Origin of the sequence: Nocardiopsis halotolerans DSM 44410, assembly GCF_000341065.1 — a bacterium.
GTDB classification, from domain to species: Bacteria; Actinomycetota; Actinomycetes; order Streptosporangiales; family Streptosporangiaceae; genus Nocardiopsis; species Nocardiopsis halotolerans.
In genome coordinates this window covers 1-51,269 of the sequence record NZ_ANAX01000072.1, presented here as the reverse complement: position 1 = coordinate 51,269, position 51,269 = coordinate 1, and the positions used below count along the sequence as shown (strand labels likewise).

Annotated in this window: 48 protein-coding genes, 1 pseudogene and 3 CRISPR repeat arrays; of the genes and pseudogenes, 30 read left to right on the top strand and 19 right to left on the bottom strand. The window is 71.3% G+C overall.

Annotated features, from left to right (window positions below; genetic code table 11):
* From D455_RS0106045 to D455_RS0106015, 7 genes and pseudogenes are all read left to right on the top strand, one after another.
* Window positions 1–201 (top strand): annotated as a pseudogene (locus D455_RS0106045) (type II secretion system F family protein); the annotation flags it as partial.
* 27 nt (window positions 202–228) lie between these two features.
* A complete protein-coding gene (locus D455_RS34435) occupies window positions 229–399 on the top strand; it encodes a hypothetical protein (protein WP_017569861.1) in 171 nt (56 codons plus the stop codon).
* 2 nt (window positions 400–401) lie between these two features.
* A complete protein-coding gene (locus tag D455_RS0106035; RefSeq protein ID WP_017569860.1) occupies window positions 402–764 on the top strand; it encodes a TadE/TadG family type IV pilus assembly protein in 363 nt (120 codons plus the stop codon).
* Entirely contained in the window at window positions 761–1,177 is a 417-nt protein-coding gene (locus D455_RS0106030; RefSeq protein ID WP_026122362.1) for a TadE family protein, read from the top strand. Before D455_RS0106035 ends, D455_RS0106030 begins: the two co-directional genes overlap by 4 nt.
* Window positions 1,072–1,491: a Tad domain-containing protein gene (locus D455_RS35990; RefSeq protein WP_449289299.1), complete on the top strand. Its 420-nt coding sequence runs from the start codon at window positions 1,072–1,074 to the stop codon at window positions 1,489–1,491. Before D455_RS0106030 ends, D455_RS35990 begins: the two co-directional genes overlap by 106 nt.
* 434 nt (window positions 1,492–1,925) lie before the next feature.
* Window positions 1,926–4,298, top strand: a complete 2,373-nt coding sequence (locus tag D455_RS29385) for an OmpA family protein (RefSeq protein ID WP_020480238.1) — start codon at window positions 1,926–1,928, stop codon at window positions 4,296–4,298.
* A 125-nt stretch (window positions 4,299–4,423) separates the two neighbouring features.
* Window positions 4,424–5,440, top strand: a complete 1,017-nt coding sequence (locus D455_RS0106015) for a glutathione S-transferase family protein (RefSeq protein WP_017569857.1) — start codon at window positions 4,424–4,426, stop codon at window positions 5,438–5,440.
* 107 nt (window positions 5,441–5,547) lie between these two features.
* Here D455_RS0106015 and D455_RS0106010 read toward each other — a convergent pair whose 3' ends face one another.
* Complete coding sequence (locus D455_RS0106010; protein ID WP_017569856.1) at window positions 5,548–6,789, bottom strand: FAD-dependent oxidoreductase; 1,242 nt, start codon at window positions 6,787–6,789, stop codon at window positions 5,548–5,550.
* Window positions 6,790–6,994: 205 nt separating this feature from the next.
* Window positions 6,995–7,825: a TetR/AcrR family transcriptional regulator gene (locus D455_RS0106005; RefSeq protein WP_026122361.1), complete on the bottom strand. Its 831-nt coding sequence runs from the start codon at window positions 7,823–7,825 to the stop codon at window positions 6,995–6,997.
* 411 nt (window positions 7,826–8,236) lie between these two features.
* On the opposite strand from D455_RS0106005, the gene folP reads away from it, so the two are divergent.
* The 3 genes from folP to D455_RS0105990 are packed head-to-tail and all read left to right on the top strand — an operon-like array spanning window position 8,237 to window position 10,555.
* Entirely contained in the window at window positions 8,237–9,097 is an 861-nt protein-coding gene (gene folP, locus D455_RS0106000; RefSeq protein ID WP_017569854.1) for a dihydropteroate synthase, read from the top strand.
* A gap of 10 nt (window positions 9,098–9,107) precedes the next feature.
* Complete coding sequence (locus tag D455_RS0105995) at window positions 9,108–9,803, top strand: class III extradiol dioxygenase subunit B-like domain-containing protein (RefSeq protein WP_017569853.1); 696 nt, start codon at window positions 9,108–9,110, stop codon at window positions 9,801–9,803.
* On the top strand, window positions 9,782–10,555 hold the full coding sequence (locus tag D455_RS0105990) for a pyrimidine reductase family protein (RefSeq protein WP_017569852.1): 774 nt from the start codon (window positions 9,782–9,784) through the stop codon (window positions 10,553–10,555). The genes D455_RS0105995 and D455_RS0105990 overlap by 22 nt, the downstream gene beginning before the upstream one ends.
* A gap of 89 nt (window positions 10,556–10,644) precedes the next feature.
* Here D455_RS0105990 and D455_RS0105985 read toward each other — a convergent pair whose 3' ends face one another.
* The 3 genes from D455_RS0105985 to D455_RS0105975 all read right to left on the bottom strand — a co-directional run bounded on the left by D455_RS0105985 (window position 10,645) and on the right by D455_RS0105975 (window position 13,498).
* Window positions 10,645–11,793, bottom strand: coding sequence for a PrsW family intramembrane metalloprotease (locus D455_RS0105985; protein ID WP_017569851.1), 1,149 nt, complete (start codon window positions 11,791–11,793; stop codon window positions 10,645–10,647).
* A complete protein-coding gene (locus D455_RS0105980) occupies window positions 11,790–12,401 on the bottom strand; it encodes a hypothetical protein (protein ID WP_017569850.1) in 612 nt (203 codons plus the stop codon). Before D455_RS0105980 ends, D455_RS0105985 begins: the two co-directional genes overlap by 4 nt.
* Before the next feature lie 155 nt (window positions 12,402–12,556).
* Complete coding sequence (locus D455_RS0105975; RefSeq protein WP_017569849.1) at window positions 12,557–13,498, bottom strand: MBL fold metallo-hydrolase; 942 nt, start codon at window positions 13,496–13,498, stop codon at window positions 12,557–12,559.
* 216 nt (window positions 13,499–13,714) lie between these two features.
* Here D455_RS0105975 and D455_RS0105970 point away from each other — a divergent pair, with 216 nt between their 5' ends.
* Complete coding sequence (locus D455_RS0105970; protein WP_051064582.1) at window positions 13,715–14,704, top strand: phosphotransferase; 990 nt, start codon at window positions 13,715–13,717, stop codon at window positions 14,702–14,704.
* Window positions 14,705–14,890: 186 nt separating this feature from the next.
* Complete coding sequence (locus tag D455_RS0105965) at window positions 14,891–15,337, top strand: hypothetical protein (RefSeq protein WP_017569847.1); 447 nt, start codon at window positions 14,891–14,893, stop codon at window positions 15,335–15,337.
* Between the two features lie 72 nt (window positions 15,338–15,409).
* On the opposite strand, the gene D455_RS0105960 is transcribed toward D455_RS0105965, so the two are convergent.
* The 3 genes from D455_RS0105960 to D455_RS0105950 form a co-directional block, all read right to left on the bottom strand.
* Window positions 15,410–16,879, bottom strand: coding sequence for a diacylglycerol kinase family protein (locus tag D455_RS0105960; RefSeq protein WP_083922149.1), 1,470 nt, complete (start codon window positions 16,877–16,879; stop codon window positions 15,410–15,412).
* 1,103 nt (window positions 16,880–17,982) lie between these two features.
* Window positions 17,983–19,482: a DUF6882 domain-containing protein gene (locus D455_RS32075; protein ID WP_017569845.1), complete on the bottom strand. Its 1,500-nt coding sequence runs from the start codon at window positions 19,480–19,482 to the stop codon at window positions 17,983–17,985.
* Window positions 19,483–19,699: 217 nt separating this feature from the next.
* Window positions 19,700–20,749, bottom strand: a complete 1,050-nt coding sequence (locus tag D455_RS0105950) for an NAD(P)-dependent alcohol dehydrogenase (protein WP_017569844.1) — start codon at window positions 20,747–20,749, stop codon at window positions 19,700–19,702.
* A 330-nt stretch (window positions 20,750–21,079) separates the two neighbouring features.
* Here D455_RS0105950 and D455_RS0105945 point away from each other — a divergent pair, with 330 nt between their 5' ends.
* The 7 genes from D455_RS0105945 (at window position 21,080) to D455_RS0105915 (ending at window position 27,651) form a co-directional block, all read left to right on the top strand.
* Window positions 21,080–21,934, top strand: coding sequence for an alpha/beta hydrolase (locus D455_RS0105945; protein WP_017569843.1), 855 nt, complete (start codon window positions 21,080–21,082; stop codon window positions 21,932–21,934).
* 56 nt (window positions 21,935–21,990) lie between these two features.
* Window positions 21,991–23,001 (top strand): ATP-binding cassette domain-containing protein, encoded by a 1,011-nt coding sequence (locus D455_RS0105940; protein ID WP_051064583.1) that lies wholly within the window; start codon window positions 21,991–21,993, stop codon window positions 22,999–23,001.
* A complete protein-coding gene (locus D455_RS0105935; protein WP_017569841.1) occupies window positions 22,998–23,864 on the top strand; it encodes an ABC transporter permease in 867 nt (288 codons plus the stop codon). Before D455_RS0105940 ends, D455_RS0105935 begins: the two co-directional genes overlap by 4 nt.
* A gap of 295 nt (window positions 23,865–24,159) precedes the next feature.
* Window positions 24,160–25,806, top strand: a complete 1,647-nt coding sequence (locus D455_RS0105930) for an MFS transporter (RefSeq protein ID WP_017569840.1) — start codon at window positions 24,160–24,162, stop codon at window positions 25,804–25,806.
* A 67-nt stretch (window positions 25,807–25,873) separates the two neighbouring features.
* Window positions 25,874–26,263 (top strand): VOC family protein, encoded by a 390-nt coding sequence (locus D455_RS0105925; protein ID WP_017569839.1) that lies wholly within the window; start codon window positions 25,874–25,876, stop codon window positions 26,261–26,263.
* 10 nt (window positions 26,264–26,273) lie between these two features.
* Window positions 26,274–26,657 carry a VOC family protein gene (locus tag D455_RS0105920; RefSeq protein ID WP_017569838.1) on the top strand — a complete coding sequence of 128 codons (384 nt, stop codon included), beginning with the start codon at window positions 26,274–26,276 and terminating at the stop codon, window positions 26,655–26,657.
* A 1-nt stretch (window position 26,658) separates the two neighbouring features.
* Window positions 26,659–27,651: a sigma-70 family RNA polymerase sigma factor gene (locus D455_RS0105915; protein ID WP_017569837.1), complete on the top strand. Its 993-nt coding sequence runs from the start codon at window positions 26,659–26,661 to the stop codon at window positions 27,649–27,651.
* Window positions 27,652–27,778: 127 nt separating this feature from the next.
* Window positions 27,779–28,293: a CRISPR direct-repeat array (repeat unit 29 nt; unit sequence GTGCTCCCCGCGCACGCGGGGATGGTCCC).
* A 24-nt stretch (window positions 28,294–28,317) separates the two neighbouring features.
* Here the strand turns inward: D455_RS0105915 and D455_RS0105910 are convergent.
* A complete protein-coding gene (locus D455_RS0105910; protein WP_206539245.1) occupies window positions 28,318–29,265 on the bottom strand; it encodes an NAD(P)-dependent alcohol dehydrogenase in 948 nt (315 codons plus the stop codon).
* Window positions 29,266–29,379: 114 nt separating this feature from the next.
* Between D455_RS0105910 and D455_RS0105905 the strand changes: the two genes are divergently transcribed.
* The 3 genes from D455_RS0105905 (at window position 29,380) to D455_RS0105895 (ending at window position 32,384) form a co-directional block, all read left to right on the top strand.
* A complete protein-coding gene (locus D455_RS0105905) occupies window positions 29,380–30,060 on the top strand; it encodes a TetR/AcrR family transcriptional regulator (RefSeq protein WP_017569835.1) in 681 nt (226 codons plus the stop codon).
* 403 nt (window positions 30,061–30,463) lie between these two features.
* Complete coding sequence (locus D455_RS0105900) at window positions 30,464–30,670, top strand: cold-shock protein (RefSeq protein ID WP_017569834.1); 207 nt, start codon at window positions 30,464–30,466, stop codon at window positions 30,668–30,670.
* A 250-nt stretch (window positions 30,671–30,920) separates the two neighbouring features.
* Window positions 30,921–32,384, top strand: coding sequence for a DEAD/DEAH box helicase (locus D455_RS0105895; protein ID WP_017569833.1), 1,464 nt, complete (start codon window positions 30,921–30,923; stop codon window positions 32,382–32,384).
* Between the two features lie 247 nt (window positions 32,385–32,631).
* Here the strand turns inward: D455_RS0105895 and D455_RS0105890 are convergent, their stop codons facing one another.
* From D455_RS0105890 to D455_RS0105880, 3 genes are all read right to left on the bottom strand, one after another.
* Window positions 32,632–33,327 carry a formylglycine-generating enzyme family protein gene (locus D455_RS0105890; RefSeq protein WP_040684523.1) on the bottom strand — a complete coding sequence of 232 codons (696 nt, stop codon included), beginning with the start codon at window positions 33,325–33,327 and terminating at the stop codon, window positions 32,632–32,634.
* A 263-nt stretch (window positions 33,328–33,590) separates the two neighbouring features.
* On the bottom strand, window positions 33,591–34,142 hold the full coding sequence (locus D455_RS0105885) for an ATP-binding protein (RefSeq protein ID WP_017569831.1): 552 nt from the start codon (window positions 34,140–34,142) through the stop codon (window positions 33,591–33,593).
* A 200-nt stretch (window positions 34,143–34,342) separates the two neighbouring features.
* A complete protein-coding gene (locus D455_RS0105880; protein ID WP_026122359.1) occupies window positions 34,343–35,488 on the bottom strand; it encodes a methyltransferase domain-containing protein in 1,146 nt (381 codons plus the stop codon).
* Window positions 35,489–35,870: 382 nt separating this feature from the next.
* On the opposite strand from D455_RS0105880, the gene D455_RS0105875 reads away from it, so the two are divergent.
* Both D455_RS0105875 and D455_RS0105870 read left to right on the top strand, forming a co-directional pair.
* Complete coding sequence (locus D455_RS0105875) at window positions 35,871–37,202, top strand: hypothetical protein (protein WP_241480180.1); 1,332 nt, start codon at window positions 35,871–35,873, stop codon at window positions 37,200–37,202.
* On the top strand, window positions 37,199–37,681 hold the full coding sequence (locus D455_RS0105870; protein WP_026122358.1) for a hypothetical protein: 483 nt from the start codon (window positions 37,199–37,201) through the stop codon (window positions 37,679–37,681). Before D455_RS0105875 ends, D455_RS0105870 begins: the two co-directional genes overlap by 4 nt.
* A 73-nt stretch (window positions 37,682–37,754) precedes the next feature.
* Here D455_RS0105870 and D455_RS0105865 read toward each other — a convergent pair whose 3' ends face one another.
* On the bottom strand, window positions 37,755–38,579 hold the full coding sequence (locus D455_RS0105865; RefSeq protein ID WP_017569827.1) for an alpha/beta fold hydrolase: 825 nt from the start codon (window positions 38,577–38,579) through the stop codon (window positions 37,755–37,757).
* Between the two features lie 31 nt (window positions 38,580–38,610).
* Window positions 38,611–38,976: a VOC family protein gene (locus D455_RS0105860; RefSeq protein WP_017569826.1), complete on the bottom strand. Its 366-nt coding sequence runs from the start codon at window positions 38,974–38,976 to the stop codon at window positions 38,611–38,613.
* Between the two features lie 140 nt (window positions 38,977–39,116).
* On the opposite strand from D455_RS0105860, the gene D455_RS0105855 reads away from it, so the two are divergent.
* Complete coding sequence (locus D455_RS0105855) at window positions 39,117–39,770, top strand: TetR/AcrR family transcriptional regulator (RefSeq protein ID WP_040684521.1); 654 nt, start codon at window positions 39,117–39,119, stop codon at window positions 39,768–39,770.
* A 100-nt stretch (window positions 39,771–39,870) separates the two neighbouring features.
* A CRISPR array of direct repeats spans window positions 39,871–40,448; the repeat unit is 29 nt; unit sequence GTGCTCCCCGCGCACGCGGGGATGGTCCC.
* Between the two features lie 3 nt (window positions 40,449–40,451).
* On the opposite strand, the gene D455_RS0105850 is transcribed toward D455_RS0105855, so the two are convergent.
* From D455_RS0105850 to D455_RS0105835, 4 genes are all read right to left on the bottom strand, one after another.
* A complete protein-coding gene (locus tag D455_RS0105850) occupies window positions 40,452–41,636 on the bottom strand; it encodes a methyltransferase domain-containing protein (RefSeq protein WP_017569824.1) in 1,185 nt (394 codons plus the stop codon).
* 251 nt (window positions 41,637–41,887) lie between these two features.
* A complete protein-coding gene (locus D455_RS0105845) occupies window positions 41,888–42,730 on the bottom strand; it encodes a helix-turn-helix domain-containing protein (RefSeq protein ID WP_017569823.1) in 843 nt (280 codons plus the stop codon).
* Window positions 42,731–43,285: a DUF6879 family protein gene (locus tag D455_RS0105840; protein WP_017569822.1), complete on the bottom strand. Its 555-nt coding sequence runs from the start codon at window positions 43,283–43,285 to the stop codon at window positions 42,731–42,733.
* A complete protein-coding gene (locus D455_RS0105835) occupies window positions 43,282–43,488 on the bottom strand; it encodes a hypothetical protein (RefSeq protein WP_017569821.1) in 207 nt (68 codons plus the stop codon). The genes D455_RS0105840 and D455_RS0105835 overlap by 4 nt, the downstream gene beginning before the upstream one ends.
* A 212-nt stretch (window positions 43,489–43,700) precedes the next feature.
* On the opposite strand from D455_RS0105835, the gene D455_RS0105830 reads away from it, so the two are divergent.
* On the top strand, window positions 43,701–44,222 hold the full coding sequence (locus tag D455_RS0105830) for an ASCH domain-containing protein (RefSeq protein WP_241480179.1): 522 nt from the start codon (window positions 43,701–43,703) through the stop codon (window positions 44,220–44,222).
* Between the two features lie 236 nt (window positions 44,223–44,458).
* Window positions 44,459–45,159: direct repeats of the CRISPR family, unit length 29 nt; unit sequence GTGCTCCCCGCGCACGCGGGGATGGTCCC.
* 92 nt (window positions 45,160–45,251) lie between these two features.
* Here the strand turns inward: D455_RS0105830 and D455_RS29375 are convergent.
* On the bottom strand, window positions 45,252–45,455 hold the full coding sequence (locus D455_RS29375; protein WP_040684518.1) for a hypothetical protein: 204 nt from the start codon (window positions 45,453–45,455) through the stop codon (window positions 45,252–45,254).
* Between the two features lie 321 nt (window positions 45,456–45,776).
* Here D455_RS29375 and D455_RS0105820 point away from each other — a divergent pair, with 321 nt between their 5' ends.
* The 4 genes from D455_RS0105820 to D455_RS35130 all read left to right on the top strand — a co-directional run.
* On the top strand, window positions 45,777–48,692 hold the full coding sequence (locus D455_RS0105820) for a CRISPR-associated helicase/endonuclease Cas3 (protein ID WP_017569818.1): 2,916 nt from the start codon (window positions 45,777–45,779) through the stop codon (window positions 48,690–48,692).
* Window positions 48,682–50,400 carry a type I-E CRISPR-associated protein Cse1/CasA gene (casA, locus tag D455_RS0105815; protein WP_017569817.1) on the top strand — a complete coding sequence of 573 codons (1,719 nt, stop codon included), beginning with the start codon at window positions 48,682–48,684 and terminating at the stop codon, window positions 50,398–50,400. The genes D455_RS0105820 and casA overlap by 11 nt, the downstream gene beginning before the upstream one ends.
* On the top strand, window positions 50,397–51,044 hold the full coding sequence (casB, locus tag D455_RS0105810) for a type I-E CRISPR-associated protein Cse2/CasB (protein WP_017569816.1): 648 nt from the start codon (window positions 50,397–50,399) through the stop codon (window positions 51,042–51,044). Before casA ends, casB begins: the two co-directional genes overlap by 4 nt.
* Window positions 51,045–51,196: 152 nt before the next feature.
* The coding region (locus D455_RS35130) for a type I-E CRISPR-associated protein Cas7/Cse4/CasC (protein WP_241480181.1) at window positions 51,197–51,269 on the top strand (73 nt) is incomplete at its 3' end.

The following is a 51,269-nucleotide window of genomic DNA, read 5'->3' as shown; positions in this document are numbered from 1 at the left end:
CTCGCCGGAGCCGACGGCGCGCGCATCCGCGGTTCGCTGGCGGCCAAGAGCAGGACACTGCGTACCCAGTTCCTGTCCGAGATGGAGGCCGAGGCCCAGTCCGCCACCGAGCGGATGAGCCTGCCGGTGGTCCTGCTCTTCGCCGGGTTCCTCGCCCTGCTGGGATACCCGGCGATGAGCCACATCCTGTTCAACGCATGAACGCCCGACACACCCTGGAGAACCCCGATGCGGCGCATCACCGCCTACCTCAGCTCACTGCTGCTCAGCAGGAGGGACGACGGCTACTCGACCGAGACGGTCATCATCACCGCGGCCCTGGTCGGCCTCGCCGTCGCGCTCGCCCTCGCCATCGGTGGCCGGGTGGAGACCGAGATCGAGCAGATCAAGGCAGGCTGACGGTGCGCCCTCCCCGCGACGACCGGGGCAGCGCCGAACTGGCCGTGGCCACGCCCCTCCTCCTGCTCCTGGTCCTGCTCGTCATCCAGACCGCCCTGTGGATGCACGGCGACCACGTGGCCGCCGACATCGCGCGCAGGACCGCCGAGCAGTCGCGCACGGCGGGCGGCGGCACGTCGGTCGCGGAGGGGTTCGGCGGCTCGATGCTGTCCGGTCTCGACGTCTCCGTCGACCGGGGAACCGAGGAGGTGCGCGTCGTGGTGAGCGCGGAGGTGCCCAGCCTCATCCCCGGGTTCAGCTGGCCCGTGGGGCACGAGGCGTCCGTCCCCGTGGAGCGGTTCGTTCCCCTGGAGGCCGCCCCGTGAGACCCCGGAACGGAGACCGTGGGTCCGCGTCGGTGGAACTGGCGGTGCTCACCCCCGGCCTCCTGGCGTTCGCACTGCTCATGGTGCTGGCCGGGAGGGTGGTGGACGCGCGTTCCACCGCCGACGAGGTGGCCCACTCCGCCGCGCGTGCCGCCTCCCTGGCGCGCACCGTGCCCGCGGCCGTGGCCGCCGCCGAGGGCACGGCCGCACGCTCTCTGGCCGAGCACGGCCTGGGCTGCGGCGACCACACCGTCACACTGGACCACGGCGGACTGGACCCGGGCGGCGCGGTCACCGCGGTGGTCGAGTGCCGTGTCGACCTGAGCGGCCTCACCGGACTCGGCGTCCCGGGTTCCTACACGGTCTCGGGGAGCGCGACGGTCGTCGTGGACACCTTCAGGGGGCGGGCGTGAGCGGAACGGACGACACCACCGACGCCGTCGACGCGACCGACGACGGGGGACAGACCACGGCGTTCGTCGCCGTCCTGGCGTCGGCCTTCCTGCTGTGTCTGGGGCTGGTGGTCGACGGCGGAGGACTGCTGGGCGCGCGCGACGAGGCGGCCGTCCTCGCCCAGGAGGCCGCGCGGGCGGGCGTCCAGCAGTTGGACTGGGCCGCCTACCGGGAGGGGGCGGACNGTACGCCTGGCCCCCTCGGCGGCGGCAGCCGCCGCGCGGTCCTTCCTGGGCGACGCGGGCGCGACGGGGACGGTCGAGGTCAGCGGTGACACGGTCACCGTGACCTGCTCGGTGACCTACTCCTTCTCCCTGGTGCCGCTGGGCACGACCACGGTCGACGCCACGGCGACCGCCAGTCCCCACACCCAGCCGATCCCCTAGGGAGGGCCCGCCCATGCCTTCGTCCCCGTTGGCGGAACCGCCCCCGGCGGCCGTCGCCCCCACCGCGCGTCCCCCGCGGACCCGGCGGTGCCGTGTCACGGGGACCGCTCCTCCACAGCAGGACGTGGCGTGCGGCGCGGTCCGGCCGCGTTCCGCGGACGTCATGAGCACGACGGGAGCCGGTACCGGGGCGCTGGCGCGATGAACGGAAGGGTTCACCGGACCGGGGTGGGGTCACCGCGGCCACACCAGCGGCGTATCCCGCCAGCCCACGATCACGGAACGACTCCAGAGAACACGACCCAGCTCCAGTGAGGCGGACATGACCCACATCCGAAGGCTGAGCGCGGTCCTCCTCGCCGCGACCGTCCTGGCCGGTATCCCCTACCTCCTCATATGGCACCTGCCCTGGCCCGAGACGCCCGGGTCGTGGGCCGTGGCCGCGGCCCACCTGCGCGGCTGGCGACTGCCGCCGGGCGTGCCCGTCGCACTGCTGACCATCGCCCTGTGGGCGCTGTGGGGCCTGTACACGGCGGGCCTGGCCGTCGAGGCGGTCGCCCGTCTGCGCGGTGCCCCCCGGAGGCTGCGCCCCCTGGGGCCCCTCCAGGTCGTCGCGGCCGCCGCCGTGGGCACCGTGGCGGTGGCCCCGGCCACCGCGTTCGCCGACACCGCTCCCTCCCCGGAACAGCGGGAGGGGGAGGCGGACGGGGACACCGCCGCCGAGGACGCCGGCGGGACCTCCGCACCGGTGGAGGAGTCCCCGGGACAGGCCGTCGAGCGGGTGCGTACGGTCGCGGGCTTCGCGATCAACTCGGCCGAGCTCACCGACCAGATGCGCGAGGACCTGGTGCCCGTCGCGGAGTTGATCGCCGCCCACGGGGACCCCGACGCGGTCGTCCGGATCACCGGTCACACCGACCCCAGCGGGAGCGCGTCGGTCAACATGGAGCTGTCCGAGCTCAGGGCGCGGTCGGTCGCCGACCACCTCACCGAGACCCTGGGGGAGGACGCTCCGGATGTCGAGGTGAACGGCGTGGGTTCGGGCGAACCCCGCGACGGGGGAGCCGCGGCCCAGCGCAGGGTCGAGGTCGCCTACACCGTCGTCCCCCAACGGCCGACCCCGGTCCAGCCCTCGACGGCGGCCGCCGAGGCCGAGGACTCCGACGCCGGTACCGGGGATCCCGGTGCCGGGGGCGGGGAGACCGACCCGGTGGAGGCCGAGGACGGCGGCGGGGTTCTGGTCGTGGAGATCCCCGACGGCGCCGTCACCGGCGCGGTCGCCTTCGCGGGGCTGACCGGCGGATACCTGTTGGGCAAGCGCGGCGTCCGCGTTCCCCGGGTGAGCCTGAGCCTGCCCCGCCTGTCGGGGGCGCCCCGCCGCCTGGCCCTGACCGCACCGCCGCCCCGGCCCACCCCGAAGGAGGACATCGACGAGCGGGTGACGGTGGAACTCGACCACGTGCCGGGGCTCGGGATCACCGGACCGGGTTCCGTCGGCGCCGCCCGCCGCCTGATCGTCAACGCGCTCGACCGCCTCGACCACGACGCCGTGCGCGTGCTGCTCACCGAGGTGGACGCGATCCGTGTGATGGGGGAGGAGGGGCGCGACCTGTTGCGCTCGCACCCCTGCGACACGGTGCGGATGGTCGGGACGATGGAGGAGGCGCTCACGGTCCTCCAACGCGAGCTGCACGAGGAGACCGACGAGCGGCGTCCTCCCCTGGCCCTGGTGGCCGCGCCCGACCCCCGGCACGAGACCGCGCTCTCCGGGCTGCTGCTGCACGGACAGCGCCGCGGTGTCACGGCGGTGATCCTGGGCCGTTGGCCGCTCGGCGGAAGCTGCGTCATCGAGGAGGACGGGCTCATCACCGAGACCAGCCCTCCGCTCAACCCGGTCTTCCACTGTTCCTGGCCCGGTTCCACCGTTGACCAGGTCATGGACGCGATCCGCGCCTACCGCCACTCCTCGCCCGCCCTCGAAGGCGGTTCCACGCCCCCGCGCGCCCAGCCCGACCCGGCACCGGAGGCGGTGAAGCAGGAGGATTCCGAGACCGTGGAGACTTCTGCGGCAGCCGAGACCTCCGACGCCTCCGAGGTTTCCGAGGCCTTCGAGACACCCTTCCTCCAGGCCCTGGGAGAGCGGGAAGGCCCTTCCGGGGCCGACTCCCCGGAGGCCGACCGCTCGGAGGGTGACTCCTCCGAGAGCGGTCCCGCCAAGGACGACTCCTCCGAGGGCGGTTTCTGGGACGCCGACACCTGGGAGGCCGACATCTGGGAGACCGACTTCTGGGAGGAGACACCCCGCAAGCCGCGGAAGGCCGAACGCTCTGAGACCGAGCCCCGGGCCTCCGAACCCACGGCCCCTGAGCCCGCATCCCCCGAACCGCAGGGCGAAAGGCCCGCGCCCTCGCCGTCGGTGACCTCCCCGGTGACCCCCCACGCCCCCGCCGACCGGACGGGGCCTCCGGGACGGGTGAACGGTACGACGGGACGACCCGTCCGGGAGAAGGCCGGTACGGGACGTACGGCCACGGCCACGGCCACGGCCGCACCCGAACCCGAACCCGGACTCACACCCGCGGGCACGGGCACGGAGAGCGAAGACACGGGAGAGGCGCCACCGTCCCGGACCCTGCCCCGCAAACCCAAGAAGGCGGGCCGGGGACGGAGCTGGCGCCCCCGGGAGAGGGGATGAGGGGGCCGGGGGCGGGGCGCCCGGCCCGTCGGGCCGGGGATCCGTACACTGCGCGGTAACGTGTTCGACCGCGACCGCCCGCGCCTGTGGCCGCGGTCCGCCGAGCGTCTGGGAGGAGCCGAGGGATGAGGGCCAACGAGATCCCCACCGAGGAGATCAAGCGCGATCCGGCCGCCTTCGCCGACCGGGTCACCGCGGACGGCCGTTTCGGCCGCGTGGCCGAGCCCGGCCGCTACCGCCTGGTGGTCAGCCGCGCCTGCCCCTGGGCGCACCGGGTCGTCATCACGCGCAGGCTCATGGGCCTGGAACAGGCGGTCTCCCTGGCCGTCACCGACCCCCGCCAGGAGATCATCGAGGGGGAACCGCACTGGGTGTTCACCGAGGAGACCGGCAGCCCCGACGGCAGGGACCCCGTCCTGGGCATCCATGCCCTGCGCGAGGCCTACCTGGCGCGCGACCCCGGATACACCGGCGGGGTCAGCGTCCCCGGGCTGGTCGACGTGGACAGCGGACACCTGGTCTCCAACGACTTCGACCAGCTGGTCCGCGACATGGCCACCGAGTGGGACGGCCTGGTCAGGGACGGCGCCCCCGACCTGTACCCGCGGGAGCGGCGCGAGGAGATCGACGCCCTGTCCCGGGAGATCTACACCGACCTCAACAACGGCGTCTACCGGGCCGGGTTCGCCCCGGACCAGGAGCACTACGACGTCGCGGTCACCGACGTGTTCGCCAGGCTCGACGCGCTGGAGGAGCGCCTCACCGGCCAGCGCTACCTGGTCGGGGACTCCATCACCGAGGCCGACGTCAAGCTCTTCCCGACCCTGGTGCGCTTCGACGCCGCCTACCACGGCCACTTCAAGTGCAACATCCGCAAACTGACCGAGTACCCGGCGCTGTGGGCCTACGCCCGCGACCTGTTCCAGACGCCCGGGTTCGGCGACACCACCGACCTCGACCACGTCCGTGTCCACTACTACTGGGTCCACTCGGCGATCAACCCGACGCGGATCGTCGCCGCCGGGCCCGACCCGCGCGGCTGGCTCACCGCCCACCACCGTGAGGCGCTGGGCGGCGACCCCTTCGGGGCCGGCACCGCTCCGGGGCCGGTCCCGGAGGGCGAGCGCGTTCCCGAGCTCTGAGGCGGTGACCAGGCCCCCATCGTGCGCGGTGGTGATCAGTACGGGTCAGAGCCCGTGCGTCACACCAGCAGCGTATTCGGCCAGCCCACCAGCGCTCCGCCGTCCCGCTACCCCGCCCGGCGGACGGCGGGGCGGCGGGCGAAGCCCGGCACGTGCTCGGGACGCAACCCCTTCCCGATGAGGTAGGCGGGCACGAACGACAACCACGGCGCGTGGTCCAGTGCCGCCAGGACCGGCCTGGGCGGACCCGTGCGCTCGCCCCTGACCATCGGGTCGGCCAGGTTCCGGTGCATGAAGCGTTGCAGCGCCTGGACGGCGATGGTCGGCACGATCCGCCGCCTGCGCACCGCGGCCAGGTCTCCCGGGGTGAGTGAGCGTTCGCCCAGCGGCCGGGCCAGCAGCGTCGCGGCGGCCACGGCGTCCTGTACGGCGAGGTTGATGCCCACCCCGCCCATGGGGGACATCGCGTGGGCCGCGTCGCCGATGCACAGCAGGCCCTCCACGTGCCAGCGGCGCAGCCGGTTGATCCGCACGTCCAGGTGTTTGACCTCGTCCATGGACCTCAGGGACCCGACCCGGTCGGCCATCTCCGGCATGAGGTCGGCGAGGTCCCGGCGGAAGGCCTCGATCCCGCGTGCGCGCAGTTCGGTGTCGGTGCCCTTGGGCCCGAGGTAGGCGATCTGGAGATAGCCCTCACGCGGGATCACCACGGCGAACCGGCCCCGGCCCGCGCGCGGGGTCAGGCTCACGCGGTCCTCCGGCTCGCGGGGCAGTCGGAACCACCACGCGTCGACCGCCACCGGGAAGTCCCGGACCGCCAGGCCCGTCTCGCGGCGGGCGAGCGACCACCGCCCGTCGCAGGCCACGGTCAGGTCGGCCCGGATCTCCCCGTCACCCTCCGGGCTCCGGTAGCGCACCCCCGACACCCGGCCCGAGTCGCGCAGCAGGCCGGTCACCTCGGTGTCCATCCGCAGGGTGAAGGTCGGCTCGGCGTTCCCGGCCTCGGCGATCAGGTTCAGGAAGTCCCACTGCGGGACCATCGCGATGTGGGGGTGGGCGACGCCCCGCAGCCTCCGGAAGTCGGCGAAGGTCACGGCGCGGTCCGCGTCGACGGGGAAGGAGACCTGCTCCAGCTTGCTCTGGGGCAGTTCGGCGAACCGCTCGTACAGGCCCAGCTCCTCCAGCAGGTCCAGGGTGGAGGGGTGGACGGTGTCCCCGCGGAAGTCCCGCAGGAAGTCGGCGTGCTTCTCCAGCACGGTGACCTCGACACCGGCCCGGGCCAGCAGCAGGGCCAGGACCATACCGGCGGGGCCGCCGCCGACGATCACACAGGTCGTACGTTCACTCATGAGGACTCCAGGAAGGCGTTCGGGGTGTCCGGGCGGGTACCGCGCCGCGGTGGGCCCCGTACTCGGCTCCGAAACGGCGGGTCGGTGCGGGCTCCTCGTACCAGTGCACGAAGGAGGCGGAGGGGGCCCGGAGGGCCGGGGGGTACGGCGGGGCTCCGTGGCCACCGACGGCGGCGGGCGGTCCGCGCATGGCGTGCTCCTTCGGTTACTCCTGCTGGTCCGGCCGCGGGTGCGGCTCCGTCGCGACGGCGCGCAGGAACGCGTCGGCGAACGTCGTGTAGACCTCCTCGGCGTCGGGGAACTCGATACCCGGGACCCTGCCCAGCGCCGGGCGCATCATGAAGTGCAGGGCGACCGGACTGATCAGCTGCTGGATGAGCAGGGGCACCGGCAGGTCGCGGATCCGGCCCGCGGCGACCTCCCCGGCCAGCCAGCCGCCCACACCGGCGAGCATGCGGGGGAAGAAGAAGCGGGCGAGCAGGTCGACGGTGGGCCCCTCGGGGCGGGCGAACACGTCGGCGAGGACGGCGGGCAGCACCCGGGGCTCGCGGCTGAGTCTCGTGCCCAGCATGCGGTAGATCCCGTGGACGCGGGAGGAGAGGTCCTCCTCCGGGGCGGCGAGCGCCTCCTCCACGTCCAGGATGGGGGTGTAGCGCTCGAAGACCGCGCGCAGGAGCTCGTCCCGGCCGCCGAAGGCCGCGTAGAGGCTGTGCACCGAGCACCCGGCGGATGCGGCGACCGCCTCCAGGGTCGTCGCGGCCAGACCCTGTTCGCTGATCAGACGGGCCGCGGATTCGACCGCGCGCTCCCGGACGGGGCGTTGGCCGCCCGGGTCGACGCCCGAGGCGCGCACCGCCTCGTCCAGGGCCCGGCGCGAACCACCCACGCGGCGCAGCAGGGTGCTGCGGGAGACGCCCGCCTCATCGGCGATGGCGACCAGGGACACGTCGGCCACGTCCTTTCCGAGGTTGTCCGAGGCGCGGAGGGCCGCGCTCACGAGGTCGGCCGGAACGGGTACATCCTTTGGATCTGACATCGCCTTAAAGGTAACCCGTAACCTGGTTTCAGGCAAGGGTGTGTGCGGCATGGGCGCGAGGAAGTTCGCGGGCCCGTAGAGGTGGACGTGTCCCCGGGAGAGCGGCGGGCGGGGCCGGGAACGCCCCCGGAAAGCGCCGGAGGACCGGTGTGCGCGGGTCTTCCGGGGTGCACGGGTTCGGCGGTGCGCGTGCGGAGTGGCCAGAACCGGTGTTCCCTCCGTGCCCGTCCCGGGGGACCACCGGCGGGCGCCCAGGCGGTCCGGGCGCCCGCGTGGGTGAGACCACGTTCCAGAAAGGAGGCGCCGCCGGGACCACGCGACCGGACGTGCCCTAGGGTTGCCGCTGGGAGGATTCGTGGACAACAAGTGGTGCGGACACCGCGCGACCATCCGCCGGGGAGTGGTCGGCCGGTGCTGAGACTGCGTGGTCGGGAGTACGACGCGGACACGACGCTGGTCATGGCGATCGTCAACCGCACCCCCGACTCCTTCTACGACAACGGAGCCACCTGGGACGACGGTCCCGCCTTCGAACGCGTGCGCAGGGTCGTGGCCGAGGGCGCCGACATCGTGGACATCGGTGGCGTCAAGGCGGGATACGGCCAGCGGGTCGACGCCGACGAGGAGAAGCGCCGGGTGGTCGACTTCGTGGCCGCCGTCCGCGCCGAGTTCCCCCACCTGGTGATCAGCGTGGACACCTGGCGCGCGTCCGTGGGCCGTGCGGTGTGCGAGGCGGGCGCGGACCTGCTCAACGACGCCTGGGGCGGATACGACCCCGAGCTCGCCGAGGTCGCCGCCGAGTTCGACGCCGCCCTGGTGTGCACCCACACCGGCGGACTCACCCCGCGTACCCCGCCGCACCGCACGCGCTACGAGGACGTCGTGCGCGCCGCCGTGGACGACACCGTCGCCCTGGCCGAGCGCGCGGTCTCCATGGGCGTGGACCCGGCGTCGGCCATCATCGACCCCGCGCACGACTTCGGCAAGAACACCTGGCACTCGCTGGAACTGACCCGGCGCCTGGGGGAGATGACCTCCCTGGGCTGGCCGGTCCTGGTGTCGTTGTCCAACAAGGACTTCGTCGGCGAGACCCTGGACCTGCCCGTGGGCGAACGCCTGAGCGGCACACTCGCGGCGACCGCCGTGTGCGCCTGGCACGGGGCGCAGATCTACCGCGTCCACGAGGTGGCCCAGACCCGGCAGGTGCTCGACATGGTCGCCAGCATCCGGGGGGTCCGCCCGCCCGCGCGGGTCATCCGGGGGCTGGCGTGAGGAGGCACGCGTGATCGTCACGACCGTCGTCTGCCCGCACCCGCCGCTGCTCCTGCGCGAGCTCGGCGGCGGGCAGGACCCACTCGCCGAACTGCGCAAGGAGTGCGGGGCGGCGCTGGAGGCCCTGACCGGGTCCTCCCCGGACGTGCTCGTCGTCATCGGCGGACACGACACCTCCGGCGAGCACACCGAGAGGATCGCACCGGTCCGCGAGTTCGGCGGCACGGGGGAGCGGGTGCCCCGGGAACGGACACTGCCGCCGAGCCTGGGCGTGGCCCGACGGCTGCTCGACGACGCCGGGTACCGCGGACGCGTGGAGATGGCCACCGTGGCCTGGGACGCTTCCGCCGCCGAGGTCGGGGCCCTGGGACGGCGGATCGCCGAACGCACCGAGCGGGTCGCCCTGCTCGTCCTGGGCGACGGCAGCGCCCGGCGCGGCAGCAAGGCCCCCGGCTACCTGGACGAGCGCGCCTTCGCCCTCGACGAGGAGATCCGCCGCTGCCTGTCCGAGGGCGACCGCGGGGGCCTCACACGCCTGGATCCGGACCTGGCCGCCGAACTGATGGCGCAGGGCCGGGCCGCGCTCCAGGTCATGGCGCACGCGCTCGCCGACGTCGGGGACCCGGTGCGGCCCGAGGTGCTCTACGCCGACGACCCGTTCGGGGTCATGTACTTCGTGGCGGTGTGGCCGTGCGCCTCCTCCTGAACGACGCCGTCCCCGGAGCGGCCTCCCCCGGGGACCCGCTGGACGCGCCCGCCCTGGAACGCCTCTACGCCTACCCCGACCGGCCCTGGCTGCGCGCGAACATGGTCTCCACCCTGGACGGGGCCGCGGCGGGGAACGACGGCCGCACGGGAACCATCAACACCCCCGCCGACCTGGTGGTGTACACCCTCCTGCGTGACCTGGCCGACGTGATCCTGGTCGGCGCCGGTACCGCCCGCGCCGAGGGCTACATGAGCGCGGACCCGCGCACCGGCGACCGGGCGGCACGCGCCGTCGCCGAGGGCCGGGCCGCCCATCCCGAGATGGCCGTGGTCAGCGGAACCGGCCAGCTTCCGCCGCTGCTCGCCGAACGGCGGGAGAACGGCGGCGGGGTACTGCTGGTGACCTGCGAGGCGGCCGGTGCCGGGGCGTTGGACCGGGCGCGCCACACGCTGGGCGCCGACCGCGTCCTGGTGTGCGGCCGGGAGAGCGTGGACCTGCGCGCCGCCGTCGACGCCCTGGTCGACCGCGGCCTGCCCCGGATCCTGTGCGAGGGCGGGCCCCGCCTGCTGGCCGACGTGGCGGCGGCCGACCTGCTGGACGAACTGTGCCTGACGGTCGTCCCGCTGCTGGCCGGTGGCGTCGAGCAGCGCATCGCGGTGGGCACGTCGGCCGACGCGCCCCTCGTCCCCGGGGTGGTGATCGAGTCCGAGGGCACCGTGCTCCAGCGCTGGTTGCGCCCGGAGGCCTGACCGGAGGGGCCCGAAGGCCTCCACCCGTCGGGCGCGTCGGGCCACGCGGGCTTTGGCGCGCCGCCGCCAAGGCCTCCTGTGCGTTCCGGTCACGGCGTGTGGCGGACCGCCCGGTCCTCGGCGATCGCCAGCATCTGCTCCTGGCGCCGTTCCACGACGGGCCGCTCCGGGGCCGCCACGCGTCCCAGTTCCCTGCCGCGACCGTGCCGGTTGGCCAGGGCCACCGCGGCCGACCGCCGCATGCCCAGCGCCGTGCCCTCGGAGGCCAGGGCACCGCGCACGCGGCGTCGGTGGACGTGCCGGACGGTGAAGTACACGGCCATCGTGGTCAGGAAGACCACGGCGACCTCGATCATCACGCCCAGGACGCTGCCGAACAGCGGTGAGTCCACCAGCCAGTGCAGACCCATCGCCAGCAGGACCAGCAGCGCGGCGCCGACCGCCCGACGCGGGCCGGGCCGCCACGCCGCGGCCGCCAGCAGCCCGACGGCGGTACCCGCGACGGCCGACATCGCCCAGTGCGAGCCCAGCCCGGCCAACCCCACCCGCAGGATGTGGGTCTGCACCACGGGGACCAGGCCTCCGGTGCCGCCCGCCTGGACCACCGCGTTCATCGAGTAGACGAAGTTCTCCGTCACCTCGAAGCCCAACCCCACCAGGGAACCGATCACGAACCCGTCCACCGGTCCCCGCACCGCGGCCGGGAAGGCCACCGCGACCAGCACGATCCCGCCGAGCTTGAGGACCTCCTCGTTGAGCGGGGCGCTCAGGGCCGCTCCCCACACCTCGGAGAAGGGCAGCCCCAGGCTCTTGTTCCAGATCGCCCCCAGAGCGGCGTTGGCGACGACCCCGCCCGCGGTCGCCGCGGTCAGGCCCCAGGCCACCGCGACCAGGGAGGCGTCCAGGGCGGGATCGCGCACCGGGCGGATGCGGCGCAGGACCCAGAACCCGAAGGCCAGCGTCACGACGCCCAGGAACACCGACAGCGAGGCCTCGGAGAAGAAGACGCGCACCAGCCCGGTGAACCGCAGCGCGAGGTAGGCCAGGCCCGCCGCGCACAGCACCGCGATCAGGGCGAGCGCGACCAGGGAGGGCAGCCGCTGGCCCCGGGCGTGCTGGCCGCCGGGCCGCCGCTCCGAGGCGTGCCGGGGCCCCGACTCGTCCCGGCGGGCCTCGCGCGGCGAGGGCACCGAACCCCGGTCGGTCGCGGCCGGGCGCTCGTCGGGACCGCGGTTCACGCCTCCTCCCTGACGAAGGAGACCGAGCGGACGACGTCGGCGACCGCGGTGAGGTCGGCCATGGTCGCCTCGCGTCCGGCGAGGGTCATCTCCACGGCCAGGCGGCCGTCGGGGGAGGGGTAGACCACGGCGGCGCCGCGCTGGTGACGGCTCTCCAGGACCCCGGTGAGCCCCTCGTCGCCGTCCCGGGTGGAGATGGCCTCCGGGCCGCCCAGGCGCGCCGACGCCTCACCGGCGCGGACGATCTCCCGCATGCCGTCCCACAGTTCCTCGGGGGTGGGCGGAGGTGAGGTCACGGGGGTGACCGCGTTGAGTGTCAGTTCCACGGGGCCGCGGTGGAAGCGGTAGATCAGCCCGGCCTGGCTGGCGCCGGTGTCCAGGTACCAGCCCTCCTGGGGGAAGGTCAGGGTGGCCCGGTAGCCGCTCGCGGAACCGACGGGCACCGGTTCGCCGGAGGGGACGGACTCCGAACCGGGCAGGAGCGCGTTGACCAGCGGCCAGGCCACCACCAGCAGTGCGATCGCCGCCGCGGCCGCCCCCAACGGCACCCAGTTGCTGCGCGGCCCGCGCCGGTACGCGCGCGGGCCCTCCTCGGTCGCCTCCGCCATGGCGTCCCCTTCGTCACTTACGGTGATGCCCCGTCACGGCAAGCGAAACACCCGAGGGCGTGCGTGTGGGTGGCACGGCGTCGACTTGGCGCACGTTTACGGTGATTTCACCAACCAGGGGAAGAGATGCCGTCGTTCGGGCGGTTCTGGGGCGGTCAGAGGCTGGTGGGGAGCGGTCCCCCGTTCCACTCGACGGCGTCGGCCAGCGCGGCCACGAGGTCCATCCCCGTGCCGGTGAGGTCGGCGTGGGCGCGGTGCAGGTTCAACACGATGCGCTCGGCGTCGGCCCAGCCGTCGAACGCGCCCAGGTCGCAGGCGCGTGCGTTCTCCAGCGGGGTGAGCCCTTGGGCGACGCCGTCCCGCGCGGTGTCCAGTACGAAACGGTAGTAGCGCTCGTGGTCGCCCAGGACCGCGTCCAGTTCGGCGGCGCCGAACAGCGGACCGTGGCCGGGGACCACGTGCTCGGGGCCGAAGGCGTGCAGCCACTCCAGGGAGCGCAGCGCGCCCTCCACCGACCCCATGAACACCAGCGGGGTCAGTCCGTGGAAGACCAGGTCGCCGGTGAACAGCACGCGCTCCTCGGGCAGCCAGGCCACCACGTCACCGGGGGTGTGCGCGGTGTGGCCGGGGTGGCGCAGGTCCACGCGGCGCCCGCCGGTGTGGACCGTCAGTTCGCGGTCGAGAACGATCGACGGCAGGCGCCGGGTGACGCCGCCCCAGTCCGGGACGGGGGACCAGAACGGCGGACAGACGTCGAGGATCGGGTCGTGCGCGAGCGCCTCGCGCATGGCGGCCTGTCCGATGAGCGCGGCGGAGTCGGGCAGCAGGCTGTTGCCGTAGGCGTGGTCGCCGTGCTGGTGGGTGTTGACCGCCCACCGGACGGGGGAACCGCCGGTGGCGCGGGCCAGGGCGGTGAGGAAGGCGCGGGTGCGGTCCTCGGTCGCGCAGGTGTCGATCACCAGGAGACCGTCGTCCCCGGCGACGGCGCCCGCGTTGTTGACCCACCAGGTGCCGTCCGGCTGCACCCAGGCGTACACGCCGTCGACGAGCTCGGTCAGGTACGCCGTCTCCGGTCCGGTGTGTGCGGTCTCGGCCATGGTGGGGGTCCTCCTCGCGCTCGGGGGCTGTCAGGGGGCAGAAGGCTACCGCCGCCCTTCGCCGCACCGCTCCCGCCACAGGACGGACCGGTGCCTCCGTGGGCGGACCGACGGCGACGGGGACGCGCCCGCATGCCTGCTCGCCTCGGCCACCATCGAGTGGGCGCGCGGCGTTCGCTCCCGGGCACGGCGCCTCCCGGCTGGTAGTTTCGCCGCATGCGTGAACGGCCACCAGACCTGGAACACCGGTTGCACGACGCACTGACCGCATGGGGCGTCCACGCGGTCACGCTCAACCACGTCCCCCTCGGCTTCGGCGACCACCACTGGCGCGCCACCGACACCTCGGGCCGCACCTGGTTCCTCACCGTGGCTGACCTGGCGTACAAGTCCTTCCTCGGTCCCGACCCCGGCACCGTACGGAGGCGCCTCACCCTGGCCATGGACACCGCAGCACGCCTGCACGACGACGACGGCCTGGGGTTCGTCGTCGCGCCCCTGCGCACCCCCGGCGGGAACACCGTCGTGCCGGTCGGCGACCGCCACGCGCTCAGCGTCTTCCCGTACGTGGAGGCCGCCTCCGGTGACTTCGGCCAGACGCTCACCGCCGACCAGCGCGTCCGGGTCCTGGACACCCTCGCCCAGCTCCACAGCCGCGCCCCCGGCGGCGCCCCCGTCATCGCGCCCCGGCTCGCCGGAACGGACCGGCTGGCCGCGATCCTGGACTGCCCCGACGCGGTCGGTGACGCGGGGCCCCATTCCGCGCCCACCGCCGAGCTGCTCGCCGGGCACGCCGCGACCCTGCGCGAGCGGCTGGAGGAGTCCGACCGCGGCGCCGCCGCCCTGGGAGGCGCGCCCATGGTCGTCACCCACGGGGAGCCCCACCCCGGCAACCTGCTGTGGTGCGGCGGACGCCCGTTGCTGGTCGACTGGGACACCGTCGGCCTGGCCGTCCCCGAACGCGATCTGTGGTTGGTCACCGACGACCCCGACGAACTGGCCCGCTACGCCCGGACCAGCGGCCACGAACCCGACCGCGCCCTGCTGGACCTGTACCGGCTGCGCTGGGACCTCCAGGACGTCATCGAGTTCGTCGACTGGTTCCGCGCACCCCACCGGGGCGGCCCGGACACCGCCCAGGCCTGGCAGGACCTGGTCCGCGTCGTCGAACGCCTTGGCAGCGGTGAGCGTTCGAGCGTGCGTTGACGCCGGGCCACGCGTTCGGGCGGCCCGGCGGGTCGCGGCCCACCGCCCCGGCATGTGGTCGGTAACATTCTCGTGACTCGGAGCGACCGAAACAGGCTGTCGCCGGAGTTCCACCGACCGCCGGAGCCGGTCACCGGAGCAGCCCCGGTCGCCCGGACACACCACGGACCAGGCCTTGGAGCGACCATGCAACTGCCCTTTCGCACCCGCGACCTGCCCCTGCGCCTCATCACCGGAGCGTTCCTCCTCAACTCCGGGCTGGGCAAGCGCGGCGCCGACGAGGAGACCGCGCGGGGACTCCACGGCATGGCCGCGGGGACCTATCCCTTCCTCAAGGACATGGAGCCCACCACCTTCGCGCGCCTGCTCTCGGCCGGGGAGATCACCCTGGGCACCGCCCTGCTGCTCCCCGTCGTCCCCAGCCGGGTCGCGGGCGCGGGCCTGACCGCGTTCGCGGCGGGGCTCGTCGGCCTGTACCTGCGCACCCCGGGGATGCACCACCCCAAGAGCCTGCGCCCCACCGACCAGGGGCTGCCGCTGTCCAAGGACGCGTGGCTGCTGGGCGCCGGGCTCAGCCTCCTCCTGGGCAGTGACACCGACACGGACACGAAGTCCTGCCGGCGCCGCCGCTGAACACCGCGGAGCGCTCCGACCGCCCGCGGGGCCCAGCGGGCCGGCGGATCCGGGAACACCGTCCCCCGGTACTCACTGCGTCGTGCCGACATCGGGCACGAACACCCGCAGGGCCGCGCGCCGCTTGGTGAAGACGACCGTCTCGGAACCCTGCACCACCTCGCCGTCCACGGCCAGCAGCCTGGGTTCGCTCGGGATGACCAGCGACAGTCCCGTGGCCAGCCGCTCGGAGTAGCCCTCACTGCGCGCGAACCGCCCCAACAGCACGTCGGCGAGGGCGCGCAGACGGGGGAAGGGCGACCGTGCGGTGAGTACCCGCACGTCCAGCTGCCCGTCGTCCAGCTGCTCGCGCAGCGCGGGCACCCGGCCGTGCGTGCGGTACCGGCAGTTGCCCACGAACGCCCACCACACCCGCGTCGGCTGGCCGTCGACCACCGCCGGGGTCGGGCTCACCTCACGCAGATCCCGCCACAGCGCCAGCGCGAACGCGGGCCACTTGCCGATCCGGGCGGCCCACCGGTCACGCCGATCCACCATGCGCGGGTAGGAGCCGAACGAGGCCGTGTTGAGGAAGATCCGGCCGTCCACCTCGCCCACGTCCACACGGGCCAGCCGTCCGTCGTCGAACGCACGCAGCGCGATGTCCACCGAGGTCAGTCCCAGGGTGCGGGCGAAGTTGTTGAGGGTGCCGTCCGGCAGGACCAGCAGTGGACGGTCGTGTTCGACGGCGGCCTGGGCCGCGGCGTTGACCGTGCCGTCGCCGCCCGCCACCGCCAGCACCTCGCTGGTCCGTGCGGCCTGGTCCATGACCTCGACCACGTCGTCGTCCGCCGACAGCGGCAGGATCCGCGCCTTGGGCAGGGCCCGCGCCACCCTGCTCGTGACGTCGGCCGCGGTCAGCGCGGGTACCGCACCCGAGGCGGAGCGCGGATTGACCACCACGGTCATTCCCGTGCCCTCACGGTCCACGGCGGTCTCCCCGTCGGGCACGGTGCGCGCACCGAAGAGCAGTTCGGGGCGGTGCGGTACCACCACCCGGGAGAGCAGGGCCGCGCCGGAGCCGATGGCAACCCCGGCGAGCACGTCGCCGGGGTAGTGGACTCCGCTGTGTACGCGCGAGACCGCGACACCGCCCGCCAGGAGGGTGACGAGACCGGCCAGCGGTTTGGGCGCGTCCATCATGACCGCGCTCGCGTAGCCGGCCGCGGCGGCGGTGTGTCCGGAGGGGAAGGAGGTGCTCGGGTAGGAACGGTAGGGGCTCCGCGCGGCCGGTATGGCCGAGTTGTCCGGGCGCGTGCGGCTGGACAGGTGCTTGACCCCCGCGGAGATGGCGTTGGCGGTCCCCGCGGCCAGGATGGCGCGCAGGGCGGTGCGCCTCAGGCTGGGCCCGCCCGTGGCGGCGAGGGTCGCCGATATCAGGAACCACGGAGCCATGTTGTCGGTGGCCTGCACGAACTTGGGGCTGTAGGAGTCCAGGGCGGGCGGCCCCAGACCGGTCACCCAGTCGTAGACCTTCTGGTCAGCCTTGTGAAGACGACTCATGAGGCTCATTGCCCCAGATTGGAGAAAGTGGGGTCAGATGTCCATAAGGACGCGCCCGGCAACGGCCCATGGCGTTGGCCACATCCGACGGCGGAGTGGGCCCGCGGTCCCGGTGCCGGCGGCGTCCGGGCCGGGGCGACGACTGGGGAAGCGCCGTCGCCCCCGCCTCGCGTCGTGCCAGGGCGGTGCCCTGAAGCGAGCCTACCCTCCTTGGCGGTGCACGTGCACCGCGCGGGTACGCTCCGAACGTTTCCGGACACACCGGGTCCCGGCCGTCGCGCTCGGGGTGGTGCCCGTCCGTGCGCGCAGGGTGACCACGTCACGGTCGTGGGTCGACCGGGACGGTGTTCGTACTCGCCCGCCGCCCGCCCGTGCGCATGCGGGAGGTGGGGGAGGCGCGGTGCCGCGCGACCTCGGAAACCCGCTCAAGTGCAGGTGAGGGGGTTTCCCATGTCCTCACGTGACCTCTGCGCTCCGTCCGCGCGCCCGCGCACGCGGGGCCGTGGGGGTACTCCGGGGGATCGGGCCCCGCCCTCGCACGTGTGTGTTTGATTACCAAGGGTGATGAAGCTCTTCGTGTGGCTCCCGCCTCGGGGGCCTGGCTTCGAGACTGTTTCGTGACCATGCGGACCAATCCGCGCGGTTCCCGGTGCCGAATCACTTCCGTCACACCATCGCCGGAAGTGAGGAGGACGCATCGGGCGCGGGGCGGCACACCCTCCGACGGCGCGACGTCACCGACGCACCGCGCCGTGTGTGGGCGAGCGCCCGCGAACACGGCACCTCCGTGCCCGGCCCCGCCGAGCGGGCCCGCGCGGCCCTGGGCGTGGTGGACACGCCTCCGCCCGTGCCGCTGCCGCCCGAGCGGAGTCGGGAGCTCCCTTCCCGGGTTCCTCGGGGAAGGGGGAGGAACCCGGGGAGGGCACCGTCCGGACCAGGGCCGCTGTGGTCGTGCGCGGAGGGGCCGGTGGGCCCCGAGCGGCCCGAGGCCGAGAGGCGGGAGGCGGGAGGCGTTCACCCGTTGGTCGCATCGTTGCGGTCACCACCGGTTCCACACCGCGATCGGCGGCCCTCCCGCCTTCCTCACCCCCAGGTCAGTACGCCTAGAACATCATCTCGTGCATCAGGCCCCAGTCGACCCGGTGCAGGCTGCCGTCACCGGCGAACTGGACCCGGATGACGTAGAGGCCGATCATGCCACCCAGCTCGGCCGGGCCGAAGACGTCCATGGGCCGCACGCCGTAGCGCTCGAAGTAGCCGAGTACCAGAGCGCGCATCGCCTCCCGTCTGTCCTCCTCCGGGACCACCGGATGGGTCAGGTTGGCGGCGCTCTCCAGGTCGTGCGCGGCGACCTGGGGGTCCGTGCCCGTCACCTCCAGCCGCGTGTCGGTCACGGCCAGGTGGGTCCACCGCCCGTCGGGGGACTCGACCTCCGCATACGACAGCGCGCCGTCGAGGTCGGCCGCCGTGCGGGAGAGGATCTGCGCGACCAGTCCGGGCAGGTGGTGGGCGGACAGGTCGACGCCGTCGGCGTCCAGCTCCGGCGAACCGCCCTCGCGTGCGGCCGAACGCAGGGTAGACGCGCCCTCGGAGGCGGCCCACTCCCACAGGCCGGTCCCGGGGGCGAAACGGCCGATCTCACGGGCCTCCAGGTCCGCGCACCCGGGGTAGCGGAGCACCCCGGCGGCGGGGTCCCACTCGGGCCGCTCCCGCGAGGACCACCCCAGGCCCTTCACGTACTCCTCCAGCGCGGCCTCCCGGCGCAGCACGGCGGCGATCCTCGGCAGCACGTGGGTCAGCACGCTCCGGGGCAGACGCGGCCTGGGCCCGGGACCCGGTCCGTCCGAGGAGGGCGCGGGTACCACCTGGGCGGCCTCCGGAACCGGTTCAACGCCGTCCGGCCCGGTGACGTCCACGGCCTCGAGGGTGTCGGCGTGACCGAGCGCCACGGTGATCCGGTTGCCGCTGGGCAGTTCCAGGGTCGTCCGCCCGTGCGCGCGTTCCACGGGCAACCCGTGGTGCTCGGCGTAACCGCCGACCACCGCGTCGGCGTAGCCCCGCCCCTCCTCGCTCTCCGGACCGGGCATCAGCATCGAGCCCATGCGCAGGAACCGCTCGGCGGTGGCGGCCCGCGGCAGCGCCCACGGGACCTCGGGGTCGGTGACCGTGAGGAAGGTGCGGGCCCGCCCGGCGTGGTTGAAGATGATGTTGCCGCGCGTGCCGAGCAGACCCATGGCGATCAGGGACATGTGGTCGGAGGCGAGCCGGGGGTCGGGGAAGTGGTTGAGGTCCACGAGCCCCTCGCTCAGCTCCGGCGCCGCGTGACTCCGGCCCAGTTCGCGCAGGCGCAGGGTGTCCGCGACCACGGCCTCGCCCTCGAAGGCCGGGTTGGCCCAGCCCCACAACCACGTGCCGTCCTCGGCGTAGCTGCCCAGCAGTCCGACACGCAGGCGCCGGTCACCGCGCCACACCGACTCCTGGTCCAGTTCGACCCTGAGGTCGCCGAACGGCACCGCCTCGTCGAAGAAGGTCATCTGCTCGACGACCCAGGCCAGGTGGGGCTGCGCCAGGCGCAGCAGGGGCGTGCTGAAGAAACCCGTCATCTCACTCCTTCACCGGCGGCGGCACGCCTCCTCGCGTGCGTCCGCCGCCTCGGCGACCGGTACGTTCTCGGTGCTTGGGAGTCACGCGGAGGGCTCCGGGTTCTGTCCGCGTACGGGTTTTTCCGGTGTCCGTGCCGTCCGCGTCCGGCCGCCGACACGCCGAGGGGCGCCGCCCCCGGACGGCACCCCTCGGTCGGACCGGTCGGGTCGTGCGGGGTCAGCCCTGGTGGGGAACCACCACGGCGCGGCCGAAGACCTCCCCGGCCTCCAGTCTCCGGTACGCCTCCAGCGCGTCGTCCAGGGTGAACCGCTCGACCTCCGGGCGGATCTGACCCGCCCGGTACATGTCCACCACCTCCCACAGTTCCCCCACCGTGCCCCAGTAGGTGTTGGTGACGTAGGACTCGTAGGGGTTGGTGAAGAACGAGAACTCGTGCGTGCCGCCAGCGATCCCCACCACGGTCAGGCGCCCGCCCTGGGCCATCGACGCCGCGGCCGTGGCGATGGTCGGTGTGACGCCCACGAAGTCGAAGGCCGCGTCCACCCCGCGGCCACCGGTGATCTCGCGGATCTCCTCCACCTGCCGCTCACCCGGCCCCACGGTGACGGCCCCGTTGCGCTCGGCCCATGCCCGGGGCTCGGCCTTGAGGTCGGTGGCGATCACCGTCGCGCCTGTCAGCGCGCGCAGGATCTGCACGCCGATCTGCCCCAGCCCGCCCAGACCGATCACCAGGGCGTGGCGCCCGCCGCCCTCCAGGTGCGGCAGCGCCTGCTTGATCGCGTGGTACGGGGTCAGTCCCGCGTCCGACAGCGGCGCGGCGTCCACCGGGTCGGCGTCGCCCAGCGGGACGAGGTGGTGGGCGGGCGCGGTCATGTACTCCGCCATCCCACCGTCGCGCCCCAGGCCCACCGCCAGGTAAGGCATGGTCGCGGCGTTCTCGCAGTAGGTGTCCTGTCCCCGCGCGCACATGCGGCAGTGCCCGCAGCCGATCGGCCCGTAGACCATGTAGGCCTCGCCGACCCGGACGCGCTCGCTCACACCGGGACCGAGCGCCTCCACCCAACCGGAGTTCTCGTGCCCCAGTACGAACGGGGGTTTCTGCGCCCCGGGCTGCCCCTCCTCGAAGTGGCGGTACACGCTGACGTCGGAGTGACAGGCGCCCGCGCCCGCCACCCGCAGGAGGACCTCGCCCGGTCCCGGTTCCGGTTCGGGAACGTCGGTGAGTGACGGAAACCTCTCGTAGTTCTCGAAGACCACGGCTCGCATGGGGTACTCCCCCTACCTCTCCCGGAGACTCGGGCACCGGCGTGCACGCGGACGCCACCCTCGGTGCCCGTATGGCTGCTCGACGCTATCAACCCAGGTCCCGGCTGTCGGCCAACACAGGTTCCGGAAAGCGTCCGGTCTTCTTTGCCCTGCCCCGCGCGGGCGCGGCGCGTGCCGCACGGACGTTGGTAGTGCTACCACCACGGCCCCGGGTGGTCACCGCCAGACTCGGTTCGGGGGGTCAGCGCCATGGAGGCCGACCCCCTCCCCGATCTAGCGTGAAACAGGTCCGACCACCACCTGTTGCACCTCGATCCCCCAGGGAGAGACATGACCGCGGCGGGCCCACGTCACGCCCCGACCCCCGGCCCCCTGCGCTACCAGGCGCGGGAGTGGCGCGGTATCCAACTCCTGGCCCACGACACGGCCGGGACCGGACGTATCGTCGAGGCGCTGGGGGACGTGGCCACGGCCGACCACATCGTGGTCCTGGTCCCGGGCAACGACAACTACCTGGGCAACTACTTCGACGCCAACCGCCCCACACGGCCGCGCGCCAACGGCGAGAAGCTCCTGAACACGATGCGGGACCTCGCGCCCCGGGGGCGCTTCGCGGTCGTGGTGTGGGTCGGCTACGCCACCCCCAACGGGTTCGCCGAGGCCGTCTTCCGCGGCCCCGCCGAACGCGGCGCCGACGACCTGGCCCGCCTGACGCACTTCCTGCCCCGCACCGCCCACATCACGCTGGTGGGGCACAGCTACGGCACCGTCGTGTGCGGACTGGCCCTCAGGAACGGGCGCGTCCACGACTGCGTGGCCCTGGGCAGCCCCGGCATGGGCGGCGAGTCCGTCGCCGACCTCGGCTTCTCCGGAAACCTGTGGGCGGCGCTGGGCCCCTCGGACTGGATCCGCTTCTTTCCCCGGGGCCGTCTGCGCGACATCGGCCACGGCCCCTCGCCGATGCGCCCGGGGTTCGGTGCCCTGGCCTTCGCCACCGGCGACATCAGCGGCCACTGCGCCTACTACACCGAGGACAGCGAGTCGCTGCGCAACATCGCCCGTATCGGTCTGGGCCGCTACGGTGAGGTCTCCCGACCGGGCAACTCCGGACAGAGGCCGTGGACGCGACCGGTCCGGGGGGCGACGGCGGGACCGGTGACCCCGGTGAGGGAGACTGCTCCATGACCTTCGTACGCGACCGCGCCGCCGATCCGGTGATCTCCGGCGAGGGAGACCGCGCCATGGCCCCCGACACGACCCCCGCACACGATCGCGCCGACGCCCTGGCGATCCTGGCACGGGGCGTCCGCAAGGCCTACGCCGGCGCCCGGGGGCGCGTCGCGCTCGACGGGTTCGACCTCGCGGTGGCCCCCGGCTCGGTACACGCGCTGCTGGGCCCCAACGGCGCGGGCAAGACCACCGCCGTGCGGGTGCTGTCCACCCTGCTGCGGTTCGACGCCGGGGACGTGCGGACCGCCGGGTTCGACGTGGCCCGCCAGAGCGCGCGGGTGCGTTCCCGCATCGGTTTCGCCGGGCAGTACGCGGCGCTCGACGAGATCCTCAGCGGCCGCCGCAACCTGGAGATGTTCGCCCGCCTCCACCACATGCGGGCGCGGGCGGCCCGGGCGCGGGCCACCGAACTCCTGGAGCGCTTCGGACTGACCGAGGCCGCCCACCGCCCGGTCCGGGAGTACTCGGGCGGGATGCGCCGCCGTCTCGACCTGGCCGCGAGCCTGATCCCCGACCCCGTCGTGCTGTTCCTGGACGAGCCCACCACGGGCCTGGACCCGCGCAGCCGCGCCCAGGTGTGGCGGTCCGTGCGGAACCTGGCCGAGGGCGGCACGACCGTGCTGCTGACCACCCAGTACCTGGAGGAGGCCGACCACCTGGCCGACCGGATCTCGGTGGTCGACTCCGGGCGGGTCATCGCCGAGGGCACCCCCGAGGAACTCAAGTCGCGGATCGGCGGCGGACGGGTGGAGGTCGTGCTCTCCGGCGCCGAGATGCTGTCGCGGGTCGAGGAGGTCCTGGGCCGGGTGGCGGGGGCGGTGCCCGAGGTGGACGCCGACGCCCTGCTGGTGCGCGTGCCCTTCGACGGCAGGGGCGCGGGCCTGGCCAAGGTGGTGCGCGCCCTGGACGAGGCGGGACTGGACGTGGAGGACATCGCCCTGCGCCGTCCGACCCTGGACGACGTGTTCCTGAGTCTGACGGGACACCCGGGCGAGACGGGTGAGGGGGAGGAACCGTCATGACGACCCTGACCGAGACGGAACGGGGGACCGGGGCGGGGCGGGAGACCGCCCCCGGCCTCCTGGCGCGTGCGGGGTGGGCGGTGGCCGACTCCTGGGTCGTCGCGCGCCGCTACCTGTTCCACCTGGTGTACAAACCCGACGAGTTGGTCGGCACGCTGATGGTGCCCGTGTTGGCCGTGCTGCTCTTCGGCTTCGTCTTCGGCGAGGCGATGGGCGCGGTCATGGGCGCTCCCGGTGAGGAGTACCGCGAGTTCCTCATGCCGGGCCTGTTCGCGCTCACCATGGCCTTCGGGATCGGCAACACCACGATCGCGGTGGTCACCGACGCCGGGCGCGGTGTGATCGACCGGTTCCGCACACTGCCCATGGCCCCCTCCTCGCTGCTGGTGGGGCGGAGCATGGCCGACGTGCTCTCCGCGGTGGTGGACCTGGCGGTCCTGGCCGGAATGGGGCTGCTGGTCGGCTGGCAGTGGCACAACGGCCCGCTCCCCGCGTTGGCGGCGCTGGGGCTGTTGTTGCTGCTGCGCCTGGCCTTCACCTGGATCGGCATCTACCTGGGCCTGGTGGTACGCAGCCCGGAGGCAGCGATGAAGTTCTTCTCGCTGGTGTTCCCGCTGGCCATGGTGGCGGAGACGTTCGTGCCCACCGACACGATGCCGGACTGGCTGGTGCCGGTGGCCGAGTGGAACCCGCTATCGGCGACGGTGATCGCGGCGCGCGAACTGTTCGGGAACACCACGGCGGCGGCCAGCGACTCCTGGATCGCGCAGAACGCGCTGCTCATGGCGGTGGTGTGGCCGCTGGTGCTCCTGATGGTCTTCGTTCCGCTGGCCGTGCGGCGCTACCGGAGGCTGAGCCGCTGACGGCGACCGCGGTGCGGCGGGGCGCTCTCGCGGACGGGTGCGCCGCGGGCGGGTCGTCCCCGTGGAGGCCGGAGGACGGCGGTCGGAGGGCGGCCACGTGCCGTTCGGACGGGCGGCGGCCCCGCGCCGACGTGGTTCCGGGGCGTCCGTGGCACGCCCTCGGCACGGGATCCGTGGGGGTCCGGCGGGGAGTTCGGGGATTTCCCGGTCCTGAGCGATGAGTTCTCTCCGCCATCCGTGTCCGTACGTGTGAACGAACCGCATCAGGCGGATCCGACACACGAGGAAGACCGAGATGAACGGCGAGAAGCCGAACCCCGCACGCGCGGGAGGGCGCGAGTGGCTCGGGCTCGGGGTACTGGCCCTGCCCACCCTGCTGCTCTCCCTGGACATGAGCGTGCTCTACCTGGCACTGCCCCACCTGGCCGCCGACCTGCGGCCATCCGGCAGCCAGCTGCTGTGGATCATGGACGTGTACGGCTTCATGATCGCCGGGTTCCTCATCACCATGGGAACCCTGGGCGACCGCATCGGCCGCAGACGCCTGCTGATGATCGGCGCCGCCGTCTTCGGCCTGGCCTCCGTGGCCGCCGCATTCTCCCCCAACGCGGGGGCACTCATCGCCACACGTGCCCTCATGGGCGTGGCCGGGGCCACCCTCATGCCCTCCACGCTGGCCCTGATCAGCAACATGTTCCACGATCCCCGGCAACGCGCCGTGGCCATCTCGCTGTGGTCGAGCTGCTTCATGGGCGGCACCGCCATCGGCCCCGTCGTGGGCGGGCTGCTCCTGGAGTGGTTCTGGTGGGGATCGGTGTTCCTGCTCGGCGTCCCCGTCATGGTGCTGCTCCTGGTGTGCGCGCCCCTGCTCCTGCCCGAGCACCGCGCGCCCGACCCCGGCCGCCTGGACCTGGTCAGCGTCGCCCTGTCCCTGGCGGCCATCCTGCCGATCGTCTACGGGCTCAAGGCCGTCGCCGAGGGCGGGCCGGTCCTCGTGCCGCTCGCCGTCATCGCCTTCGGCCTGGTCATGGGGGCGGTGTTCGCCCGCCGTCAGCTGCGCCTGCCCGACCCGCTGCTGGACCTCGGGCTGTTCCGCCAGCGCTCCTTCGGCGTCGCGCTGGGCGTGATGATGGCGGGCGCGGTCACCATGGGCGGCACTTTCCTCCTCATCAGCCAGTACCTCCAGATGGTCGCCGGGCACTCCTCGCTGGCCGCGGGGATGTGGCAGGTACCCCCGGCGCTGGCGATGATCGCCGCCACCATGGCCGCGGCGCCGCTGGCCGCGCGCGTGGGCCGGGCCACCGTCATCGGCGGCGGCATGCTCGTGACCGCGGTGGGGTTCGCCCTGCTGTTCCTGGTCCCGGTCGAGGGCGGCACCCCGCTCGTGGTCACCGGACTGCTGCTGACCTCGGTGGGGCTCGGGCCTGGCGCCGCGCTGGTCACCGACATCGTGGTGGGTTCGGCGCCGAGGGAGAGGGCCGGGGCCGCCGCGTCCATGTCCGAGACCAGCGGGGAGTTCGGCGTCGCCATGGGGGTGGCCCTGCTGGGCAGTCTGGCCTCGGCCGTCTACCGCGCCGACGTGACCGTCCCCGAGGGGGTGTCCGGGGAGGCGGGGCAGACCCTGCCCGCGGCCGTCGCCGTCGCCGAGGAACTCCCGGCGGCCCTGGCCGGGAGCCTGCTCGGTTCGGCGCGTGAGGCCTTCACCTCGGGCGTCAACCTGGTCGGGGTGATCGGCTGCGTGGCCATGGTCGTGTTCGGGGTGGTCGCCCTCGTCCTGCTGCGCTCCGCTCCGTCGGACGCGGCGGAGGCCGCGGAGAGGACGGGTGAGGGGCCCGCGGGCCGGCCGGGGGAGGAGCCGGCGGAGAGAAATCCTTCGGGGACCGATGAGTCCGCGGACACCGGCGGGTCAGTACGGGTGAGCGGCACCGAGAGCCGGACCTGACACCGGCGGGGCCGACCGGACCCGGACCGCCTGGAACGAACAACCCACACCACTGACGGAGGACGCCATGAACCGCCCCAGCCTCGACAGCATCCTGCTGGCCACCACCGACCCCGACCGCCTGCACGACTGGTACGCCGCCGTTCTGGCACCCCAGAGCGACAGCGACGTCGACGGTTACCGTGTTCTGCGGTTCGGCGTCTTCCACCTGCTCATCGACCGCCGTGACGACGTGGGGCCCAAGGCGGGCGAGCCCGCCCGCATGATCCTCAACTTCGACGTGGACGACGCCCGCGCCATCGCCGCCCGCATGGACGCGCGGGGCACCGAGTGGCTGTCGCCCCTGGAGGACCGTGACGGCAGCCTGTTCGGCACGGCTGTCGACCCCGACGGCAACTACGTCCAGATCATCCAGCTCAGCGACGAGCACCGCGCCGCCATGGAGCGCGAAAGCTAGGGGGGACACCATGTTCGACAGCACCAGGGCCTTCGGTTCCTTCGCCGTTCCCGACACCGCGCGGGCCGAGGAGTTCTACGGGAACACCCTCGGGCTCGCGGTCGGGCCCGTCGAGGGCATGGAGGAGCACGGCCTGCTCAGCATCGACCTGGGGGAGGGGCGGGCCGTCCTGGTCTACCCCAAGCCCGACCACCGGCCCGCGAACTTCACCGTCCTCAACCTGCCCGTGGACGACGTCGACGCCACCGTGGACGAGCTCGTCCGCCGCGGCGTCGAGATGCTCCGCTACGAGGGGTTCGGCCAGGACGAGAGGGGGATCGCGCGGGGGAACCCGACGGTGGCGTGGTTCGCCGATCCGTTCGGGAACGTGTGTTCTGTCGTACAGGAGGCGTAACGTGACGGTCGTGGTGGAACACGCGTCTGACCAGGACTTCGTACGGCTCGCCGACCCGTACCGGCGGGAGCTGTTCGCGCACTGCTACCGGATGCTGGGGTCGGTGCACGACGCCGAGGACCTGGTGCAGGAGACCTATCTGCGCGCCTGGAGGGCCTACGACCGGTTCGAGGGCCGGTCCAGTCTGCGCACCTGGCTCCACCGGATCGCCACCACGGCCTGTCTCACCGCCCTGGAGAAGCGGCAGCGGCGGCCTCTGCCCACGGGGCTCGGCGGACCCACCGCCGAGCCCGAGGGCGCGTTGGCCGACCGCCCGGAGGTGCCCTGGCTGGAGCCGGTGCCCGACGTCCTGGTCGGCGCGGACGATCCGGGGACGGTGGTGGCGGCGCGTGAGAGCGTGCGCCTGGCTCTGGTCGCGGCGCTCCAGTACCTGCAACCCAAGCAGAGGGCGGTGCTGGTCCTGCGTGACGTGCTGCGGTTCAGCGCCGCCGAGGTCGCGGATCTCATGGACACCTCCGTGCCCGCGGTGAACAGCCTTCTCCAGAGGGCTCGGGCGCACCTGGCCAGGGTGAGCCCGAGCGAGGAGGAGGTGGCCGAGCCCCGGCCCGGACAAGACGAGGTTCTGGCGCGGTACGTCGCCGCGTTCGAGGCCTATGACATCCCGGCGATCACCGAGTTGTTCACCGCCGACGCGGTGTTCGAGATGCCGCCCTTCACCAGTTGGGTGCGCGGTGCCGAGCACATCGGTCGCCTGATCGCCACCCACTGCCCGGCCAGCGGGGCGGGCGACATGGCGATGGTGCCGACCGGGGCCAACGGGCAGCCAGCGTTCGCGCTGTACATGCGTGGTGGTGACGGCGTCCACCGGGCGTTCGGGATCCAGGTCCTGGAGCTGGCGCCCGGGGGAGCGGGGGTCGCCCACACGGTGATGTTCTTCGACACTACGCTCTTCCGGCACTTCGGGATGCCCGCTGTTCTGCCCCCGCGCCGCTGATGCGGTGGGTGTTGTGTGGCCCTGTGGGAAGTTTCAGGTGTTCTGGGGGATAAGGGGTTGGGTGTCTGTATTTCGAGAAGTTGGAAAAACGGCCACTTGCCGCTGGTAAGTTTGCTGGTCAGTGACTGTGTTCCCCGCGCACGCGGGGATGGTCCCAACGCCCCGGGGACGGCCGGGGCTTCCGCTAGGTGTTCCCCGCGCACGCGGGGATGGTCCCTCCTCGAGGAGCTCCCTACACGCGCGAGGAGGGTGCTCCCCGCACACGCGGGGATGGTCCCCGCTCCCCCCGGTCGAGGAGGAGCACGACCAGGTGCTCCCCGCACACGCGGGGATGGTCCCGACCCGAGCTTGGGGCCGAACTTGGCCAACGCGTGCTCCCCGCACACGCGGGGATGGTCCCCGCCCGTCCCCCTCCCTGCTTTGGTGGTCGGGGTGCTCCCCGCGCACGCGGGGATGGTCCCACGATGTACACGGACGGGCGGCCGATCTTCGTGTGCTCCCCGCGCACGCGGGGATGGTCCCCCCGCCTTCAGCAGGAAGGGCGATCGGAACGGTGCTCCCCGCGCACGCGGGGATGGTCCCCCCGAGGGCGGCCCCGTGCGGGGGCCGGGGCGTGCTCCCCGCGCACGCGGGGATTGGTGATCGGGCGGGTCCGGCCCGGCAGCCCTAATCAACCCTGACCACGTACTTGCCCTGCACACCGCCCACCTCCAACGCACGGTGCGCCACCGCCGTTTCACGCAGCGAGAAGACAGTGTCCACCGACGGGCTCAGCTTTCCCTCGACCACGTGGCGAGCGAGGTCGTCGAGATCCTCTCGTCTGGGGTCGCCGCTGAAGAAGCGCACCCGGCCGTGTCCGTGGACCGCGCTGGCCATGACGTAGCCGAGTGACGCAGCGGGCCGCGCCAGGTCGAAGGCGATGGTGACCATGCGCCCGCCGGGGTTCAGCAGGTTCCGGAAGGCCCGCAGGTCGGTCCCCACGGTGTCCAGGACCACGTCGAAGCGGCCCAGCTCCCCCGGAGGGACGGACCGGTGGTCAACGGCCTTGTGAGCGCCGAGACCGCGGACGAAATCGAGGTTGGCGGCGCGGGCGAGGGCCGTTACCTCGGCTCCGTACGCCCGTCCGAGCTGCACGGCGGCGTTGCCCACACCACCCGCCGCGCCCCGCACGAGGAGGCGTTCGCCAGCGCGCAGCCCGGCTTTGTCCCGCAGGGCGGTGACGGCCGTGGTGGCCACCGGCAGCGCGGCGGCGTCNAGCTCCAGTCCGTCGGGGACCCGGCCGAGCCGCTCGGCGGGCACGGTCACGTACTCGGCGGCGCTGCCGAACCCGGAGGTGCGCCCCAGAACGCCCCATACGCGGTCACCGACCGCGATCTCCGTCGCGCCGGTACCCAGTGCGACGACCTCGCCGGTGAAGTCCAGCCCGACGCGCTTGGGAAACTTCCGGCCGGTCAGGAGGCGGAGACGACCGGCACGGGCTGCCAGCTCACCGCCGTTGACGCTGAACGCGCGTACCCGCACGAGCACCTCGCCCGGTGCGGGCTCGGGGCGTGTCACCCGGCCCACGTAGAGCACGTCGGGGGTGCCGTAGCGGTCGAAGAGCACTGCCTTCATCGTGCGGTCGTCCATCGTCCTACCTTCGCGGCCGGGCCATACGGGGATCTGGCCTCGACCGTAGGCTTCCAAACGGACGGGATCGTCCACTTGAGTCGGAAGTGAGAGACAGCGATGACGGAATCCTCTCGGATCAAGGGCCCGGACGGAGTACGGGCCGACGCCCGGCGCAACAGGGAGCGTCTCATCGTCGCCGCCCGTGCGGTCTTCGCCGAGCGCGGGATCGACGCGCCGATGGCGACGGTGGCTCGCCGGGCCGGGGTCGGCGTAGCGACGCTGTACCGGCACTTCCCGACCCGGGACGCCCTGGTGCGGGGCGCGTTCACGCGGCAGATGGAGACCTGCGCGCAGGCGCTCACCGAGGCGCTGGCCGACCCCGACCCGTGGCAGGGCTTCCAGCGGCTGATCGAGACGGTCTGCGAGCTCCAGCGGGAGGAACGGGGGTTCCCGGCCGCGTTCGTCGCGGCCTTCCCGGACGGCGCCGCGGAACACGCACAGTCCCGGGAACGCGCCGAGCGGGACCTCATGACCCTGGTACGCAGGGCACAGGAGTCGGGAGCGCTGCGGGCCGACTTCCACCCTTCCGACCTCGCCGTCATCCTGTTGGCGCACTGCGGTCTGGTCACCGCTCTGCCAGACGACGGCGCGGCGTCCCGGCGCCTGGTGGCCTATCTGCTCCAGTCGTTCCGCGCCGACACGGCCAGCGGGCCCCTGCCACCGCCGACTTCACTGTCCCTGCGCGGTCTTCCCATCACGGCTGTCGGTCCCCAGGGGCGGCGGTCCTCCGGAGCCTGACGTGAGGCGGCACCCGCCACGGGCCCCTTCGGGCGACAACTCCGCCTCCACCACTCCCACCACGGGCCCCGGACGCCACGGGCCCCATCCCATGGCACGGCCTCCCCACGCTCGTGGGGAACCGGCGACCTTCGCCCCGTCGACGCGTATCGTGCCACCCACGGCCCCCGCCCGTGCGCACGTGGGACGGAGCCAACGCTTTTCCCGGACGGATCGTTACCACGTTCCTCCGTGCCATGAGGCACACGATATTTCCGGGGCCGGGAGGGGAAAGTGTGCTAGGTTCGATGAAGTTGCAGTCGTGATTCCCGTTGGATGTACATCTTGTTCGGGTTATTGCCGCAGTGACGGGAAAATCGTCAGACCGCGGTTTTCTTCATACTCCCGAACGAGAGGAACACCCATGGCGACCGGTACGGTCAAGTGGTTCAACGGTGACAAGGGCTTCGGCTTCATCGAGCAGGACGGCGGCGGCCCCGACGTCTTCGCNCCCCCCTCCCCCCCCATCCAGGCCAGCGGCTACCGCGAGCTCGCGGAGGGCCAGGCCGTGGAATTCGGCGTCACCCAGGGTGCCAAGGGCCTCCAGGCCGACAACATCACCCTGATCTGAACGAACTGAGACTCCTTCCGGGGCAGGGGCCCGCCCTCGCGGCTGCGGCCCCTCCCCGGTTCTGCTTTTTCCGGACCGCTTTTCTGGCCGTCGTTCTCCGACAGGCGCTGGTCCGGTCCTCCGCCACGACCCCGGAACCTCCGTGCGGATCGTGGATCCTCGAAGACTCTTTCCGGCGCACACCCGGTGTCACACGCCGAAGCCCCCCGAGGGCTTCCCGCCAGGCACGCGCCGGCGGCGAAAGGCCCACATGAACCAACCCCGCACCAACACGCGCCGCAGCCGCCCCTCCGGGGGTTACGGCCGGCAGCGTCCCCACCGGTCCGGCGGCCGTCCCCAGCGCGGCGGCTTCGGCGGACGCCAGGCGGGACGCCCCTCCGGAGAGTTCGCGCTCCCCGTCTCCACCACCCCCGCGCTCGACCCGGTCCACGCCTTCCAGGACCTGGAGATGCCCGCGCCGCTGAAGTCGACGCTGGCCCGCCAGGGCCTGACCACACCGTCGGCCATCCAGGCGGCGACGCTGCCCAACTCGCTGGCCGGGCGCGACGTCCTCGGCCGCAGCCAGACCGGCTCGGGCAAGACCCTGGCCTTCGGGCTGGCACTGCTCGCCCGGCTGGAAGGCCGCGTGGCCGACCCCCGTCAGCCCCTGGCCGTGGTACTCGCACCGACCCGCGAACTCGCCCAGCAGGTGAACGACTCGCTCGCCCCCTACGCCCGTTCGCTGCGCGTGCGCACGACGACCGTGGTGGGCGGTATGCCCATCAGCCGTCAGGCCCGCGACCTGCGTCAGGGCGTGGAACTGGTCGTCGCCACCCCGGGCCGTCTGCGCGACCTGATGGAGCGCGGCGACTGCATTCTGGACCAGGTCGACGTCACCGTCCTGGACGAGGCCGACCAGATGACCGACATGGGCTTCATGCCGCAGGTCACCGCGATCCTGACGGAGGTGCCGACCGGGGGACAGCGCATGCTGTTCTCGGCCACCCTGGACCGCAACGTCGACACCCTGGTCCGCCGGTTCCTGAACGACCCGGTGGTCCACTCGGTCGACCCGTCCGAGGGCGCCGTCTCCACCATGGAGCACCACGTCCTGCACGTGTCGCACGTCGACAAGCAGTCCACCGCCGTCCACATCGCGGCCCGCGAGGGACAGGTCATCCTGTTCCTGGACACCAAGCACGCCGTGGACCGGATGGCCAAGCACCTGCTCAACAGCGGCGTCCGGGCGGCGCCGCTGCACGGCGGCCGGTCCCAGCCCCAGCGCACCCGCACCCTCAAGCAGTTCAAGGAGGGCACGGTGACCGCGCTGGTCGCGACCAACGTCGCCGCGCGCGGCATCCACGTGGACGGGCTGGACCTGGTGGTCAACATCGACCCGCCCACGGACCACAAGGACTACCTGCACCGGGGCGGGCGCACCGCGCGCGCGGGTGAGACGGGCAGCGTGGTCACGCTCGTGCTGCCCAACGAGCGGCGGGACATGGCCAGGCTGATGCAGCGGGCCCGGATCGACGCGCGGGTCGCCCAGGTGAGCGCCGACGACCCCGAGCTGGCCCGGGTGACCGGAGCCCGGGAGCCCTCCGGCGTTCCGGTGACCCTGCCCAGCGGTCCGCGACAGGAACAGCGCCGCCGGGGCGGTCGCGGTTCGTCCCCGCACGGTTCGTCCCCGCGCGGGTCCGCTTCGCGCCGCCGCGGTCCCCGCCGCCCGGCCTAGGCACCTCTTCCGAACCGGTGAGNGGCGGGTCGCGCCCGCCCGGTTCCGCCTGAACGGACCGACGCACCGCTCCACCGCGTGGCGGCCCGGAGGCCGCCCCGGTCGAGGTCCGGCGGCCCGCACCAGCCGAGTCCTCCGCCCGCGGAGAGGCATCCGCCCCGCGCACGCGCGACCGTGCGCGCCGCCGGGGCCGCCTCCCGCCCAGCGGTCGCACACGCCGGACGTGGTCGGTCGCCGCTCGCCCGGCTCACACCGTCCGGGCGAGCCGGAACCCCAGGTCGTCGACGCGCAGGGTCGGATGGCTCTTGCGGCGGCACGATGCCCGGCACCCCCGCGGGTGGTCGTTCCAGCCCCCGCCCCGGAACACGCGGTACGGGCCGTAGACCGCCGGGTCGTAGACGTCCCAGCACCACTCCCACACGTTGCCGATCATGTCGTACAGACCCCACGCGTTTGGTGCCCTGGTCGCGACGTCGTGCGCACCGCCGTCCGAGTTCGCGCGGTACCACCCGATCTCGTCCAGCTCTCCGTACCGAACGCCGGGGGTCCCGGCCCGGCACGCGTACTCCCACTCCGCCTCGGACGGCAGGCGGTAGCCCCCGGCCCGCCAGTCGCAGACCACGTCCGACCCGTCGGGGTCGTCACCCACGGAATAGCACGGTGCGAGCCCCTCCACCCGCGAAAGCAGGTTGCAGAACCGGATGGCGTCCCTCCAGGACACCTCGGTCACCGGAGCCCTCGGCCCGGCACCACTCGCGGACACCCCAGACCCCTCTGGCACCTCCGTCATCCCATGCACCTCAGGCATCCGACTCACGACGGCGTCGTACAGCTCACGGGTCACGGGACAGGAGTCCAGCCGGAAGGGACCGACCCCGACCTTCCACTCCGTCCTCGTTCCCTCGTCCCGCAGGACGATCTCCCCGCCGGGGATCTCCACCATCTGCTCCGCGATCGCCCGGTACGGGGCGGATTCAGGGCTCGTCACGTGTTCTTTCCTACCCGACGTCCACGTGTCGGCGCCCCGCGGCCCCCGCGGCCCCCGCGGTTCCCGCGCCGTGGCCGGTGATCCGTTCGGCGGACGTCGGCTCCGAGGTCGGGGAAGGCGTTGTGCGTGGGGAGGCCCGCTCCCTACCGGCAGGCCACCCGAGGCGGTTCGCCGGGAGGGCATGACGGCCCGAAGCGCCCAGCCCCGCCGCCATCCCGCTACGCCGCCTCGCGGTGGGGTCCCGGACGCGGTGCGAGCTCGAACTCCGCCCAGACCACGCAGCCGTGGCCCTCGCCGGGCGGACCGGTCCGCCGGGTTCCCCAACACGTGGCGAAGTGGTCGATGAGCAGGAGCCCGTGCCCCCGGGCGACCTCCCGCCACACCTCGTCCCGCCCCGACCCGGAACCCGACCCGGGCCCCGCTCCGGGGGCCGGACACGGCACACACGACGGGCGCCCCGGCACCCACCGGTCCGTCACCGACAGGCGCAGCACGCGTCGGCCCCCGGCGCCGTGGCGCAGGAGGAGCGTGCGCAGCACCTCCACTCCGTCCCCGCCGGGCAGGACGCGGCCGACGGTGCTGGCGAACATCTCGCTGGCACACAGCACCACCGCCGCGATCAGCTCCTCGTCCGCACCGGGCACCCGCGCCAGGTCGGCGTGCACGTCGGCCCTGGCCCGGCGGACGGCCGCCAGGTTCGCGGGGTAGGTACGGCGCTTCCAGCGCCTGTCGAGGTCGATCGGTCGCCGGGGGTGCGGCAGGACGGTCATCTCGGTTCCTCCTCAGGACCGGGGCGGGCCGTGCGGGAAACGGGTTCTCCCCGCGGCCTCTCACGGATTCTCATGGGCTCTCCCGGGTTGTCGCGGATTCTCCCGGGCTCTCGCGGGTTCTCGCGGGGACGCACGAGGGTCCACGGGTTCTCGGGGTTCGGCGGCACCGGCGGACACGCTCCGCGCGCCCACCGGCCGCCCTATCGGGTCGCGGCGAAGATCGTGGCCTCGTCGTCGAGCCACACCAGCTGGTGGTCGGCCGACACGGTCAGACCGAACCGCGTGTGCGCGGGCCGCCCGGCCTCCGTCCACAGCAGGTGGGCGGACTCCAACTCGTCGAACAGCCGCCGAGGGCCGTGCTGGCGCACCTCGTAACCGGTGTCCCGGTGCTCGGGATCGATGTGCCAGGAGGCCCACGACCAGGTGGACGGGTCCAGCAGGTAGACCGTGAAGCGGGGATCCTCGGGCCCGCTCCCGAACCGCACGATCCTGTGCACGTCCGGCATCTGCAACCCCACCGCGAAGGCCCCGTCGGAGTCACCGACCACCTCGCCGGGGTGCAACCAGGAACGCGTGGTGGTGTGCTCGTCGTCGTCCGGCCAGACGTGGGTCTCCAACAGGTGGCGCGGGGCCCTCTCCGCGCGCGCCCACGTCCGGTCGGTGTACCCGGCGAACCTCCCGTGGGCCGTTCCGTGCGGACCGACCACCAGGTCGACCAGAACACCGTGGTGGAACGCGGTACCCCACGGCGTGAGGATGCGTCCGCCGGGACGGGACTGGGCCACCCAGTCGTAGGGCACCCGCCGTACCGCCACGGCACTGACCACCCGGTCGTAGGGCGCGCGTCCCGCCCACCCCCGCATGCCGTCCCCGCTGACCACCAGCGGTGTGAACCCCGCGCTCATCAACCGCACCCTCGCCTCCTCGGCGAGTTCGAAGTCGATCTCCACGGAGGTGACGGCGTCGTCGCCGAGGTGGCGCGCGAGCAGCCCGGCGGTGTACCCGCTGCCGGTGCCCACCTCCAGCACCCGCATCCCCGGTTCGGCTCCGAGCCGCCGCAGCAGAGCGGCCACCGAGGACGGTGCCGGGGCCGAGGACGTCGGAGCGCCCGGCCCGTAGCGGGCTCCGTCGTCGACCTGGGTGACGACGGGGACGTCGGCGTAGGCGGCCTCCAGCCACCGCTGTTCGTCGCGCCGCCGGTCGACGGGGGCGCCCGTGTCGACGTCGGCGATCTCCTCGGGCAGGAACAGGTGCCGGGGAACCGCCGCGAAGCCGTCGCGCCACTCCGGTGCCAGGTCGCCCTCCCTGAGGAGGCGCTCGACCATCCTTGCGTGGGGAGGGATCATCCGTGGCACCTCCCGTGCCGTCCTTCGCGCCAGCCGCCGCCGTTTCTGCCCAGTGAAGTGGAGGTCACCGCTCTTCTCCTCGGGGGTGCCCCGGCAAGGACGAACCAGGGTCTTGCGTCCATTACGGGGGCGGGGGTTTCCGGGTAAGGATTACTACGGAAGATGTAACGCCGTTCGTCCGCGAGGACGGAATTCCGTGCCGATATACACCGGCGGTATGCATGACGAAATCCCTGGTCGGTCCACGTTCCTCCCCGCCACGGGCCTTCTGGTCCCGCGCCGACGTCCTCCGGTCGCTGGCCGAGCGGGACGCCGGAGCCCTGTTCGGGCTCCTCCGTCAGCACNGGGCCCCAGCCAGCAGGCGATCGGCTCGGCCGTCGACATGGCACAACCCCACGTGAGCGCGATCATGGCGGGAAAACGGCTGGTCACCGCACTGAGCACGTGGCAGCGGGTCGCCGACGGCCTGGCCATGCCCTCCGAGGCCCGCCGGGTCCTGGGCCTCGCGGATTCGGGCGCGGAGTATTCAACGGGCTTTTCCTGGACAGAACCATCGGTGGAGGAAGGCGATTTATGGTCCGCTTCCAGAACGGCGCAGGACATCGTCGACATCACCCTGAAGGACCTGATGAAACGCAGAGACGCATTCGCGGCCGGAGGCGTGCTCCTCGTGGGCGCCACACTGACGGAGACGCTGGAACACTGGCTGCTGCCCCACCCGGCCGCCCCGAGCCCGGTCCGCGGCACCATCGGAGAGTCGGAGCTGCGGCGCATCGAGGCCGCCACCGTGGCACTGCGGCACTGGAACGACCGGTGGCGCCTGGGCGTGCGGCGCAAGGCCGTCGTCGGACAGCTCTCGGAGGTGTCCGAACTCGTCGAGAGCCCGCAGCCCGAACCCGTCCAGGCCCGGCTGTTCGCGGTCATGGCCGAGCTGTCCAAGACCGTGGCCTCGATGTCCTTCGACGCCGGTGACCACCCCACGGCGCAGAGGTACTACACCCTCTCCCTGCGCGCGCTCCACCAGGCGGGGCCCGAGCACCGCGCCTACGGTGTCGGGGTCCTCGCCGACATGGCGCGGCAGATGCTCGACCTTCACCGCCCCGACGACGCCCTCGACATCTCCCGCCTCGCACTCGACAGCGCGGACGCCACCGGGGCACCCGCGCGCGTCCGAGCGATGTTACGCACGCGCGAGGGGTGGTCCTACGCGCGGATGGGCCGGTCCGAGGCCTACCACCGCACCGTCGTCCAGGCCGAGACCCTCCTCGCGGACGCGAACGGGGAGGAGGTGCCCGACTGGCTGGGCGGCTTCGACCACGCCGAACTGGCGGGGGTGGTCGGCGCCCGGTACCGGGACCTCGCCGCGGGGCAGCGTGACCCGGCGGCCCGCCGAAGACACGCCGAGTCCTCCGCCGCCTACATCACCCGGGCGCTGCGGCTGCGCAACCCCTCCGGAAGGCGAGGACGCGCCTTCGACCTCATCGGACTCGGCCGCACCTACCTGCTGCTCGACGAGCCCGCCGAGGCCGCGCGGGTGGTGCGCCAGGCCGTCGCCCTCGAACACTCACTCGGTTCGGGGCGGGTACGCAGGCGACTGAGCGACTGGTACACCGAGTCCGCCACGCACCACCGCGACCCGCATGTGGCCGAGGTCCGCGACGAGTTATCACATACGCTGCTGCACCATCAGCGAAATGTGAAAGGGACGACGTGACTCGAATCGGGATCACTGGTCATTCGAATCTTTCCGTCGACAGCGTGACGTTGGTACGCAAAGCCCTGGAGAAGGCGCTCGCGCCCTACGCCGGTGAATCGCTCGTCGGAGTCTCCTGCCTGGCGCGCGGCGCGGACCAGCTCTTCGCCGAGGCCGTGATCGAGGCCGGGGGAGAGGTCGAGGTCGTGCTGCCCTCCGCCGACTACCGCGAGGCCAAGGTCAAACCCGGTGACCTGGACCGGTTCGACGACCTGCTCGTGCGTTCGTCCCTGGTGCGCTACATGCCGCACCGCAGGGCCGACCGGGCCGCCTACGAGGACGCCAACGAGGCCGTGCTGGACGGGGTGGACCTGCTGTTCGCCGTGTGGGACGGGCAGCCCTCCGGAGGCAGGGGAGGCACCGGGGACGCGGTCGAGGCGGCCCGGGAGAGGGGGCTGCCGGTGGAGGTCATCTGGCCCGAGGGCGCCCGGCGCGACTGAGACCCGGGTCCGCCCCGGGAGCCGCGGGGCGCGTGGTCGGGGCCGCGTGGGCCCCGACCACGGCGCGCGCCGCTCAGTGTTCGTCCAGCGAGCGGTGCAGGGTGTCCGCGAAGGCGTCGGGATGGGAGCCGAAACCCAGGTGGTCGCCCGGGAAGGCGACCGGGTCCGTGTCGAGCCGCAGCGCGAGGGCGAGGCCCATGTCGTGGATGGGCTTGCCCGCGTTCTCCTCCCCCAGACCCACCGTCACCGGGACCCCGCTCGTGCGCACGGCGTCCACGTCGGGCTCGTACAGGGACAGGGGCATCAGCCCGTGGGCGAGGAAGTAGGCGAAGTTCCCGCTGACGCGTTCGAACGTCTCCGCGTCCTCGTGCATCGGGTTGCCCTCCGCGTCGAGGTCCAGGCCGTTCAGCTCCAGGAACTTGTCCATCGCCGCGTCAACGCCCTCGCTGCGGTAGGTGTCGTGGACGTCCTTGCCGCGGGACATCATCTCGGAGGGGTCGTCGAGCAGCGTCAGGCACGGCGGCTCGTGGGCGACGAGTTCCCGGACCAGCGTGGGGTGGCGTGCCACCAGGTCGAGCCCGACGTGGGCGCCCGCGCTGTTGCCGAACACGTAGGCGGGGATGCCCACCTCGGAGACCAGGCGCGCGGCGTCGTCGCTGTGCACGTCCACCCGCTGCTCCTCGGGTTCGCCGTCCAGGGGGCTGCGCGAGTTGCCCCGGGGGTCGTAGGCCACGGTCGTGTAGTGGTCGGCCAGGCGATCGGCGATTCCGTCGAAGACCCCCGCGTCCTGCGGGCCGCCGGGGATCATCAGCAGGAGCGGGCCCGTGCCGCGGACCTCGTAGTGGATCCTGGCTCCCGGGACCTTCAGGGTGTTTGCCTCGGGCGGGTGGTGCGGCATGGTGTCGCCTCCTGCCTTGCGTGCTCTGTGTTCAGCCGTCGCTGAGGACCATGTGGTTGCCCTCGCTGTCACGGAACTCGGCGACCGTGGTCCCCGGCTGCCAGGGGGCCTCCTGCGGTTCCGTGGTGATCTCGACGCCCCTGGCCCGCAGGGCCTCGACGGTGGTCCCGACGTTCTCGACCACCAGCACCATGACGGGCTCGGTGGACGGCTTCTCGTCGGGGCGCCGGTTGAAGTGCAGCCTGGTCGTCGCGCCGGGGAGGCTGAGCTCGATCCACCGCCACCCGTCGTCGCCCATGGGGGCGTCCGCGGCCACCTGGCAGCCGAGCGCGTCGGTGTAGAAGGCCTTGGCCCGCTCCTGGTCGAACACGGGGAGTTCGGCGAACTTGACGTACATGGATTTCCGTTCCTCCTGGCGCTGCCCGGCTCCTGCCGAACTGGACCGTCTAGTACCGCATTTGCTTCAAAACTAGACCGTACAGTACCAATGGGTCAATCGGGGCAAAAAGATCTCGGATCGACGACCACACGAGGGTGATGAGCAGAGTGAAGCCGCCAGAGGAGGAGGGGTTGAGCCGTTCGGCCCGCAAGCGCCGGGCCATCCTGGGCGCGGCGGAGGAGGTCTTCCTCAAAGGTGGCTACCTCGGGACGAACATGGACGAGATCGCCGCGATCTCGGGGGTTTCCAAGCAGACGATCTACAAGCACTTCGGGAGCAAGGAGGGGCTGTTCGTCGAGATCGTCACCAGCATGACCTCCGGTGCGGGGGACGCCGTGCACAGCGAGGCGCCCGAGCCGGAACGTGCCGAAGAGGTGGCGGCGTACCTGCGGAACTACGCGTGTCGCCAGCTCACGGTGGTGCTCACGCCCCGGTTGATGCAGTTGAGGCGGATGGTCATCGGTGAGGTCGCGCGGTTCCCCGAACTGGCGCGGGTGCTGTACGAGTGCGGGCCGCAGAGGGCGATTTCCGCACTGGCCGAGAGCTTCGCCCGGCTTGCCGACCGGGGTCTGCTCTCGCTGGAGGATCCCCTGCGGGCGGCGTCGCACTTCAACTGGTTGGTGATGTCGGAACCGGTGAACCGGGCTATGTTGCTGGGAGACGAGGCGATTCCGAGCGTCGAGGAGTTGTGCGCGCACGCGGATGAAGGTGTGAGGGTGTTCCTGGCGGCGTACGGAGTTGAGGGTGGTTAGAGGGTTTATGGGGTGTTTGGGGTCTGTGGTGCTGGTGTCTGTTTCTCAGGAAGTTGGAGAAACGGACGCTTGCCGCTGGTAAGTTCGCAGGTCGTTGACGGTGCTCCCCGCGCACGCGGGGATGGTCCCGCCGGGGGCTCCCCGAACATGAGCGAGTCAAGGTGCTCCCCGCGCACGCGGGGATGGTCCCGCCGGGGGCTCCCCGAACATGAGCGAGTCAAGGTGCTCCCCGCGCACGCGGGGATGGTCCCGGGTCTGGCGCGAGTGGGAGCGCGACACGAAGGTGCTCCCCGCGCACGCGGGGATGGTCCCCACCAGGACGTGACCCCGAGGAGCCGCGCGAGGTGCTCCCCGCGCACGCGGGGATGGTCCCTCCCAGCGCCCCTCCTGCTCCCACACGGCCAGGTGCTCCCCGCGCACGCGGGGATGGTCCCGCCGGGGGCTCCCCGAACATGAGCGAGTCAAGGTGCTCCCCGCGCACGCGGGGATGGTCCACAGATGGTGTTCTTCTGGCGCGGGAAGCGCCAGTGCTCCCCGCGCACGCGGGGATGGTCCCACGGTCGACTTCATGCTCCGCATCGTGTGGGGGTGCTCCCCGCGCACGCGGGGATGGTCCCGGCTTCGGCTCCAAGCAGGCCGGGCAGGTCGCGTGCTCCCCGCGCACGCGGGGATGGTTTCTCGTTAAGGACGTGCGGAGCCTTTTGCCTTCTCCTCGCCCAAACTTCCACGTTCGGTTCGGACATGGACCCAACTTGGGCCTGAGGGGTCTCGCAGCCACACCCGGTGCTCGCCGGTGATGTCGACAGTGAGCCCGTACTCGGTCAGGTCGGGACTCCCCTGAGCCCGCCACCATTCTCGGGCGGTGATGATCCGCTCACCGAGTCGATCCGGGCCGCCCTGCTCGACACGCCCGTCCGCGTACAGCCGTGCCCACGAAGGGGAGTCCACGGCCGAAAGCCACACACAGCTCCGCTCCTTACCGGGGAGGGGCTGGAAACCCATGGCGGTACCGGGATTCATCAAGGCCAGTTGCGGACCGGCGCCGTCCAACACCAGGTCGCGTGCGTCTCCAGTCAGGGTCCAGGTCCGATCGGCGATCGCGTCATGGTCAGGCGGTGCACCCCTTCGGCCCCTCTGGTCGCGCAGGCTCATGAAGTCGGCGTTACCAACAAACCGCCCCTGTGCCAGGTTCGCGCCTGCACCCACGACCAGTTGGGCCATCATTCCGCCTGGAAGTGTGACCCCGGGAGCCCACGGGGTCACGATGACTCCGCCGGGGCGTGTCTGCCTCATCCACTCCGCTGGTACCCGTACCAAGGCACAGGTTGCGATGACGGAGTCGAACGGAGCCCCGGACGGGTGGCCGTCAACGCCGTCGCTGAGAAAGGTCGCCGGCGCGTAACCGGCCGCCTCCAGGGCGCGGCGGGCTCTCTTCAACACGGAGGGGTCCACCTCGATGGTGACGACCTGTCCTTGCGTACCCACGAGTTCACACAGCAGAGCCGTGTTGAAGCCGGTTCCGGTGCCGATCTCCAGCACGCGGTGCCCCGGCTTCACCCCGGCGGCCTCCAGCATCGTCGCCATCACCGAAGGCGCGGACGAGGATGACGTGGGGACGTTCGCAGGCCCGTCACAGCCCTCGTTGACCTGGGTGATGACGGGAGCGTCGGTATAGACCTGATCGGCCCAGCCCTCCGGATCCGTGTTCCGGTCCAGCGAGGGACCGACCAACCCTGGCCATACCTGGTCCGGAATGAACAGGTGTCGGGGGACCTTGGCGAACACTTCACGGATGCGTACGTCGGTCTCCAAACTCGCGGCGAGACGTGTCCGCCGTGTCCCGAGCGTCTCGATCCCGTCCTTCATGCCTGCCCCGTTCCGTTGCAGTCGGGGCAGGGAATCATTTCCTTGTCCGACCACGGACCCGAACCATCGCCACCGACGAAGACGTACTTCGCGCCGTCGCATCCCGAACATGCGGCCATGAGCGCACACCCTTTCCGTTGTTTCCGGGATGAGACTAGGAAGTGTTCTCCGTGGTGGGAAGTGGTATGTACGTCTATTCAACAAACACATTCCACCGCAGCGTTCGGGTGAATAAGGGTGAATGTGGATTCCTAATCCTCCGTCAGCGAGTCGATCGCGCGGACGAGGAGGGCGCGCGCGTCGCGCCCGTATCTGGCGCCTCGTGCGCACAGGTCGAAGGCTCGGGTGTACTGCTCCACCTCGGTGGGGTGGGTGAGGCGCAGCTCCGCTGACAGGGTCTCGACGGTGACGAGACGATCGTCGTGGATCCAGAAACCATGCCCTGGGTCGAACAGCACACGTTGGTCGAACGGAATGATCCCCAGCGACACGTTGGACAGGGAAGAAACCGCCGTGAGCCGGTCCAACTGGTCCACCATCGCATCGCGGCCGGTGTAGCGAGTGTGGAGTACGGCCTCCGTGATGAGGAAACGGAACTTCCTGCGCTTGTCGTAGAGCAGGTCCTGGCGTTCGAGGCGTTTGCGGACGGCCTCCTCCACGCCGACGGAAGCGCCACGGAAATTCGCGTATCGGGTGATTACCTCTCGGATGTAGGGTTCCGTCTGAAGGATTCCAGGTATGACACTGCATTCGTATACGCGACGGCTCTTAGCTTCTGCGTCCCTGGCTCCTACGTCGACCTGCGGGCCCTGCATGCCTGTGCGCTCCTGGACCCGCCATTCGACGTACATCGATTCCAGGACACGGAGTCGATTGATGATCTCCCCGGCGCTGTCCTCCCGGCCACAGGCTTCCGCCCACGTCTGAACGTCCCTGCTGGTGGGGGTCTGACGGCCGGTTTCCATGCGGGAGATCTTCGGCTGGCTCCAGCCCAGCAGCACGGCCAGCTGCGAACCGGTCAGGCCCGCACCGGTTCGCAACTCTCGGAGGCTTCGCCCGATCTCGTGCCGGGCGCGTTCGAGGGAGTATGACACCTACACAGTCAACCGCTTCGGTGCCTCAGGGGCGTACTCGCCGTGGGGAATCGCGTAGTGCCAGGCGATGTCACGCCACTGGCAGTACTGGGCGATCGTCGCTGGATCGTCGATGACCTCGTACCTGTGGGGAGAGTCGTTTTCGTCGAAGTGCAGGATGCACACCCACCGGCTGTCGAAGAGCCAGAAGTCGCGTGGGGGGAGCTTCTCGACCGCTGGGTGGTGGCGGGGGAGCCAGCGGATGTCCTCACCGGCCTCCAGGTTGAACCGGGTGGCGGCGTGCTCCCAGCGGATGTAGTCGCTCAGTGGCTCACTGACCACGCGAACCCGCTGCCAGAGCTTTCCGGCCGCACGAGCGTCACGGACGTTCCGATGCCAGGCGGAGGTTCGCGCGTGTTCCTTTTCGAGGGAGAGGTCGCCCGTGCGAAGCCAGTACTCGAACTCCTCCCGCTCGGAGGAGACGTCGTATCGGTCGCGGACCTCCAGTTTCCAGGTGGTGTGCTCGAACTCCCGGAACTGCCGGGCGAACTCGTCCCTGGTGAGGGTCCTGGTCACGGAGAGGGCTCCTTGTCGGCGAAGCGGAGGAGCTTCTCGGGGATCTCCACCACGGTTTCGTTCTCGGCCAGGTCACGCAGATCAGCGAGGGCTTCGGGGTCGGTCACCCTGTATCCCTGAACCACGATGGTTCCCCGGTCGGTCCGGTACAAGGTCGGGCAGTCGCCGTCTCGGCTGTCGGTGCCCAGGAACTCCAGACGCATGGCATCAAGTCTCTCGACTAGTCACGGATATTCATGACAGCTCCATACTTGACCACCTACTGCGTCCGGGCAACTCCTGAAAGTGTCCGAAAGCGGCCAGTCCTGGGCGGGGACACCGACACCCTGCACGTGATGCTCAAGGGCGATGACTGAGCGTTCGACCGCCAGCTCGTCGACGGCGCACTCGAAGCGATCGGCACCCCGGGTACCAGATGCCGTTGAGAATCTTCACCCCGCAGGTGCTCGCCCACACTGGAGCGAAGCTGTCCAAGTCGCTGCTGCGCGAACACGGCAAGGACGCGCTGCCCGCCGACGTGGAACCGTGGATGCTCGACACCGCCAAGGAACTCGGACGACTCATGACCAACCGACCCGCCGACCTCGACCAGCGCCCTCGGGTACACGAGATGGGCATCTACAAGCGTTACTTCGACCTGATCAAGGCCGGAACCAAGACCACGGAGATCCGGGTCAACGACAGCAGCCGGAAGCGGCTCAAGGTCGGGGACCTCCTGCGTTTCAAATGTCGCGGCGAGGAGGTTCTGACACGGATCACCCGCCTGATCCGGTACACCGACTTCGAGGACATGTTCGACCACGAGCCGGTTTCCTCTGTGAACCCGACTGCGACCCGGGAAGACCAGCTCCGTAACATCCGGGAGATCTACCCGCCCGAGCGCGAGGCCCTGGGCGTGGTTGCCATCGGTATCGAACTGGTAGCCCCACCCCCTTGAGGGTTGACTGCGTCACTGCTGTGGTCCGCATGACCTCAACTCGATGACCTTGCTGAGATTACTTGGTTCAGGGGGCTGCCGTGGAGATCCCCTGTAGGCAAGGGTGCAATGTGCGTTCCTGCCGATACTCTGCGGCCATGGTCTTCCGTGGGCTACATGCGCTGCCCGTTTTGTCTGTTTCTCAGGAAGTTGGAGAAACGGACGCTTGCCGCTGGTAAGTTCGCAGGTCGTTGACCGTGCTCCCCGCGCACGCGGGGATGGTCCCATGGACGGGGAGAACTGGGTGATGTATTGACTGTGCTCCCCGCGCACGCGGGGATGGACCGGTGACGGGCAAGATCAACCCCATCTACGAGAGGTGCTCCCCGCGCACGCGGGGATGGACCCCGGAAGGACTGGGTGAGGGTGAGTTCCACATCGTGCTCCCCGCGCACGCGGGGATGGTCCCGGGACGGGTGACAACTCCCGGTGGAACCCCGGGTGCTCCCCGCGCACGCGGGGATGGTCCCGCATCCACGGCCGCCTGAATCTTGGCGCTGAAGTGCTCCCCGCGCACGCGGGGATGGTCCCTACGAGAAGGGGCAGTCCACCCGGGCCGCCGCGTGCTCCCCGCGCACGCGGGGATGGTCCCATGGACGGGGAGAACTGGGTGATGTACGAATCGTGCTCCCCGCGCACGCGGGGATGGTCCCGCGGACCGGAACCCGGCCGAGGCGCGCACGAAGTGCTCCCCGCGCACGCGGGGATGGTCCCCCGACCGGTCGGCGGCCTACGATCTCACCGACGTGCTCCCCGCGCACGCGGGGATGGTCCCTGTCCGCATGCCCGGTAAGCCCAAGCGCCCCCGGTGCTCCCCGCGCACGCGGGGATGGTCCCTTTGCAACCGGGTCCCTTGACGGGCGAGAACGGTGCTCCCCGTGCACGCGGGGATGGTCTCTCGTCAATACGGAGAGTCAGTGCCTGGCGGTAGTGTTCTCCGTACGCGGGGATGGTCCTGGTTGGAGGCTCGGCCTGGGATAAGTCTGAGTTTCACTCGATCAGCTTGTCAAAGACGAAGAATGCCCCGCCGAGGGTAGTGAGGGCCAGAGCAAGCGCAGCAGCTGGATGATCACCAGCGATCCAGCGGAGGACACCGATGGTGGCTCCAGCGAGCAGAGCAAGGAGAAAGATGAAGGCAGTGCGGGCCTTGACGCGGCTGTTCGGGGCCTCGTGGCTCGTGTTGTGGGGGGTCATGGATGCCTGGCGCTCGCTCTCTGGGACTGAGGAAGTTCGTCTGTAAAGTTTGTACGCACGTAGTGGTTGTTTTGATTTGGTTGGCCTGTGTGGAGCGTACCGTGGAAGCGTCGTCCGTGGGATGCTTTCGTGTGTTCCTCGCATGAGCGGGGATGGTCCCCACTAGGTGCGGACAGACAAGTGCTCCCAGCGTATGCCGGGATTTCTGCTGGTCCTCGGGCTTTGAAGTTCGAGGACCAGCACACCTCAGGAGCTGTTGGCCAGATGTGGCCAGACTCGATATGGGCGTTTGGCTGCGGAAGGTCGTCCGCCTCCGATTCAATGTCGGCCATGACAAGCAAGGGCCGCCCCCAGCCCTGGACCGGCCACCTCTCCCGAGCAGCCCGCGCAGCGTGGGCCAAGCACGACTTCGACTCCGACGGCTGGCTACCGCTATGGCGCCACATGGCCGACAGCGCCGCCGTCGCGACCAAGCTCTGGGGCGAGTGGCTCCCCGCCCAGGTGCGTGACCACATCAGTTACGCCCTTCCCAACGGCGAGGACGATGCTCGCCGCCTGGTCATCTGGCTCGCCGCCATACACGACATTGGCAAGGCCACCCCTGCCTTCGCCTGCCAGGTCGAACACCTCGCGGATGACATGCGCGCACATGGGCTCGACATGCCCCTCCAGAAGCAGATGGCCGACCGTAAACGCGCCCCGCACGGCTTGGCCGGACAGCTCATTCTCGGGGAGTGGCTGGTTGAACACCACGGTTGGCAGCCACGGGACACTAACCAGTTCGCGGTTGTCGCCGGAGGTCACCACGGCATCCCGCCGACCAACGATGAGATCACCGCTCTGAGCAACCTCCCTGAAGTCCTGCGTACCCCCGGCAGCGCGGACACCTGGGAACGAGTGCAGAATGAACTTCTCAACGCGGCCGCGCAGATCACCGGCGCGGCCGAACGCCTCGCGGACTGGCGCACCGTCAAGCTTCCGCAGACGGTTCAGATCCTGTTGACCGCCCTGGTCATCACCGCTGACTGGATCGCCAGCAATTCCGAACTGTTCCCCTACTTCCCGGGCGAGCGCGGCACCGATCCTGAACGCACGGAGGAGGCCTGGCGCCTTCTCGACCTGCCCAAACAATGGGAACCCCAGGAGACCTGGGGCACGGCCGCCGAACTCTTCAAGGCCCGCTTCGAACTCCCTGAGGGCGCCGTCCTTCGCCCGGTGCAGGAACAGGCCGTCGAGGCCGCCCGCGCCATGACCGGCCCTGGCCTGATGGCCATTGAAGCCCCCATGGGAGAGGGCAAGACCGAGGCAGCCCTGGCAGCCGCCGAGATCCTCGCCGCCCGCACCGGAGCGGGCGGCTGCTTCGTCGCCCTGCCCACCATGGCCACCAGCAACGCCATGTTCTCCCGCTTCACCCAGTGGCTGCACCGGCTTCCCGGCATGCCGGGGGAAGCCGCCTCGATTTTCCTCGCCCACTCCAAGTCCCACCTCAACAAGGAGTTCGCGAGTTACCTCGGTGGAGGTCCTTGTCTGGCCACCGATACCGACCGAGACTCCGAGGACGTGTCCGGCGATACGGCCCTGGTCGCGCACCGTTGGCTGCGCGGGCGCAAGAAGGGCATGCTGTCCTCCTTCTCGGTCGGCACCATCGACCAGTTGCTCTTCGCCAGCCTCAAGAGCAAGCACCTGGCCCTGCGCCACCTCGCGCTGGCGGGCAAGGTCGTCGTCATCGACGAGGCTCACGCCTACGACGCCTATATGAACACCTACCTAGACCGAGCCCTGGCCTGGCTCGGAAGGTACGGAGTGCCGGTCATCGTCCTGTCCGCCACCCTTCCGGCCGGACGCAGGCGCGAACTCGCCCAGGCCTACACGGGGGAGGGGAAGAGAACACAAGTGCGGGCGTACGAGGAGATCGCTCAGACGGACGCCTATCCGCTGATCACCACCGCCGAGCCCGGCCTCGCCCCACGCCTGTACGCTCCCGCCGCCTCCGGACGAGCCACGAACGTCCTCCTGGAGTCCCTGGACGACGACCTCGCCGTTCTCACCGATCGCTTGGAGCAGGAACTCACCGAGGGCGGCTGTGCCCTGGTCATCCGCAACACCGTCGCCCGGGTCCACGAGACCGCGTCCCACCTACGCGAGCACTTCGACGACGATGTGGTGACCGTCGCCCACTCACGTTTCCTCGACCTCGACCGTGCTACCCGGGACGAACAGCTCCTGAGCCAGTACGGTTCTCCCACCAAGGTTGCCGAACTCAGGGGCAAGCGCCCCACTCGACACATCGTGGTCGCCAGTCAGGTCGTCGAACAGTCCCTGGACGTCGACTTCGACCTGCTCGTTACCGACCTTGCCCCCGTCGACCTGGTGCTCCAGCGCATGGGCCGTCTGCACCGTCACCCCCGGGGCGAGGAACAGGGAGACCGCCCGTCCCGGCTTCGGACCGCCCGCTGTCTGATCACCGGAGTGGACTGGGCCGAGACACCGCCCCTTCCGGTACGGGGTTCGCGGACCGTCTACGGCGAGTACCCGCTCCTGCGATCCCTTGCCGTGCTCCTCCCCCATCTCGAAGCGGACACCGATAGTGGACGCACCCTCCGGTTACCCGACCACATCAGTCCGCTCGTTCAGGCGGCCTACACGCAGGACACCGACGACGCCAGTTGCGCACCATCCAGTTGGAACCAGGCCCTGTCTGATGCACGCAAAGCACAGGAGACTTACCAGGCCGACAAGGCCACCCACGCTCGCACCTTCCTCCTCGACCCGGCTGCCCGCGACGGCCGCGCGATTATCGGGTGGGTGGACGCCGGGGTCGGAGAGGCAGAGGACACCCAGCGGGGTAAGGCTCAGGTCCGAGACACCGGCGAGAGCCTGGAGGTCCTCGTTGCCAGACGCACCTCGGACGGAACGCTGACCACGATCCCCTGGCTGACCGAAGAGCGCGGTGGTCTGCCCCTGCCCGCCGAGTCGGTTCCGGCTCCCAAAGCCGTTCGTGCTCTGGCAGCCAGCGGACTGCGCCTGCCCTACCATTTCACCCTTTCCAGCGACATGATCGAGCGCACCATCACGGATCTGGAGAACGACCTCGTCGAGGCATGGCAGACCAAGGAAGCCCACTGGGTCGCGGGGGAACTAGTCCTGTTCCTGGACGAGGACGACCGCGCCGAGCTGGCTGGTCACCAACTCCACTACACCCGATCCGACGGCTTGGAGGTCATTCGTGACGAGTGAGGCACTCACCGCCGCACCAACGTCCGCACCCAGCTTCGATCTGACCCGCAGCCCGTGGATCCCGGTTCTGCGTGGCGACGGCGTCGAGACGGAGCTCTCCCTGATCGAGATCTTCGAACAGGCCAGACACGTGCGTCGTCTGGTCGGTGACGTTCCCACACAGGACTTCGCCCTTCTGCGCCTGCTTCTGGCGATTCTGCACGACGCACTCGACGGTCCCCAGGAGGTGGAGGACTGGGGTGACCTGTGGGACGCCGAACTACCGTTGGACGTTCTGCGCTCCTATCTCGACGCCCACAGGGAACGCTTTGACCTCCTTCACCCGAGTACTCCCTTCCTTCAGGTGGCGGACCTGCACACCAAGAAGGGCGATCACTCGGCGCTCGACCGGATGGTCGCAGACGTCCCCAACGGAGCGCGATTCTTCAGTATGCGAGCCCACGGCGCCCAGAGCCTCGGATACGCGGAGGCGGCTCGCTGGCTGGTGCACACTCATGCCTACGACCCCTCCGGAATCAAGTCCGGGGCCGAGGGCGACCCCCGGGTCAAGGGAGGCAAGGGCTACCCGCAGGGCGTGGGCTGGGCAGGCAACCTCGGCGGAGTGTACGTGGAGGGCGACAACCTGCGCGAAACGCTGCTGCTCAACCTCGTGGCCTTCGACACCGCCAACTTGGACACCGACCCGGACCGGGACCGGCCCGCCTGGGTTCACCCGCCCGCCACTGCGGCACCCCTGGAAGGGGCGCAGGCTGCCACACGTCCCTACGGGCTACGCGACCTCTACACCTGGCAGAGTCGGCGCCTGCGTCTGCACCACGACGAGGAGGGCGTGCACGGTGTCCTGCTCGCCTACGGAGATCCGCTCGCTCCGCGCAACATGCAGCTGCGCGAACCCATGTCCGCTTGGCGGCGCAGCCCCGCACAGGAGAAGAAGCTTCGTGAGGCCATCGTCTACCTGCCTCGGGAGCACGACCCGGCCCGTGCTGCCTGGCGAGGACTGGGTGCCCTGGTCACTGGTGAGGTCAGGGGTGCCGATCAGCGCCAGGAGGCAGCTGACCAGGTGCGCCCCCGCATCCTGGAATGGGTCGCTCGCCTTACCGTCGATCGATACCTGAAGCCTGGTCATCTCGTCCGGGCCCGTCTGGCGGGTGCGGTCTACGGCACACAGCAGTCCGTCATCGACGAGATCGTCGACGACGCGGTGGCGATGCCCGTGGTCATCCTGCACAGGGAGAATCAGGACCTGGCGCGGACCGCCGTCCGAGCCGTCACCGACGCCGAGAATGCGGTCACCGCCCTGGGGGATTTGGCCACCGCCCTGGCCGACGCTGCGGGAGCCGATGGTGAGGGACCGCGCACGACCGCTCGCGACCACGGGTTCGGAGCTCTTGACGAACCCTTTCGCACGTGGTTGTGCGGCCTCGGACGTGCGGAGGAAGAAGAGGCCCTGGAAGCTCTTCTCAACGACCCGACGTACCCAACCGAACAGCGCCGGATCTGGCAGTTCACCGTCCGAGACGTCATATCACGTCTCGGTGACGAACTCATCGGGTCCGCCAGTGAGACTGCTTGGGAAGGGAGGGTCATCGATACCAAGAACGGTGCCTTCTGGCTCAACACATCCAGTGCCGACCTGCGTTTTCGCAGGGCACTGCGAGAACGGCTCCCCCTGACCAACTCCGACCACAGCACGGAGGAAGCACAGTGACCACAGCGACCACCACCGGGTTCACCCGCGAACTCAGGGAGGTGGGTACAACGGTGGACGAACGCGTCCGCCAACTCCAGGCCGGATACCTCCAGGATCTTCCTGGCGCGGTGGCGACCCTGGCTAAGTTGCGCCGGGGCGCTGGCAAACCCGTCGAAGCGGTCCCGGAACTGGTCGGGCTGACCATCGACCATGGCTTCTATCAGCTGTTTCCCCTCGAACACCCCCGCATCTCCGACGCGGAGTCCGCTGTGCACGAGGCGCTCACGCTCTACGCACTGCACCAGCAGTCCAAACGTGAGAAGGGCATGCACCGGCGTGGACGGGAACTCGGTGAAGCGGTCCGCCGCCTTATGCCGCCCCGCGACATCGACGAACCCCTACGCAAACGGTTCGTGCAGGCCCAGACGGCCCACAGCCCCGAGATCCGCCTGGACCGTATCAGGAGCATCGTCACGCTTCTGCGCACGCAGGACGTTCAGCTGGACTACGGGCTGCTGGCCGACCAGCTCTACGACGCCCGCACCCGAGCTGGTGCCGAGCGCGTACGCCGGTCCTGGGGGCGTAGTTTCCAGGCGTACCGGCAACGTGAAGAGGTCCAGACTGACGGGCCGGACGAGACAGACACCGACCCCGCCGAATGAGTTCTTTCGGGTGAGTGGTCCACGGTCCCCGTAGTAGAGCCCTCGACGGCCCACCTCTTGCCAGCAGCCTTTCCGCCCCTGTCCCACACGCACCTGCGCCCCCGCGCCCCCTGAACTCCGTGAGCGGGGCACCGACCAGACGAGGACACACCATGAGCCGCACCATTCTCGACGTGCACGTGTTGCAGACCGTGCCGCCCAGCAACCTTAACCGTGACGACACCG

What these genes read in the sequence shown, in the direction of transcription:
- D455_RS0106005 (WP_026122361.1), bottom strand. Translation starts at nt 7,825, where the DNA reads ATGTCAGATCCAAAGGATGTACCCGTTCCGGCCGACCTCGTGAGCGCG.
- D455_RS0105835 (WP_017569821.1), bottom strand. Translation starts at nt 43,488, where the DNA reads ATGCGTCTGGAGTTCCTGGGCACCGACAGCCGAGACGGCGACTGCCCG.
- D455_RS0105970 (WP_051064582.1), top strand. Translation starts at nt 13,715, where the DNA reads ATGCGTGAACGGCCACCAGACCTGGAACACCGGTTGCACGACGCACTG.
- D455_RS34435 (WP_017569861.1), top strand. Translation starts at nt 229, where the DNA reads ATGCGGCGCATCACCGCCTACCTCAGCTCACTGCTGCTCAGCAGGAGG.
- D455_RS0105885 (WP_017569831.1), bottom strand. Translation starts at nt 34,142, where the DNA reads ATGACCGTCCTGCCGCACCCCCGGCGACCGATCGACCTCGACAGGCGC.
- D455_RS0106015 (WP_017569857.1), top strand. Translation starts at nt 4,424, where the DNA reads ATGAGGGCCAACGAGATCCCCACCGAGGAGATCAAGCGCGATCCGGCC.
- D455_RS0105860 (WP_017569826.1), bottom strand. Translation starts at nt 38,976, where the DNA reads ATGTACGTCAAGTTCGCCGAACTCCCCGTGTTCGACCAGGAGCGGGCC.
- D455_RS0105930 (WP_017569840.1), top strand. Translation starts at nt 24,160, where the DNA reads ATGAACGGCGAGAAGCCGAACCCCGCACGCGCGGGAGGGCGCGAGTGG.
- D455_RS0105980 (WP_017569850.1), bottom strand. Translation starts at nt 12,401, where the DNA reads ATGGCGGAGGCGACCGAGGAGGGCCCGCGCGCGTACCGGCGCGGGCCG.
- D455_RS0105920 (WP_017569838.1), top strand. Translation starts at nt 26,274, where the DNA reads ATGTTCGACAGCACCAGGGCCTTCGGTTCCTTCGCCGTTCCCGACACC.
- D455_RS0105905 (WP_017569835.1), top strand. Translation starts at nt 29,380, where the DNA reads ATGACGGAATCCTCTCGGATCAAGGGCCCGGACGGAGTACGGGCCGAC.
- D455_RS29385 (WP_020480238.1), top strand. Translation starts at nt 1,926, where the DNA reads ATGACCCACATCCGAAGGCTGAGCGCGGTCCTCCTCGCCGCGACCGTC.
- D455_RS0105975 (WP_017569849.1), bottom strand. Translation starts at nt 13,498, where the DNA reads ATGGCCGAGACCGCACACACCGGACCGGAGACGGCGTACCTGACCGAG.
- D455_RS0106010 (WP_017569856.1), bottom strand. Translation starts at nt 6,789, where the DNA reads ATGAGTGAACGTACGACCTGTGTGATCGTCGGCGGCGGCCCCGCCGGT.
- D455_RS0105895 (WP_017569833.1), top strand. Translation starts at nt 30,921, where the DNA reads ATGAACCAACCCCGCACCAACACGCGCCGCAGCCGCCCCTCCGGGGGT.
- D455_RS0105940 (WP_051064583.1), top strand. Translation starts at nt 21,991, where the DNA reads ATGGCCCCCGACACGACCCCCGCACACGATCGCGCCGACGCCCTGGCG.
- D455_RS32075 (WP_017569845.1), bottom strand. Translation starts at nt 19,482, where the DNA reads ATGACGGGTTTCTTCAGCACGCCCCTGCTGCGCCTGGCGCAGCCCCAC.
- D455_RS0105820 (WP_017569818.1), top strand. Translation starts at nt 45,777, where the DNA reads ATGTCGGCCATGACAAGCAAGGGCCGCCCCCAGCCCTGGACCGGCCAC.
- D455_RS0105830 (WP_241480179.1), top strand. Translation starts at nt 43,701, where the DNA reads ATGCCGTTGAGAATCTTCACCCCGCAGGTGCTCGCCCACACTGGAGCG.
- D455_RS0105855 (WP_040684521.1), top strand. Translation starts at nt 39,117, where the DNA reads ATGAGCAGAGTGAAGCCGCCAGAGGAGGAGGGGTTGAGCCGTTCGGCC.
- D455_RS0105890 (WP_040684523.1), bottom strand. Translation starts at nt 33,327, where the DNA reads ATGGTGGAGATCCCCGGCGGGGAGATCGTCCTGCGGGACGAGGGAACG.
- D455_RS0105925 (WP_017569839.1), top strand. Translation starts at nt 25,874, where the DNA reads ATGAACCGCCCCAGCCTCGACAGCATCCTGCTGGCCACCACCGACCCC.
- D455_RS0105850 (WP_017569824.1), bottom strand. Translation starts at nt 41,636, where the DNA reads ATGAAGGACGGGATCGAGACGCTCGGGACACGGCGGACACGTCTCGCC.
- D455_RS0105950 (WP_017569844.1), bottom strand. Translation starts at nt 20,749, where the DNA reads ATGCGAGCCGTGGTCTTCGAGAACTACGAGAGGTTTCCGTCACTCACC.
- D455_RS0105945 (WP_017569843.1), top strand. Translation starts at nt 21,080, where the DNA reads ATGACCGCGGCGGGCCCACGTCACGCCCCGACCCCCGGCCCCCTGCGC.
- D455_RS29375 (WP_040684518.1), bottom strand. Translation starts at nt 45,455, where the DNA reads ATGACCCCCCACAACACGAGCCACGAGGCCCCGAACAGCCGCGTCAAG.
- D455_RS0105935 (WP_017569841.1), top strand. Translation starts at nt 22,998, where the DNA reads ATGACGACCCTGACCGAGACGGAACGGGGGACCGGGGCGGGGCGGGAG.
- D455_RS0105965 (WP_017569847.1), top strand. Translation starts at nt 14,891, where the DNA reads ATGCAACTGCCCTTTCGCACCCGCGACCTGCCCCTGCGCCTCATCACC.
- D455_RS0105875 (WP_241480180.1), top strand. Translation starts at nt 35,871, where the DNA reads ATGGCACAACCCCACGTGAGCGCGATCATGGCGGGAAAACGGCTGGTC.
- D455_RS0105865 (WP_017569827.1), bottom strand. Translation starts at nt 38,579, where the DNA reads ATGCCGCACCACCCGCCCGAGGCAAACACCCTGAAGGTCCCGGGAGCC.
- D455_RS0105880 (WP_026122359.1), bottom strand. Translation starts at nt 35,488, where the DNA reads ATGATCCCTCCCCACGCAAGGATGGTCGAGCGCCTCCTCAGGGAGGGC.
- D455_RS0105960 (WP_083922149.1), bottom strand. Translation starts at nt 16,879, where the DNA reads ATGAGTCGTCTTCACAAGGCTGACCAGAAGGTCTACGACTGGGTGACC.